Here is a 57,671-nt window from a genome sequence, read left to right as displayed (position 1 = left end):
CGAATGTCATGCGGCGAAGAGCGTCGGAACCTGTTGGGCCGGGGTCGCTTTCGCTCTCCATCAGATGATCTTCCGCAATAAATCATCGGGAATGACGGGTTGGTGGTACGTGCACACGCCGGACAACACGGTGGAGCCGTGCAGCCGCGATACCGGAATGAGAATCTTGTCGCCGGTGCGCAATTCGATCTTGTGGGTGGCGTTGTTCCAGAAGTGCATCTGCCCCTCCTCGATCATCACCAGGCGATGCTCGTTGTGCACATGCGTGGTCGAGGTCTCCTCCTCGCTCTCCACGAAGGTGTCCAGATCGACGACGATGTTGTTGTCCTCGAGGTAGCGGGCGATCTTCTCGGCGTACTCCTGATGCAGCTCGATCTGATCGGCCCAGCTCAGCTGGGCGGCCAGGTCCTGATGCCACAATTGGTGCAGGCGCTGGGCGGCGGTGAACCCGCGCCGGAAAGCCTGCGGCGCGTCCTGGCCGTAGGAGGTCACCAGCGCGTCGAGGACGCCGGGCAGGAATTCGCCGAGGTCCACCGACCAGCCGACGCCGAGGTCGAAGCCGGCCGGATTCGTCTCGGCAGGCAGGCCGCGCTCGAGGATCGGCCGCAGCGCGGCGGTGTCACGCTGTCCGGCCAGATGTGAAAATGCCGCCGCGCCAACGAGTTCGGGCAACCGGCCCGGGTCGGCTGCCAGTGACAGCAGATGATTGCCCCGCGCGAGAGAGGTGCCCAGCAGCAGCTGCCAGTGCCCGCCCGGGGTCTGGGTCAGATTCGCGGCCTCCAGCAGGTCACGATAGGCGGCGCGCAGTGAGATCCACTGCTGATAGGAGCCCAGCAGCGCGGTTTGCAGATCGCCGAGGTGACGCGGATACTCGCCGATTCCCGTGCGGCCGAGCGCCTCGCGCACGGCGGGGATGAAGCCGTGGTACTGCATGGTCACGAAGACGGCGGCTTCTCTTGCGCCAGTGAGCGTTTCGATGAGATGTACGGCCTCCGGCCCGCTCTGCGACAGTTCCCGGGCGGTGGTTCGCACCAGTTCCAGCGCATCAGCGACGGAGGTCTGCCCGGTCTCGACGGCGTCGTCGAGGAAGTCGAACAGGTGACGTTCCAGGACCGGACGCGCCAGCGCGGACCGCACGCGGTTGTCCCGGCTGTAGAAATCGGCTCGGTCCCGGCGGACCGTGTCGACGCCGTCGGCGGGCGCGACGAGGGTGGACTCGAGGTCGTAGATGTTGCGCAGCATGCGGTGTCCGAGCAGGGCGCTCAGGCGCAGCGCCTTTTCCGGCGGCATCGTGTCGTGGTATTTGACCCAGGCCAGATCGTCGGGCCGCACCGGCCTGCGGTACGGGTTGCCGGGTGTGGTGAGTTCGCTCCATTCCGCGGCGCGAAATGCCGGATTCGAGGCGAACGCGACGACGACGGCGTTCGGATCGGTGGTGTCTGGGAGGTCCGGCAGTGGCCGGTGGACAGTGCCCACGTTCTCTCTATCCCTTCGGTCACAGGAACCCAGTACGGATAGAACCGTCTAAGGGAACCCTTAGTGAGGCAAGGCTACCTTAACAATTTGCATCATCGGCGTCGAGTCCTTGTGTGCTTTCACACCAGGGAATAGCTTGCGGCGCAAGCGAATACGCGACTCGCCCCAGGGCGCGCGCCGATCGCGCCGCGACGAGAATCATTGCGGCGCTGTCACTATGGCGAGTTCAGAGTTTCGCGAATACTCCGTCGAATCGGGTCAGCAACCAGGCTGTGGTGCGGGCGGTCGGAAGCCGAAGAGCCGCACTGACGTCCGCGTCGGTAGCCAGATAGGTGCCGTGCTGGACGGCGGGCAGTTGCTCGAGCAGGGCCTGATTCTCGAGTTGTCCGGCCGCGCCGGGCGTCATGTATCCGATCGACAGCAGGTCCGAATCGAGCAGGTCGAGGCGTTCCATGCTGATCTTGCCGTTCAGGCCGCCGAGACCGCCGGACAAACCGCGCAGCGAGTCCGGCAGCTTCATGCCCAGCGATTCGAAGAATTTGTTGGCGTTGTCATCCGGATTGGTGATGACCTCGATATTCGTCGGGTCGACGAAGAGGCTGACCGAGAACGTCTTTCCGGCCAGCTTCGGGTACTTGCTCGCGGCGTCGGCCAGCGCCTTGGCGCTTGCGTCGATGACCGGCTGGGCGTCGGCCTGGCGGCCGAGCAGCTTGCCGACCAGCGTGGTGTCGTCCTGCCAGTTGTCCAGCGCACCGGCCTTCAGTGCGGGGATGGTCGGCGCGAGCTTGCTGAGCTTGTCGTATTCGTCCTTGGACAGGATGAGTCCGCCGCCGAGGATCAGATCGGGCGCCAGCGCGGCGATCTTCTCCTCGGGTACCGTCCCGCCCGGTCCGAGAGCCAGCTTGGTGACCCCCGCGAGGTTCGAATTCCCTTGGTCCCAGGCATAATCCGCATTGGTCAGCGGGTTGGGCACGTAGCCCGCGGGTTTGGTGCCCAGTGCGACGAGCGCATCGGTGAAGGTCGGGGAGAGCGCCACGATGCGAGTCGGCTTGTGGGTCACGACGGTCCGCCCGAAGGCGTGCTCGACGGTGACCGCCTGATAGGCGGTGGACGTGCTCGACGAGGTCGAATCCGAGTCCGAATTGCCGCACCCCGCGGCGAACGCGATCGCGCCCGCGGCGAGGGATATCGCGGTCACTCGCCGGAGAATCGGGCGCGTCCGCTGACGCGGTGTTGTCGGTGAAGCCATGGAGTGCAGAACCTCTCAGCAAAGTTACTTAGGTAAGGCAATCCTATAATGGTCACCCGTTCAGGTAAAGATCGTCAGGCGTGCGAGCGCAGCCGCCACGACCTGGCCCGCTGCTGTTCGCGCCAGAACCGGGCGTACTCGCCGTCCGCGGCGAAAAGCTCGGTGTGCGAACCGGATTCGACGACCTGGCCATCCCGCAGGTACACCACGTGATCGGCGTCGGCGATGGTGGAGAGCTGATGGGCGATGATGAGCAGGGTCCGGCCTTGCCCAAGTTCGCCCAGGGCCGCGGCGATCGCGGCCTCGTTCCGAGCGTCCAGGGCCGAGGACGCCTCGTCCAGCAGGACGATTGGTGCGTCCTTGAGCAGCGCTCGTGCGATCGAAACCCGTTGCCGCTCACCGCCGGACAGGATGTTCCCGCCCGCGCCGACCGGATTCTGCCAGCCTTGCGGCAGGCGTTCGACGATGGAATCGACCTGGGCCGCACTCGCGGCCCGGCGGACCTCGGCCTCGGTAGCGTCCGGCTTGCCGACGCGGATATTGGCCTCGAGGGTGTCGTCGAAGAGGTAGACGTCCTGCGGCACCACTGCGATTCGGTCCATCAGGTCCTCGCTACGCAGGTCCCGCACATCCACGCCGTCGACCCGCACGCTGCCCGAACTCACGTCCCAGAAGCGGGCCACCAGGTTCACGATGGTGGTCTTGCCGGAACCGGACGGGCCGACCAGTGCGGTCGTGCTGCCCGCGGGCACGGTGATGTTCACCCCGGTGAGCACATCGACGTCCTCGCGGTAGCCGAAACGCACGTCACGCAATTCGATCGCGTTGCCCGTGCTCGTCGCCTTCGCCGAGGAATCCGGTTCGGGCAGTTCGGGATGCGACAGCAGGGCATCGATGCGGCCCAGTGCGGCGGCCGAACCGCCGAGCATCAGCAGCGCCGTGGAGATCTTGCCGATCGGGCGCAGCGCCCAGATGCCGAAGGCCGCGGCGGTGATCAGCCGCGCGAGATCGTTCGGTCCCAGATGCCATGCGCCGCTGCCGATCACGACCGTGACCGCGAGCACGATCACGAAGCCGAGCTGCACGCTCAGTTCGCCGACGTTGAGTCCGGCCGTGGCCCGCAGGATCTGCTTGTTCGTCGTCGCGTGCCGGTTGTGCAGGGCTGTGGACAACTCGCCGAGGCCCCGGTCCTCGCGGCCGCTCGCACGCAGCACCGGCTGGGTCTGCGCGAACTCGATCAGCCGGGCGTTGGCCTCCGCGACCGCTGCGGCCTCGTCCGCGTCCGCCCGCGCGATCGGCCGGGCGACGGCGCGTTGCAGCGCCCACAGCAGCGGGACCACGATCAGCACCGCCACGGCCACCGGCCAATCCAGGAACAGCAGGACCACCAGGATGATCACCGGCGGGATCACCGTCTCGGCAATCGTCTTCAGCGCCATGACGATTCCCAGCGGCGCCTGTGAGCCGCCGGTCACCAGCGCGGTCACCGATCCGGCGCTGGCCGAGTCGAACCAGCCCAGCGGCAACGCGATGATCTTGTCGGCCAGCCGGGCGAACAGTTCGCGCCGCAGCGTCGCGGCCACATGCGTGCCGAGATGTTCCATGACCGCGTTGACCACCCAGTAGCCCGCGACCACGACGGTCAGCGGGATCAGCCACCACCCCGCCGTGCCGGCGTCCCGGCGCAGCAGCGCGAGCAGCACCGGAACGCACAGTGCCACAGCGGCTCCCTCGAGGACCGCGTTCGCGGCGCTGGCGGCGATGAGCAGCCGGACGGGCCGCCGCGCGGCCTCACCGAAGATCTTGTCGAGAAGGGCGATCATGCGCGGGCTCCGATCGTGGTGGTCTGCAGCTGCCACAGCTTCGCGTATTCGCCTGCGGCGTCGAGCAATTCCTGGTGGGTGCCGCGTTCGGCCACCGCGCCGTCGACCAGCACCGCGATCTGATCGGCGTGCACGACCGTGTGCAGGCGGTGTGCGATGACCAGCAGAGTGCGTCCGCGAGCCAGCTCCGAGAGCGCATCCTGAACGGCCGCTTCGGATTCCGGGTCCGCGTAGGCGGTCGCCTCGTCCAGGACGAGTACCGGGGTGTCGGCCAGCAGCGTCCGCGCGATGCTCAGGCGCTGGCGTTCACCGCCGGACAGGGCGGCATCCTCGCCGAGGACGGTGTCGTAGCCGTTCGGCAGCGACAGGATGCGGTCGTGGATCTGGGCGGCCCGGGCTACGCGCTCGATGTCCTGCGCGGAGGCGTCGGGTCGGGCGAGGGCGATGTTGTCCCGCACGGTCGCGCGCAGCAGCGCGACGTCCTGGAAGACGAAACCCACTGTGCCGTAGAGTCGCCGGGCGTCCAGGGTCGAGATCGGCACCCCGTCGATCTCGATACTGCCCTCGGTCGGATCGTAGAACCGCGCGAGCAGCTGACCGACGGTGGACTTGCCCGCACCCGAGGGACCGACCAGCGCGGTCATGGTGCCGGGCGCGAGTTCCAGATCCAGGCCGCGCAGGACCGTGCGCTGCCCGTCATAGGAGAAGCTCACGTTCTTCATCGAGACCCGCCGGGCGCCTTCGGCCTCGGGCAGCGTCGCGGGCGCGGCGGGCTCGCGCATCTCCGGAACGTCCAGGATCTGCCCGATCCGCTGGGCCATCGCCTGCGCCTTGTCCGGCATGGGCGCGCCGATGCCGAGCTTGGGCAGGATCAGGTGCAGGTACAGCGGAGTGGTGACATCGAACAACGTCAGTCCCAGCAGCAGGAACGCGATGATGTTGACCGGCTTGGCATCCCACGTCGCCAGCAGCAGCGTCGCCAGGGCCAGCACGATCAGCGCGACGGTGCCCGGCGCGACGGTGGCGCGGGTGCACGCGCGCAGGGTCGCGATGTTGTCGGTGAGACTCTCGTCGGCGTCGGCGTAGTCGGCGGCCGCGCGCCGGAACCGCGCGTGGGCGCCGTAGGCGGTATCCGGTGTGGCCTCGTCGTCCTCGTCGGCGCGGTGGAACACCTTGGACACGGTGATGCCCTGGACGAGTTCCACCGCCGCCGAGCCCATCTGCGCCGAAGCGCCCGCCACCGTCCCGTATGCGGGAATAATCTTGCGGGTCAAGAAGTTTCGGACCAGCTGAGCGATGGTGACCAGGACGACCACGGCCAGCGCCGGCCGCCAGTCCAGCACGAAGAGATACACGACCACGGCGATTCCGGCGACCACGGATCCGGCGAGTTCGGGCTTGCGGTGGGCGATCTCCTCGTGCAGGCCCGCGACATCGTCCTGGACTACGGCCTTGGTCTTGCCCGCGGCGTCGGAGGAATACCAGCCCAGGGGGAGCCGGGCCAGGTGCCGGGCCAGCCGCATGCGCAGCGACAGGCCCAGATCGGCGTCGGCGCGATGCGCGACGATCGAGGACGCGATACTGCACAACGCACCCAGTACCAGCGCTGCCGCCGCGACCAGCACCCAGACCCACAGCCGGGTGTGCGAGGCGCCGCCGCCCAGGACGAGTCCGGCGATGTTCACCGTGGCGATGACCGGGACGACCGCGAGCGCGGCGGCCAGCGATTCGGCGACCGCGGCGACGGTGACGGGCCCGCGTACCTGCGCTGTCAATGTAGCGACGCGATGTCCAGCGTCGTTGGCTACCATGGAAACTCCCTCGTGGTCACGAGTTGTCGCATCTCGGGAATGCGGCAACAGTGCCGTAGTGCCGTTCGCGATCTTTGGTTAGGCTAAGCTTAGCTCAAACGTCGTGGCGTGCAGTGACGCCCGGTCACCAGGAGGAAACTCATGCCGTCCATGCCCGGATTGCTGGCTACCCTCACCGAGAAGTCTTTCGGCTATCGCGCGAGTATCGCGTCGACCGAACAGGTTTCGCCGAACTTCCGCCGCGTCGACCTGCGAGTCGAGCCGCTGAAATCGGGCTGGAAGGCGGGCCAGGAGGTGCAGTTCCGGATCGACAGCAACACCTTCCGCCACTATTCGGTGATGACCGTCGACGACGCGGGCACGGCGATCTCGGTGCTGTTCCATCTGGGCGTCGACGGTCCCGGCAGTCGTTGGGCCGCCGCATTGACCACCGGCGACGAGGTGATCGCGCTGGGGATGAACACGCCCGCGCCGAAGCGGCTCGGCGACCGGCACCTCTATCTGGGCGACGGATCCGCCGTCGGCGCGATCCACGGCCTCGCCGCCAGGCAGAACGCGAACGGCGCCGCAGGCGGCGCGGTGGAGGTGCCCGCCGAGGACCGCGCAGCGCTCGCGGACCTGCTGCCGGGAATCGATGTCCTGCCCGCGGCGGCCGTGCCCGGCGACGCGGTCGCCGACTGGATCGAATCGACCGCCTCGACCTCGGCGCGTTACGACGCGGCCTGGCTGTTCGGTCACGCCCGATCGATCCAGCGACAGCGCCGAATCCTGTTGGACCGCACCGAATTATCGCGCAAATCGATCACCACCAAGCCCTACTGGGCAACCGGGAAAGCGGGCCTGTGAACCGGATCGTCCCGATCGTGGCGCTGTGACCGTGCGACGTTACGACTGCGCCCGACCGGGACGATCAGCGGCCGCCCGGACACCGGGTCCTCGATCACCTGCGCGTCGAGATGGAAGACCGTGCGCAGCAGGTCGATATCGATGACCTCCTGCGGCGGGCCGGACGCGGCGATCCGTCCGTCCGCCATCACCACCAGCCGATCGCTGTAGCGCACGGCGAGATTCAAATCGTGCAGCACCATCACCACGGTGCGGCCCAACTCGACGGACAGCTGGTCGACCAGGTCCAGCACCTCGACGGCATGGGCGAGGTCGAGGTAGGTGGTAGGCTCGTCCAGCAGCAGTATGTCGGTGCCCTGCGCGAGCGCCATCGAGATCCAGGCCCGCTGGCGCTGCCCGCCGGAGAGCTGTTCGACCGGACGATCGGCCAGTTCCGCGATCCCGGTCCGGGCCAGGGCCGCGGCGACCTCGGCTCGGTCGTCGGCCGACCACTGGCGCAGCCAGGACTGATGCGGGTGCCGGCCGCGCGCGACCAGATCGGCGACGGTCAGGCCGTCCGGTGCGATCGGCGTCTGCGGAAGCATCGCGATCGTGCGCGCCACATCCCTGGCTCGCAGTCCTGCAATAGGCTTGCCGTTCAACACTATTCGTCCGGCCGACGGCTTCAGCAGCCTGCCCAGCGCGCGCAGCAGCGTCGATTTCCCGCAGCCGTTGGGACCGATGATCGTGGTCACCTGTCCCGGCGGCACATCCAGGCTGAGCTTGTCCAGGACGATGCGGTCGCCGTAGCCGAGGGTGATCTCCTCGGCGCGGAGCTGGGCCGTCACAACGATGCCTTCCGATTGCTGCGGACGAGCGAATACAACAGGTAGCAACCGCCGAATCCGGCGGTCACGACGCCGACGGGCAGGTTGCCGGGAAATATCGCGCGCGCGAGCAGGTCGCTGCCGGTCACCGATACCGCGCCGGTCAGCGCAGAACCGAACAACGGCTCACCCGCCGCACCGGTGATCCGGCGCGCGATCTGCGGAGCCGCGAGCGCGACGAAGGCGATGGGACCGCAGGCCGAGGTCGCCAGTGCCGCCAGCGCGGCGGCGGCGGTCAGCAGCAATGCCTGCGACCAGCGCACCCGGACACCCAGCGACCGTGCGATATCGGGGCCGAAGCGCAGTGCCGCCAGCGATCGCGCCGTGGCGAGGGCGATGGTCAGAGCGATCACGAAAGCCGTTGCGGTGGGCCAGAACCGGGCCCAGCTGGTGTCGTCGAGCGACCCGTTGAGCCACACCTGCGCCTTGCCGACGTCCTGGATCTGCGCCGAGACCAGAAGCCAGCCGACGCCCGCGACCAACATCGCGTTGACGCCGATGCCGATGAGTACCAGGCGAAATCCCGCGACCTCAGCGCCACGCCAGGCGAACAGATAGATCGCGGCGGCGGTGATCAGACCGCCGAGCAGCGCGGCGAACGGGATGCCGTAAACGCTCGCGGCGAACGCACCGCCGGTCACGGTCGCGGCGGTGGCGGCCAAACTCGCTCCCGCGGTGATCCCGAGCAGATCCGGTGCGGCCAGCGGATTGCGCAGCACCGACTGGGTGATCGCACCCGCCGAACCCAGTGCGGCGCCGACGATCAGGGCCGTCGCGGTGCGCGGCATCCGCAACTCCCGGACGATGAACCGTTGCGCGCCGGTTCCGCCGCCGGACAGCGCGTTCAGCAACTGCGGCAACGGAATCGGGTCGCCGCCCAGCCATACGTCGAGTACCGCCAGCACGACGAGGACCACCGCCAGGGTCAGCACGGCGACAACCATCGCGGGGCGGCGTACCGCCGATATCGGCCCGATCCGGATGACGGGGCGTTCGAGTTGTTGCGGGAGAACGTCTTTCGCGTCCGGTGCCGCAACCGCCGCGGGCGGAATCTCGGTCACGACGTCACCGCCTTCCCCCGGCGAACCAGCGCGATGAACACCGGCGCACCGCAGATCGCGAGGGTGATGCCCGCCTGTACCTCACCCGGCCGGGCGATCAGCCGCCCGACGGTGTCGGCCGCGAGCAGCGCAATCCCGCCCAGCAGACCGGAATACGGCAGCAGCCAGCGGTGGTCCGGTCCGGTGATCGCGCGCGCGATGTGCGGAACGACCAGTCCCACGAAGGCAATCGGCCCGCACGCCGCGGTCGCCGCGCCCGAGAGCAGGACGACCGCGACCAGCCCGGCGCCCTTGGCGAGCCCGACGTTGATGCCGAGCGCTCGCGCCACATCGTCGCCGAGACCCAGTGCGTTGAGGCCGCGGCCCGCGAACAGCGCGATGAGCACACCGGCCGCCAGGAACGGCAACACGTCGAGAAATACGTCGAATCCGCGTCCGGCCGTCGAACCGACCACCCAGAACCGGTAGGTGTCCAGCGTCGCGGTGTCGGTCAGGACCAGCGCGTTGGTCAGCGCTTGAAGCAGGAAGGTCACCGCGGCGCCGGCGAGGGCCAGGCTCAGCGGACTCGCGGTTCCCGAACGCGTGCCCAGGGCCGCGACGGCGAAAACCGCCACACCCGCGATCGCCGATCCGGCCAGTGCGAACCACACGTAACCGCCCGGCGTGGCCAGTCCGAAGACGTGAATGGCCAGCACGGCCATGAACGCCGCCCCGGAGTTCAATCCGAGCAGTCCGGGGTCGGCGAGCGGATTGCGGGTGTACCCCTGGATCAGCGCCCCCGCCAGTCCGAGCGCGACGCCCACGACCAGACCCAGCACGGTGCGCGGAATCCGCAGTGTCCGAACGACTTCCGCATCTGCGCTACCACCGGCCCCGAACACCGCGTGCCAGGCGTCCACGGGCGGAATCGTTCGAGCGCCGAGCGCGATACTGGCCAGCGCGACCAGGAACAGCGCGACGGTCAATACAACCGAGCCCGCGAGGCGACGCCGATGGATGCGCGAGGCGTGCGCCGCGGCCCGCTGTGACGCGTCCGGTGACGTCGTGATCTCTGCCCCGGTCACGCTCACTCCTCGCCGATCGAATCATGGTTAGCCTAACCTACATCGCGGAAGTGGAGGCATCCGTATTGCGTTCGGGGCATAGGTAGCGAACTCGGGGCGGCCGGGTGATTCGCGGCGACATGAGCCGTCAGGGCTGTGTTACGCCGGAATCGGGCTTGTCAGCTCCCGGGCGCACCCTTCCTTTCGAAACTGTATCGATCGCGGTCTGACCGTGCAGCATCTGGCCGATCTGTCCGGAGTCAGCCGACGGCTGATCACCCAGATCGAACATGGCCAGGCGAACCCCAGCCTCGTCGCCGTCACCCGCATCGCCCGCAGCCCGGGCACCGAGTTCACCGAGCCTATCGGCGATGCCGGGCCCGCCGGGAGTGCCGTGGAACGTGTTCCGCCCGAAAAGAATTCGCTGATCTGGACCTCGCCTGCGGGCAGCTCGGCGCATCTGCTGGTCTCCACGACCGGAATGCGCACCGCCGATCTGTGGCCCTGGACGCTGTCTCCCGGTGACAGCTGTCGCGGCCTGCCCGACCCGCCCGGTTCCTGCGAACTGTTCCACGTCACCCGAGGCCACCTCAGCGTGCTCGCCGACGGCGTCGAGGTGACCATGGCCGCGGGCGAATCCGGCCGCCTGCGCAGCGACCGCCCGTACGGCTACCACAACCACGGCGCCGGTCCGGTCGTGTTCCTCCGGACCGTCGCCCTCGCGGGCAACACTCGCACTCCCCGTCCCAGAGACCACGACCGGTGAGCCCCGCACCGCGCGCGTTGCGCGCCGCCGGCGTGTTCGGGACTGTGCCGGGCCCTGCATCGCGGTGAGGCCGTCGGCGATGTCGGCGGACGTGAGTAGTGTCGGTTGCGGACCGAGACTACGGAGGTACGGGTGGCGGGCGAGCGTGGAAGCGGGTGGCTGCGGGGGATCGGTGATCGGGTTCGGCGGATCATCGAACGGCCGGGCAGTGCCGATCTGCTGCGGTATCGGCCGGTGGTCGAAGCGGCGGGCGAAATCGAGGACGAGTTCCGGGAGCTGTCCCCGGAGGGGCTGATCGAGGCGGCCGGGAAGATACCCGCCGACCCGGACCGGCCGTTCGAGGCCGATGAGCTGGCGCGGATCTGCGCGCTGGGGCGGGAGGCCGCGCGGCGGGCGCTGGGCGAGCGTCCGTTCGACACCCAGTTGCTCGGTGTGGTCGGGCTGCTGCGCGGATACGTCGTCGAGATGGCCACCGGTGAGGGAAAGACGCTGGCGGGCGCCCTTGCCGCGGCCGGATTCGCACTGCGCGGACGTCGCGTGCACGTGGTCTCGGTGAACGACTACCTGGCCCGCCGCGACGCGGAGTGGATGGGCGAGCTGTACGGGCTGCTGGGCGTGACCGTCGGCTTCGTGGATCAGCACACCGAACCGGGGCAACGCAGGGACGCCTACGCCTGCGATGTGACCTATGTGCCGGTGAGCGAGGTCGGCTTCGACGTCCTGCGCGACCGGATGTGCACCGACCCCGCCGAGATCGTGCTGCCCGATCCGGACGTGGTGATCGTGGACGAGGCCGACTCGGTCCTGATCGACGAGGCCACCGTTCCCTTGGTGCTGGCGGGCGCGATCGATCACGGCCACGACGACATCGATGTCGCGCACGTCGTGCGCGAGCTGGTCGAAGCGGTCCACTACGAGGCCGACGGCGACCGCCGCAACGTCTTCCTCACCGACGCCGGCATCGACCGCGTCCAGGAACTGCTCGGCGATGTGGATCTCTACACCGTCGAAGGGGCCGACCAGCTGACCCGCATCCAGCTCGCGCTGCACGCGCACGCCCTGCTGCACCGCGACGTGGACTATCTCGTCCGCGACGGCAAGGTGGAGTTGATCAACGCCGCGCGCGGCCGGGTCGCGCGGCTGCAACGCTGGCCGGACGGACTGCACGCCGCGGTGGAGGCCAAGGAGGGCCTGGACACCACGCCGACCGGGACGATCCTGGATTCGATCCTGGTGCAGGCACTGATCGGCCGCTATCGCACCGTGTGCGGAATGAGCGGTACGGCCGTGGCGGTAGCCGATCAGCTCGCGGAGTTCTACCGGCTGGAGACCGGCGCGATCCCGACCAACGTGCCGTGTGTCCGCACCGACGAACCCGACCGGCAATTCCACACCGAGGACGCGAAATTCGATGCCATCGTCGAATACGTGCGCTCGGTGCACGAGCAGGGCCGCCCGGTGCTGCTTGGCACCGCGAGTGTGGCCGAATCCGAGCGGATCGCCCGCACCCTGGTCGACGCGGGTATCGGCGGTGTCGTACTCAACGCCAAGAACGATGCCGAGGAGGCCGCAATCATCGCGCGCGCAGGCGAATTCGGCCGCGTGACGATTTCCACCCAGATGGCCGGCCGCGGCACCGACATCCGGCTGGGGTCGGTCGGCGGCGAGGATTACGAGCGGGTCGCCGAGCTCGGCGGATTGTGCGTGGTGGGCGCGGGCCGGTATCACACCGGGCGGCTGGACGACCAGTTGCGCGGGCGGGCCGGCCGGCAGGGCGATCCGGGCAGTTCGGTGTTCTTCACCAGCCTCGAGGACGAGGTGCTGGTGGACCACGTCCGGCCGGTGCAACCCCGGAAGGTCGACGAGGACGGCCGCGTGCTCGACCCGGAGGCGCAGCGCGCCATGGATCATGCCCAGCGGGTCGCGGAGGGCGAACATCTCGCGACGCACCGCAATACCTGGCGCTACCACCACCTGATCACGATCCAGCGTGACGAGGTGCTGCGGCATCGTGCCGCGGTGTTGCGAGAAGGCCTGGGCGGCGAGCGAATTCGGGAGCTGTGCGCCGAGCGCTACGAGAGTTCCGTGAAGGCGGCGGGGGAGAAGGCCACCGCCGAGGCCGCCCGGCTGATCGTGCTGCACCATCTCGACCGGCGCTGGAGCGAACACCTGTCCTATCTGGCCGATGTGCGCGAGGGCATCCACCTGCGCGCCCTTGGCCGCGAGACGCCGATCGACGAATTCCACCGTATCGCCGTAGAGGAATTCGGCACCTTCCTGACCACGGTGTACGACCGTGCCGCGGACGCCTTCGATCGGGCCGAGATCACCGCGGACGGTGTGGATCTCGAATCGGCGGGGGTCGAGCGCCCCTCCTCGACGTGGACGTATCTGATCAACGACAACCCGTTCGGATCACACGAGCGGCGCTTCGCCGATTACGTGGGCGGCAAGGTGCGCCAGAGCGCGGTCGCACTGGGCCTGCGGGAGTGAGCCGGGTTCTCCGCCAGTACCCGCGGGGCGGCGATATTCCCTTCGGGCAGAAGGGATTTCATCGATTCGGTGATCGGCCGTGTCCCGCTGGCCGCGCAGCCGAAGGCCTCGGGTGCGCAGGTCAGCGGGTCGGCTGGTCGCCCGGCGAGCCACGTCGGGGATTCCTCGTCCTCCCGTCACCGCTTCGGAACGGATGCGTCCGCAGCTCGACCCGGTTGCCGCTGCGCATCAGGTCGCGACCGGGACCGGGACGGCGAGACCGGTTCGGTGCACTCCGAGCCCGCACCGGCGCCGCGTCGCACGACATTCCCGGCGGCGGCGCGCGCCCACTGCCAGGCCGGGCCCGCGTGCAAAGCGAATTCGATGCCGAACGCGTCGTGGCCCGGATCGACCGGGGTGTACCCGCGTTGCACCGGATTGTCGCCCGTCGGGCAACGACATACGGATCCACCGGGTGGGCCGCACTGGATGCCCGGCGGGCAGACCGCATCCGCTGCGGCTCAGCCGCAGATAGCGGTACTGAAAAGGTTTGCCGAGCCATACCGTCCCGTCACGTGGTAAGTCGTGGGTTTCGCCGCGACCGGCTACGCTTGTTGACCTGAGTCGGTCCGGCCACAGCGCGACCACCTGGTTCGATGCGGCCGACGCCGGAGTGTCCGAAGCGCGATGCCAGCTGTTCCCGGTGCAATGGGAGGAACCGTCCGGAATGGTGATGACGATCGAGCCGATGATGTACAGACCGGTGACGATGTCGCCGGACGAGGCGACGGGTGCGAGCGCGTGAGCCCCGGCCCGCTCAATGCTGGGGAACCCACCACGCTCGGTGGCGCGGGTGGTGCGATCACGCTGGTGGAGGGCAGTACGTTCTGCCTGTCCGATCGCGTGGGCGATGTCGAGCCCGGCACCTCGCACGGGCTGTTCTATCGCGACGCGCGGGTGGTGTCCCGCTGGGAACTGCGGGTGGACGGGCATCGGCCCGAACCGCTCTCGGTGTTGAGCCCGGAGGCGTTCACCGCGCGATTCGTGTTGCGCCGCCCGCCGCGCGCCGGTGCGGCCGACAGCACTCTGCTCGTGGTGCGCGACCGGTTGGTCGCCGACGGGCTGCGTGAAACGGTCACCCTGGAAAATCTCGGCCGCGAACCCACCGCCGTCGTGCTCGAACTGTACGCCGAGGGCGATTTCATGGATCTGTTCGCGGTCAAGGAGGGCCGCGGCGGCCACGGCCGGGCGGAGGTCCTGGTCACCGATGACGAACTGCTGTTCACCGACCGGGCCGATCGTGCTCGCGGACTGGCCGTCACCTCCTCGGAACTGCCGCAGGTGCTGCCCGGTTCACTGTCCTGGCGGGTGGTGGTGCCGCCCGGCGGGCGCTGGCGGACCGAGATCCTCGCGCAGCCGACGATGGCCAATCAACGCGCCCGGCCGCCGATCCGGCCCGGCGAGCACTACGGAGCGAGTGAACCCGGCCGCAAGATCGAGGCGTGGCGCGATACCGCGACCAAACTCATCGCGGGCGATCCGCTGCTCACCGCGGTGCTGCAACGCACCGAGAGCGATCTGGGCGCACTGCGCATCCACGACGACACCCGGGAGGGCCGCACCTTCGTCGCCGCGGGTGCGCCCTGGTTCATGACCCTGTTCGGCCGCGACAGCCTGCTGACCGCGTGGATGGCGTTGCCGCTGGATGTCGGCCTGGCGCTGGGCACCATGCAGCAGCTGGCCGAGATGCAGGGGCAGCGGGTGGATCCGCTGACCGAGGAGGAGCCGGGCCGGATAATGCACGAGATCCGCCGCGGTCCCGCCAGCGGCCAGGTGCTCGGCGGGGAGGTTTATTACGGAACCGTCGATGCCACACCGCTTTTCGTGATGCTGCTCGCCGAGGTGCGGCGCTGGGGCGCGGATCTGGAAGCGGTGCAGGCATTGCTGCCCGCCGCGGATGCCGCGCTGGAATGGATCGAACATTTCGGCGATCGCGACGGCGACGGTTTCGTGGAGTACCAGCGCGCCACCGACCGCGGCCTCGCCAATCAGGGCTGGAAGGACAGTTTCGACGGAATCAACGACAGCACAGGGCATTTGGCGCCGACCCCGATCGCCCTGTGCGAGGTGCAGGGCTATGTCTACGCGGCACTGACCGCCCGGGCGGAACTGGCCGAGGAATTCGGCGAGTCGGCGACCGCTTCCCGCCTGCGCGACCGGGCCGCCGAATTGCGCAGCAAATTCGCCGAGGCCTTCTGGATTTCTGAAAAGGGTTGGTATGCAATAGCTTTGGATCGGCATAAGCGTCGCGTCGATTCGCTCACCAGCAATATCGGGCACTGTCTGTGGTCGGGCATCGCGACCGACGAACATGCGGCGAGGATCGTGGAGCAACTGTCCACGCCGCAGATGGACAGCGGATTCGGGTTGCGCACCCTGGCTTCGAGCATGGGCGCGTTCAATCCGATGAGTTACCACAACGGTTCGGTCTGGCCACACGACACCGCCATCGCCGTCGCCGGGCTGCTGCGCTACCGGCACATTCCCGGCGCGATCGAGCTGGCCACCCGGCTGGCCGACGGACTGCTGGACGCGGCGTCGGCATTCGGTGGCCGCCTGCCCGAATTGTTCTGCGGTTTCCCGCGTTCCAGATTTCCGGCCCCGGTTCCGTATCCCACCTCCTGTTCCCCGCAGGCGTGGGCGAGCGCGGCCCCGCTGCTGCTGGTCCGGTCGTTCCTCGGCCTCGAGCCCGACGTGCCCCATCGCACGCTGACCGTGCTGCCGCACGTCCCGGCCCGCTGGGGGCGGGTTGAACTCACCGATCTGCGTCTGGGCGGGACGGTGCTGGACCTCGTGGTCGACGGCGATCAGGTGGGTTCGTCGAACCTTCCGGACGACTGGAAACTCATCACGCACTGAGGGTGCGGCGGATTGTCACCAGCCGGTTTCGGTGACACCGCCGCGCTGTCCGGGCTCCTCGACCTCGGTGAAGCCGGGCGGTGGGTCTGCGGTAGCTTCCGTCCCGGGGGCCGCGCCCGCAGGGCCAGTGGCCGCCCGAGTGCGGACCGTCGGTGACCAGCCGGACTCGGTGACGGCGCTGTCGTCGTGCCGGGGAAGGCGCTCCACATTGTCGAAGGGCGTGTCGTCGGCGTCGACGGTGGTACGGCGCTCCGGCGAGTTCGGCGGTGCGAGAGAGACTTCGGGAGCCGCGGGCCGCTGCGCGGCCAGATCGGGCATTCCCTCGACGATGTCGTGCAACTTCGGGAAGCGGCCACGCATCTCCTGTAGCGGCGCCGTGAGTTCGCTGCTCTTGCGGGCCAACTCCGCGGCGGCCTCCTGGGCCGCGGCGGTCACCGCGCGGGCGATATCGGCATAACCGAGATCCGAGATACTGCCGTTGAACTTGGTCTCGACGATGGTGCCGTCGGCATTCACCGTGACCGCCACCCGTTTACCGCGCGCGGTGCCCGTCGCGGTGAGACGAGTACGGCGAGCTTGCAGGTCGGCGATCAGTGCCAGCTGATCCTGGAAGGCAGCCCTGACCTCCGCCAGCTGGGCCTTCGCGAATTCGTTGGCCATCGTTGCGGCTGCGCGCTATTGGAAGCCGTCGGAGTTGCCGTGGTCGGTGTCGTCGAGATAATTCGCGGAGGTCTGCTGACCGTCGGCGTGGCTTCCGGAATGGTCGGCCAGCCCGTTGGTGATGGTGTGCAGCTGTTGCTGCGCTTCCAGGTAGCCGTTCTCCACCGCGAACTTGTATCCGTACACGTCCTCACCCCAGGGCGAACCCAGCCCATCGGCCTTGGACTGCAACGTGTTCAGCGCATTGGTGATTCGATCGCTGACGTGCTGCGTCTTCGCCGCAGCCTGCCGCAGTAGTTCCGGATCCACTTGAACTTTGCCCATGGCTGGCCCCCTCCGACCCCGTGTACTCGAATGTCGTTCGGACATAGCGCTTACGAATCAAAGATAGCCGTCCGCCCGGAGCGTCGGCAAGCCGATTCGAAAGGCGGTGCAGTCCAGGAGTTTCGGGCTTGCGGTCGCGCTCGCGGTATGTCACGGTGACGAATACCGGTGCTGCAGAGGGGGCGGAGGGGGACATTCGGTGAACGGGAGTGACCGCGCCAGCGGGTGGTCGTCATAGGCGGTATGGACAAGCCGTCCGGCCTGGAGTACCTGCTCACCTGGCTGGGGCTGGAGTGGCCCGACGGCGACGAGAACAAGATGTGGGACCTCGCCGACGATTGGCACGACGCGGCGAAGTCGCTCTCCGACATCGACGGCGACATCGATGCGGCCATCGGTGCGGTGCAGGCGGCGTATCCGGAAGGTTCCGGCGGCGACGCGATGGTCAAGCAGTTGCAGTCCATGCGCTCGGGTCCGCAATCGATCGACCAGCTGGTCGCCTGGTTCAACCACGTCGGCGACAGCGCCCAGTCCACCGGTGACTCGATCGAGGGCGGCAAGATCCAGTTCGAGACGCTGCTGTTGACGACGGCGGCCGCACTTCTGGCCGAGGAGGCGTTTCCGCCGACCGCGCCCGCCGAACAGGCGGCCACGATCGCGATATCCCGCGTCGGTGCGCGGCTGGCCATGCGGCAGTTGCTCAAAGCCATCGCCGAGAACGGGCTGAAGGACGTCCTGCTCACGACCCTGAAGAACCAGTGGCAGCGAATTCTGCTGCACCTGGTGCTGGACGCGGCCATACCCGCGGGGGTGAATCTGGCCAATCAAGAGGCGAAGGTTCAGAGCGGTCACCAGGACGGCATCCATTGGGGCGATGTGGGAAAGACCGCCGTCGAGGGTTTGGCGGGGGGCCTGACGGGCGGTTTCGCCGGCGGGCTCGTGCAGGGGTGGATGCGGAACCTGAGCAGCGGGATGTTCCGGGGCCTGATGTCGGGCATCACCGGCGGTGTGACCGGGACGCTGGCCGGCGGGCTGGTCGACATGGCGTATACGGGGCAGTGGCAGATGGATCCGAGCGCCCTGGTCGCGGGCGCGTTCTGGGGAGCGCACGGTTCCCTGGGCGGCGATCACGGTGCGATCGAGGACGGCACAGCGCCCCATACCCGAGTGAATCTCACCGACGAGGGTGGTGCGCCCCCGGACCGGGTGTCCGTTCCCTCGGACGGCCAGGACGGCGGTTCGCCGCATGTCGAGCCGACCGACAGCGTCGCGAGTGAGCAGCCGCCGTCCTCGGGGGAGCAGGACTCGGGCCCCGGTCAGCAGCACGGTCCGGCGGACTCCGATTCGACGCATCCGACCGGATCGGATCACGGCACGCAAACGCCTGGCACGCAGGACCATTCGACATCCTCCGAGCACGATCGTCCGCAGGATTCGCGTCCCGCCCACGACACGCCGACCGAAACCGGGCAGAAAGTTCACTCGACCGGTTCGGACGGGGTGCATCCGGATTCGGCTTCGGCCGAGTCGCATCCGGCCCGACCGGACGGCGCCGAAGCGCATGCCGAGGGAACGAATGTCACTGCGAGCGGCGGTCATTCGGGTGCGCGGGCGGACAATGTCGCGAGGCCGGAGTCGCCGGTCTCGGCGCGTTCGGCGGGTTCGGCGGGTTCTGCGGGCGAGGGTGTGCGTGCGGCGGGGGCAAGTGGGCGGCCACAGGTGACCGGGGACGGATCGAGCGCATATCGGCCCACTCACTCCGAAACTGCCCCGGCGCGAGGCGAATCCGCGGCTACGCCGGTAGCTCGACCGTCGGCGGGCAGTGCCGAGTCGTCCGATGCGCGGCCGGTATCGGATCTCTCGGCCGCCGATTCCGTGTCCGCGGACAAGCCGTTCAGCGCCTCGCTCGATCGGCCGGTTTCGGAGACTCCGCATGCCGAGGACCCTCTGGTCGCCGCGGAGCGATCCGAGGGGGAACCGGGACTGGTTGTCCCGGACGATATCTCGGGCATCAACGACACTCCCGCTCCGCCGGAGCCGTCGACGCGTGCCGGCCTGGCCGACAACGTTCAGCGTCCGGGCGATCCGGAGCGACCGGCGAGCCGCGTCGGCGACCGACCCGAATCCTCCTCGCCGATCCGGGCTCGCGGCACGGGTGTCGAACGTGGCCCGCGTGGGGGCGAAACCAGCTCTCGTCCAGGCGAATCCGGTCCCAGGGCAGGCGACTCCAGTCGTACGCACCGCGCGGGTAGTGCCGATCACCCGCGCGAACTCGTCGGCGCGCGCGCTCGCGGTGACGACGACGGCCCCCATCCGAACGAGGAAAATCCCGACGCCGACAATGGAACCCGTCCTCCGCCGCACGGCGACGATCCGCGCACCCGGGCCGGTCTGCCGGAGAACTCGCACACGGGCGAGGAGGGGCCTCGTCCGTCCGGCCGCACCCTGGAGGAACACCGCACCGGCGAGCAGGACGAGCCCGGCACCCGTCCTGGCGACCCCGAACACGAAGAGCCGCATCGTGATTCGACAGATCATGATCATCACGAAGAAGGCTCCCCGCACCCGGACGATCCCGGGTCGCCCGAGCGCCCGAGTATCGAGGACGCATTCCGCGACCACGCCGAGCCGACCGACGCCGGCCTCTCCCTGCACGCACAGGATCCCGAGCTGAGCAGGCTGGCCGCCCGCGTTCCCGCCGACGACCGCTACTTCACCGTCGACGCGCACGTCACCGCCGACGGCCACGTCCGGATCGGCGACCACCGTTACACGCCGGAAGAATTCGGCGACCTGTTGCGGCAACACGGCTGGGACGGCGAGAAACCCATCCGCATGATCGGTTGCGACGCATCGGAAAACGGCTTCGCGCACCGCCTCGCCAACCACCTCGACACCGACGTCCTCGCCCCCACCGCAAAGGCCTGGACCGACGAGAACGGCAACGTCTACAGCAGCACCTCCATAAAGGACGCCAACGGCAACCCCCGCCCCCGCATCCCCCCGGACGGCGAATGGCACACCACCCACCCGGACGGCACCAGGACGCGTGCCGGCGAAGACGGTTTCGTCCCGGGCACACCGGAGGAGGCCAAACGTCCGCTGGATCCGGACTCGGCAGTCAAACGAGATTTGGATTCATTCGAACCCGAATCCCAACCCGAATCATTCGATAAAGGCCTGCTGCTGCCTGATATCGGCAAGCGTGTCGATCTCGGCGATGCCAGCTATGTGGTCGATGAGAACGACAGGACCAAGGTGGCCGTTGCCAGGATGGAGGTGCCGGAAAATTACAAGAAACATGGAGTCTCACATCTCGATCATCCAGTGGGCTGGATCACCAACGTCGATCATCGTGGTCATCTGATTCCGGAGGCGGGCGTCAAGAATTACAAGGACGTCAACGTCGCGGAGAACATCATCGCGCAGCACGGCAACTCGAACGTATCCGCCAAGAAGATCTGGGAGAATGCGTGCAACAAGTTCGTGGAGGAGCATCCGGGGATGTTCGCCAGGGCGGAGATCCTGGACCGGGATGATGCTACCGGCCGGGTGAACTATACCGAGTTCAGGCTGTACGATGCCGATGGAGACGAAATTCCGGAGTTCGGTGTGGTACTCGATAATCCGTCTGTGAAAGGCCAGGAAGGGGTCGCATACCCGCTGCACAGAAACTATTTGGGCCGCTGAAAGAATTTGATTTTCTGAAATGGAGTGAGATGTCGGCAGTACCCCCCGAACAGCAAAAAGCCCTCGATGCTGCAATCGGGCAGCAAGTACTGCGTGAGATGTACGAGGAAGATACTCGCGCTGCTTTGAAGGTTGAACTTCACGGTAAACGGATCGGCCTTTCGCTGGCGTCCGATACTCAATCGGCAATAATCCCGCCGCAAGAGCTGATTCAGGCCGTCGCCGATATGGTGACCGCTCACGAACGCGCATCCACAGGATTCACCGAGGTGACCTATGAGTACTCCAAGGATGCTCAGGGGCAGTGGACGATGGTCGCGCAGTTCTCCTACGCGGATTGATCGTCCACGTACTGTGGCGTGATGTCGGTGGCATGGTCGCCATGATCACCGACATCGCCCTGGTCTTTCGCCGCATCGTCTACGGTCAGCAGCGATCGCAAGGGCCGTCACGGCAGGAGCGCCTTCACGGACCGACGATCACGGACACCGCAAGCTCTTTCGCCGCTTTGTCGACTGGGCCGAGGCGAAAATCACGGGCCGAGATGTGCCGCACCAACTCCGGTTCCGGGGACAGCCCGTATTTGCGGAGGTAGTGGGGGACCGAACCCGCCCAGATCCACGTTCCGTCGGTGCGGTAGTTCAGGGGGACATCGCGGTCGTCCGGGGCGAATTCGTCGACGTCGAAGCTGCGGGCGGCCAGGATCACGGGGGCCGACTCCAGGTAGGTCAGCAGGGCCTCGTGCACGTGCGGGTCCACGGGTGGGCGGTCGGCCGTGGGGCGGCCATTCGGGTCGCGGCCGTCGTAGACGCGGGCCAGGCGTGGGGCCGGTGTGGTTGCGTCGCTTGCCGGGGCGCTCATCTGTGTACCCATCCCCTCCGACAGGATCTCGACTGTGCCGTTCGATCGTAACCGGGGCGAACGGGCGCGATCCGCATTCGACGGCCGGCCCGGTCCGCCCCGGTGTACGACGTCAGAGGCTCACGCGCTGGTCCGGGGCCAGGAACAGTTTGTCGCCCGCTTCGACGCCGAAGGTCTGGTAGAACTCCGGCAGGTTGCGAACGACCTGGTTGCAGCGGAACTCGCTGGGGGAGTGGGGATCTGTGGCCAGCAGCGACTGGGTGTACTCCGGGGTCTGCTTCTCGCGCCAGTTGCGGCCCCAGGCCAGGAACATGTCGGTGTAGTTCGGGTTGTCGGTCTTCAGGTCGATGCGGAAGGCGGACAGCGAGATCATCAGTCCCCGCAGGTCGGCGAGGTTCTCACCGACCGTGAGCGAGCCGTTGACGTGCTCGGTCGGCGCCAGGCCCTCGGGCACCAGGCCGTCGTACTGGGCGATGAGCTGTTTGGTCTTGGCGTCGAACGCGGCCTGATCCTGCGGGGTCCACCAGTTCTTGCGGTTGCCGTCGCCGTCGTACTTGGAGCCCTGATCGTCGAAGCCGTGGCCGATCTCGTGCCCGATGACCGCGCCGATCGCACCGTAGTTGACCGCCGCCTCGGCGTCCTTGTCGAAGAACGGCGCCTGCAGGATCGCGGCGGGGAAGTTGATCGAGTTGGAGGTCACCTCGTAGTAGGCGTTCACCGTCTGCGGGGTCATACCCCATTCGGTCTTGTCGACCGGTGTGCCGAGTTTGTTCATCTCGCGCTTGGACTCGAAAGCCGCGATGGCCAACAGGGATTCGACGAGTTTGCCGCGGGTGACCTTCACCTTCGAGTAGTCCACCCACTTGTCCGGATAGCCGATCTTGACCGTGATCTTGCCCAGTTTGGCGATGGCGGCATCGCGGGTGGGCGGGGACATCCAGCTGGAGTTGCGGAAATTCTGCCGATAGGCGGCGAGCAGATTGTCCACCAGCTGTTTGGCGCGATCCTTGGCCTCGGCGGGAAAGTACTTGGCCACGTACAGTTTTCCGAGCACCTCGCCCAGATTGGCGTCGACCACGCCCACCGCGGACTTCCACAGTTCGGGTCGCTGCTGGACGCCCGCGGTGGCCTTGACGTACTCGAAGTTGACATCCGAAAGCGCCTTGGTCATGTACTTGGCGTAGCTGCGCAGCAGGGCCAGCTTCAGATAGTCCCGCCAGATCGCGATATCGGTGGCGGCCCAGAGCTGTCCGGCGCTGGTGACGAACGAGGGCTCGCCGACGACGATCTTCGCGAACAGTTCCCGCGGTCGGTCGGTGCTCCCGGAAAGCCATGGCTCCCAATCGAATTCGGGTGCCAGCGCCTTGACCTCGTCCCAGGACTTCAGGTTGTACGTGGCATCGCTGTCCCGGGTCCGCACGTTGTCCCAGAAGGCCGCGGCGATCTGCTTCTCCAGGTCGAGCACGCGCTGTGCCGCGCCATTGGGATCGGGCAGGCCGCCACCGGCGGCCAGTTTCTGCAACAGCGTCGAATAGGCCGAAAGATACTGCGCGTATTGGGGTTTGCTGTAGTACTGCTCGCTCATGCCCAGACCGGACTGGCCGATCGAGGGCAGATAGGCGTTGGAATTCTTCTGATCGACGGTGACGCCGAGCCCGATCAGCCCGCCCAGCGGCAGCGCGCCCATCACCTTGGCCAGATCGGGTTTCGTTGCCGCGCCGTCGATCTGGGCGAACAATCCGGACAATGGAGTCAGGCCGAGCTTGTCGAGGGTCGCCTCGTCCATGCGCGCGTCGTACAGATCGCGGATCTGCTGCTCCGGCGTGCCGTCCTTCGGATTCTCGATCCCGGTGATGACCTCCTTCAACTGCGCCTCGACCCGGTCCGATACCTCGGTGAAGGTGCCGAAGCTCGTCTTGTCCGGCGGCAGTTGATACGTGCGCAGCCAGGTGCCGTTGACGTGCCGGTACAGATCGTCCTGCGGGCGGATGGCGTGGTCCGCGCCCGACATGTCCGGTCCGGTGGGCGGTTTGGTGGCGGAATCCTTGCCATTGCAGGAGGCCAGGGTCGCGGCCACCGGTACAGCACCGAGTACGGCCAGGAATGAACGACGATCCAGCTGAACCGGACGGCGCGACGAACTCACGGAAGATCCTTCCCCGACTACAGTTGGCGGAGCGTTTGGTCGTAGTTCGGCACGAGGCTACTGGAGCCGCCTGAGAGCCGGGTGAAAGACGCGAACGGCAAGTGTCGGCTGAATGGTCATCGAATCCTCCCCTCGTTCGTGATCGCCGCAAGCATAGCGGCGGGCGCCGACAAGTTCGTCGGTCATCGGCCCTGATTTGGGTCCGACCTGCGGCTTGGCTACACTGATCCGGTTGCTTGCGGGACAGCTGTGCCCGCACTTCGGCCGCGAACCCACAGTGGTTGGTCCCCGGATCCTCGGAAGACCGCTGGCAGGCGCGCGTGCGAAGGGTAACTGACCATGCCCGTCGGGTCGGCAATCCGGCGTGCATTTCGTCCAGGTCTAGGAGGAGCTGAAGTGATTCAGCAGGAGTCGCGACTGCGCGTCGCCGACAACACGGGTGCCAAGGAGATCTTGTGCATCCGCGTGCTCGGTGGCTCGTCGCGTCGCTATGCCGGTATCGGCGATGTGATCGTCGCCACCGTGAAGGACGCCATCCCCGGCGGCAACGTCAAGAAGGGCGACGTCGTCAAGGCTGTCGTCGTGCGCACCACCAAGGAGCGCCGTCGTCCGGATGGCTCGTACATCCGTTTCGACGAGAACGCCGCGGTGCTGATCAAGGCGGACAACGATCCGCGCGGCACCCGCATCTTCGGCCCCGTGGGCCGCGAGCTGCGCGACAAGCGGTTCATGAAGATCGTTTCGCTGGCCCCGGAGGTGCTCTGACATGAAGGTGCACAAGGGCGATACCGTCATCGTCGTCTCGGGTAAGGACAAGGGCGCCAAGGGCAAGGTCATCCAGGCCTACCCGGCGACCGAGAAGGTCCTGGTCGAGGGCGTGAACCGGATCAAGAAGCATGTCGCGAACTCCGCGAACCAGCGTGGCGCCAGCTCCGGCGGCATCGTTACCCAGGAAGCGCCCATCCACGTGTCGAACGTGATGGTTGTCGACTCCGACGGCAAGCCGACCCGCGTGGGCTACCGCACCGACGAGAACGGCAAGCGGGTGCGCATCTCCCGTCGCAACGGGAAGGACATCTGATGACCACCACCGAGAACAAGATCCAGCCCCGCCTCAAGGTCCGGTACCGCGAGGAGATCCGGGACGAGCTGAACAAGGAGTTCGGCTACGCCAACGTCATGCAGATCCCCGGCGTGGTGAAGGTTGTCGTGAACATGGGTGTCGGTGACGCCGCTCGTGACGCGAAGCTGATCAACGGCGCGGTCAACGATCTGACGCTGATCACCGGTCAGAAGCCCGAGATTCGCAAGGCCACGAAGTCGATCGCGCAGTTCAAGCTGCGTGAGGGCATGCCGATCGGCGCGAAGGTCACGCTTCGTGGCGACCGGATGTGGGAGTTCCTGGACCGGCTGGTCTCGATCGCGCTGCCCCGTATCCGGGACTTCCGCGGTCTGTCGCCGAAGCAGTTCGACGGGCACGGCAACTACACCTTCGGTCTGAGTGAGCAGTCGATGTTCCACGAGATCGATGTGGACAGCATCGACCGTCCGCGTGGTATGGACATCACCGTGGTGACCACCGCGACCAACAACGACGAGGGTCGCGCGCTGCTCAAGCACCTCGGCTTCCCGTTCAAGGAGAACTGAGCACATGGCTAAGAAAGCTCTGATCAACAAGGCCAACGCGAAGCCGAAGTTCGCCGTTCGCGCCTACACCCGCTGCCAGCGTTGCGGCCGCCCGCACGCGGTGTACCGCAAGTTCGGCCTGTGCCGCGTGTGCCTGCGCGAGATGGCGCACCGCGGCGAACTGCCGGGCGTGCACAAGTCCAGCTGGTAAGTAGCCGATACCGCGTTCAGCCCGCGGGCGTCCTGAAATATGGACCGCCCGCGGGCTTTTCGCGTCTCGGGCGGTTCAGAATTCGAGGTCGGACCACGAGATGTGGATGGGGAAGGGGAATTTCGTGCTGATCGCCGTCGAGTCCTTCGGTGTCCATTTTCCGGTGAGCAGGTAGTTTGCCGGGTAGAGGGGGTGGACGCCGGCGGGCAGGTCGCCGTGGGTGCTTTCCAAGGCGAAGATGCGGATCATCGCGATCGCGCTCTGTTCTCGCTGCAGTGTGACCTCCCAGTACCAGGGGATCCCCGCCCGCGCGTAGCGGGCCCGCTTCTCGTCCATATCGGCCTGTGAATTCGACGGCGGCAGAACTTCGCCGACCAGGAGAACGTCTGCGGCGCGGACATCTTGATAGGGGTTCGGCAGGCACCGAGTGACGAGAAAGTCCGGGGTCACGAAGTCGGATTTCCCCCTCGAGCCGAAGAAGATATTCGTTTCGGTGTGCGCTCGCCAACACTGTTCCGGATCTGCGGACGTCGCTTCGCGGGCGGACCGGCGCAGTCCGCTCCACAGCAGGTTGGTGAACTCTTGACGTTCTGCCGGCCCTCTTCGCAACCAGACGACGCGGCCTTCCCACAGCTCGATCTGACCGGCGATCTCGTCCGGCAATTGTTCGAGCTCCTCCCACGTCATGTACTCGGGGAGGTCGGGCCGTTCGACGTGCGGATGGGACATGACTCGATCGTAGTTGCGATAGGGAGGTGGGCGAGGAGACGAGCTGAACTTCGACGGCACTGACATGGCGTAATGCGCCGTGTCAGGGTTTTCCGCGTTTTTCATCAGCGATATCATCGGTGGGCGACCGTTTCACGACGTGGTTTCTCGCGGCGAACGCGAACCATCAGCGCGGGAGGTGGTCGGTGAACGCTAGGGTGTTCGGCCGCTACCAGCTGCAAGAGCTGATCGGTGAGGGCGGTATGGGCCAGGTTTGGCGGGCCTACGACACCGTCACCGATCGGGTCGTGGCGGTCAAGGTGTTGCCCGAATACTGCGCGGCCGATCCCAATTTCCGGGAACGATTCCGCCGCGAGGCGCACGACACCGCCCAGCTGCGTGAACCGCATGTGGTTCCGATCCATGGCTACGGCGAGATTGATGGCCGCTTTTACCTGGACATGCGCTTGATCGATGGCGTCGATGCGAAAACCCTGCTGAAGCGCGACGGGGCCATGCCGCCGCCGGCGGCGGTCGCGGTGATCGCGCAAGCCGCGGCGGCGCTGGACGCGGCACACACGCAAGGTTTGGTGCATCGCGACGTCAAACCGTCCAACCTGCTGGTCACCGACAGCGGTTTCGTGTACCTGATCGACTTCGGCATCTGCCGTTCGGTCGAAGATACCCGGCTGACCAGCACCGGCGCGATGATCGGGACTCTGGCCTACATGGCGCCGGAGCGATTCACCACCGGCATCGTCGACGCCCGATCGGATGTGTACGCCCTGACCTGTGTGTTGTTCGAATGCCTGACCGGAGTTCCGCCTTACCCGGGCAAGGACGCGGAACAACAGATCGCGGCCCATCTGACGGCCGAACCTCCCGCGCCGAGCCGGTGGCGACCCGATCTGCCGGGCGGGTTCGACGACGTCGTCGCCCGGGGTCTCGCGAAAGACCCGGCCGACCGCTATCCGACCGCCGGAGAGTTGGCGGTCGCAGCCGGTAACGCACTCACCGACACCCCGCCGACGATTCCGGCCGTGGCGGTTACCAGAGCGTCCGCGCTCGGTTCCTCGTCTTCCCCGCGCCGGAATCGACTGCGGCGCATGCGATTCGGTTCGCCGCGAAAACGTCCTGTCGTCTGGGCGACGGTGGGCGCGGTTGCCGTACTGATCGCTGCGGCAACCGCGGTGGGGCTGTGGCGGCCGACCCACCAGCCCGAGCCCGGACTCGCCTTCGACGGGAAGTACGAGGTCACCTACACCCACCGCACCGAGAACGGAAAGCCGGTCGAAGCGCTCACCGATCACCGGGTGTGGTCGGTCCGGTCGCGCTGCCCGCCGCACAGCGACCAGTGCGTAGCCTCGATCACCAGCGAGAGCCCGGATGTTCCAGGGAGTGCCCCGACTCAGTTCGTCGCGGATTATCGCGATGGCGCGTGGATGGTCACCAGAGAGGCGCCGCCCTCTGCCGACACTGATTGCGACAGCCCGATCACTCATGCGCACCAGAACGTTCAGATATGGCAGAAGGCGGTATTCCGATCGGCTGGTCCGCAGTGGACCGGAACGTATTTCGGCTATGTCGGCGGGCCCTGTGCATATGTCGTGGAGGACGGGATGACACTGTCCCGCGTCGGCAAGATCGACTCGAACGTCCACGTCGTCGCGCCCGAGAGCATCCACGCTCCCGCCGATCCGCCGGCGACTGCGATCAACGGGAACTATGACGTGACCCTCACCTACAGCCCGACCCCGGATGTTCCGAATCCTCCGCCGCCGGACAAGATGCGGCAGCGATACGACACCATCTGCCTGCGCACCGGCGATCGTTGTGCCGCGACGACTCAGACGGATCCGCGGACAGATCCCAGCACGGATCCGCGCGCGGTCTTCTCGCCGTTGCTCGTGTTCGAGGACGGTGCGTGGCGGACCGTCTACGACACCCCCTACCCCTGCGACCCCAACTCGAACGACCCGTTCACCAAGGCGACCTTCAGCTGGAACCTGGTCCGATCCGATGCCGGCCGGGATTCCGCCGACTCCTTCACGGGCACCTGGTCCCGCGACGAAACCACGCCATGCCCCGCGACCAGTCACGCGACCGTGGACATGCAGCCCGTCCAGTCGGTCGGTGTGCATCCGTAGTTCGGCTGCGGGATGCGAAAGGCAAGTCGCACAATGGGTTTCGCGGCAGGATCGGTGATGGTCAGACCGGGTAGCTCACTCCGGTGAGTTCTTCGGAGACGTTCCACAGGCGCTGCTGGATGCCCAGTTCGTAGGACTGCGCGCTGGAGGTGACCAGTCGCGGGTGTCCCCGGCTCTCGGTTCTGCCGTCCGGGCCGTAGTACTGGCCGCCGAGCACGCTCGGGTCGGTGGCCGCGCGCAGGCTGGGCAGTGCGCCCATCGCGGCGTTCTGCGCGATGAGCGGTACGACCAGCGGCGCGAGTCGGCGAAGCGGCGCGGGAAGATTGCGAATCAGGTCGGTGTCGGCGGCGCCCGGATGCGCCGCGACGGCGACGGTCGCGCCGTGTCCGGTGAGGCGGCGCTGGAGTTCGTAGGTGAACATCAGGTTCGCCAGTTTGGACTGACCGTAGGCGCCGATCCGGCTGTAGGAACGCTCCCACTGCAGATCGTCGAAATGAATTGCCGCGCGGATGCGGTGGCCGACGCTGCTGACCGTCACCACGCGCGATCCCGGAACCGCGAGCATCCGATCCAGGAGCAGTCCGGTGAGGGCGAAATGGCCCAGGTGGTTGGTGCCGAATTGCAGCTCGAACCCGTCCTTGGTGGTCTGGTGCGGGGTGTGCATCACGCCCGCGTTGTTGATCAGCAGATCGATCCTCGAGTGCGCCGCGCGCAGTTCGTCCGCGGCCGCGCGGATCGACTCCAGCGAGGTCAGGTCGAGTTGCTGCACGTTCAGCCGGGCGCCCGGCACCGTATCGGCGATGCGGGCCGCGGCCTGCTTGCCCTTCTCCACATCACGTACCGCCAGCGTCACCGAGGCGCCCCGGCCGGCCAACGCCCGCGCGGTCTCGAAACCGAGGCCGGTATTGGCCCCGGTCACGACCGCCACGCGGCCGTCCTGCGCTGGGATGTCGCTTTCGGACCACTTGCTCATGAGTTCCTCCGCTCCTCCGTCCGCCGGTATTACAGACCGGCGGTCTTTTGTGTCCTCGACGCTAAGAGACCGGCGGTCTGTTGTCAATAGACCGGCGGTCTGTAATATGACGACGTGGGTTTCCAGAGGGCGCGCAGTGCCGAGCAGCGAGAGATGCGCCGCCGCACGATCCTGGACGCGGCCGCCGCGATGCTCGATCAGATGCCGGTGGCCGATCTGAGCCTGAACGAACTCAGCCGCCGGGTATGTCTGGCTAAGTCGAATGTGTTGCGCTACTTCGAATCTCGTGAGGAGATCCTGCTGGAACTGCTGGACCGGGGACTGCGCGAATGCGTGGAAGAGATTGCGGCGCAAGTGTCCACGATCGATCCGCGGCTACCGGCCACCGAACGCGGCGACCGGCTCGCCGCCGTCTTCGCTCGTTCGCTGCAGGATCGCCCGGTCGTATGTGAACTGTTCGCGGCCCAGCCCGGAGTGCTCGAGCGCAACGTCTCGACGGAAGTCGTCCTGCGCTACAAGCGATCCGGATACGCCACCCTGGTGACCCTGGTCGACGCCGTCCGCAAAGCGGTACCCGAACTCGGGGAAGGCGCCTGGACATTCTGCACGATGTCGGCGGTGATGGCCGCTGCCCTGAGCGCACACTTCCGCCCGTCTTCCAGTGTGCTGGCAGCCCTCGAAGCCGACCCCGCCCTGGCCGCCCTGCGCCTCGACCAGCCCGCAACCCTTGAAACGGCCCTCGCGACGTTGGCCGCGGGCACCCTCGCTCGGGCGGATATCTCGCCCGGGCGGTGATCCTGGCCCGGCCCCGTCTCTTGTCTCGTAGCGGGCAGCTCGTGGCCTCACCACACGCGATATGGACAGCGCATCTATTGCCGTCCAACAGGATTCGCAAGAATTGTCACTGTGCCACAGTGGTTGGATGGAGTATCGCTGCTCAAAGATCGTCGGGTAGTACGCGAAATGCCTTGTGTTCGGTGAGTGGGGTCAAGGCTCGGAAATCGCGTCGGTCGAGCGTGAGGATCTCATTGGTTTCATACTCGGCGGCCAAAGCTGCGGAGACGGCGTCGGCGAGGTCCAAGCGCAGGTCCGGATACAGCCTCCGGACGGCGTTGGCCTGATCGAGGACATCGGCGGTTATCGGGGCGATTTCGAAATGCTGGGTACGTGCCTGAGCGGTGAGATCCTCGATCATCGCGGTCGAGATCTTGCGGCCGAGCTCTCGGCGCGCCACGTGATCGACCTCGGCCAGCACGAGAGGGGACAGAACGACCATCCCGGCTCGCTCGAGGGTGTGGAAGGCGCCATCGCTTTCCGGTGAGGAGGTGTCGAACGCGGCGATCAGTCCGGACGTGTCCGCGATGACGATGCCGGGGCTCGCGAGATCAGGTTTCACCGCGCGTCCGGATCATCGCCGAAGCTGTCGGCGAGGATGTCGTCGACCCGCTCGGCAAGAGTGGGGTCGCCGCTGGCGAACCGTCGCAGCCGCAGCGGTTCGGACCGGCGCCGTACCCGCATGGCCGCCAAATGTATTGCGCTGCGGATTATCTCGGCCTCGCTGACGTCGCTCTGCGCCGCTGCTTCCTTGATCGTGGCCAGATCATCGGCGTCGGCATAGACCATCGTACGCTTCAAAGACATATGAGTATTGTGGCATATGTGTCATGCTTGTTGCTTCAAACGTTGCTCGATCGGGCATCTCGCGCGATTTGTGAGCAACGACGGCACTGACTCCACACCAGACCGCGCCGCCTCTTGCCGAAGATCAGCGAACCAGCTGGGCTTGTTCGGATTGGAATCGTCCGGATGGTCGTGTGTCTATCTGAGTTCAATCCGTTTGTGCCCGTGTGGAATTCGTGTTCGAAACCTGTCGGCGCCTGCCGATAAGCTCTGTCCATGCCTTCTGTTCTGCACGAGGCGGTGGCCGATCTGTTTCGGCAACGTCCACGATTGGCGGCTGATCTCCTGGCGCTCTCCGCTGATTGCGCCGTGCCCGAGTTCGACCATGCGCGACTGGAATCCGGCGACTTTCCGGATATCGACCCGACCGAATATCGCGCCGATGCGGTCGTCGCGCTGACCAGCGGCAACAGTCCGGTGTTGGCGGTGGTGATCGAGGTGCAGCTTCGGTTCGATCCCGAGAAATGCTGGAGCTGGCCGGTCTACCTCACCACGCTGCGCGCCCGATTGCGTTGTCCCACAGTGCTGTTGGTGTTGTGTGCAGACGATCGCACCGCCGCGCGCTGTCGGCAGCCGCTGTTGCTCGCACCCCGATGCACGCTCGTCCCGGTCGTGTTCGGCCCTGCCGACGTGCCGGTGATCACCGACGCGGCGCGAGTCGGCGAGAACCCCGAGTTGGCGGTCCTGTCGGCCGTCGCGCACCGCCATCACCCCGACCGCGAACGGATCCTCGCGGTGTTCGCCGCCGAGATGGTCGACGTCGCCAACGGCCAAATGTACATTGACCTGGTACTCGCGATACTGCCGCGGGCGGCCCGGAAACTTCTGGAGACCCTTATGACGACCGGCACCTACCAGTACAAGAGTGAATTCGCCCGGCGGTACTACGCCGAGGGGGAAGCGAAGGGGGAAGCTTCGGCGCTGTTGACACTGCTACGTGCCCGCGGGCTGCCGGTCTCGGTCGAGTTGGAGGAGCGGGTGCTGTCCTGTACCGATCTCGAGATGCTGAATCGGTGGGTGCAGCGGGCTGCGACCGCGGGCAGTCTCCACGAGATCTTCGAAGAGTAGGCCGGAGCTGCCGGGACGGTTCGTAGTTTCTCGTCCGAGCGTCCGCCCCCGGGTAGGGTGGGTCCGCACCTGAGCCTTGGGACGGGAGATGTTCTGGGCGTGAGCCTCGGAGGGCGGTCAGCGCACCGGGTCGTGAACGGGGAAACCGAGCTGTTCGGCGACGACGTGGGCCATATTCTTGTCGTGAGTGAAGATGACGAGTTCGTCCAGCCCGTATCGGAGCGCCGACGCGAGGTGGATGGCGTCGAGCGTCTTGATCTGCAAAATGATTGCCTCGGCCTCGTTCAGGATCGCGTGATCTACCGGGGCCAGATGAGCGTAGTCGATGATCTGATCTCGGTTCGAAACTGGAAGTCCCTCGCGGCGAAGGACTCTGGTGATCTCTGCCTGTGACGCCGTGCGCGACATGTCATCAATCGCTTGACCCAGTGCGCGCTTGAACGGGTTCGCTGGCCACGCCCGCCTGATTCGCGCGCGCAGCAAGCGCGTCCGGGAGCCGAAATCGACTGCCTTACTCACAGACGCCCCTTCCGATGCCATGGTCACCGACTGGGATCGCCTTCATGCGGCCAGGTTAGCGAAATTGTCTACTCATATATGCTGGCTACAGCAGTTCTGCGGAATCGGGACCATGGCGTCGGAAGGGGCGGCTGTGAGCGTGGCAGTCGATTTCGGCTCGGCTTTCGGTACCGGGCCGTACACAGCGCGGGATCTGCACAACGGTCCGGAGGAGGGGAAGGGCTTCGAGCTGTGGAACGGGTGGCTGGTCGAGAAGATGTCTCCGTCACTGCGTCATAACCGGATGGGGCGTGGGCTGCGCAGCTTGTTCATCGAAGCGGCCGGGCGAGTCGGGGCGGATGTGCTGATCGATGGTGGTGAGTACGAGTTCGCGTTTCCCGGTGGGGTTCGCAAGCCGGACGTGTTCATCATCGATGCCAAGGCCGAGGAGACCGGATTCGCGGAGGGAGAGCTTTACCTCGATCCGTCGGATCTGCTGCTGGTGGCCGAGGTTGTTTCGCCGCGCAGTGGCAGCGAGGCGCACGATCGGAAGGTCAAGCGGGATGAGTATGCGCAGGCTGGGATCCCGCACTACTGGATCGTCGACTTCGCTCCGATCGCGCGGATCGAGGCGTTGGATCTGGAGCGTGGGCGGTACGTTCGCAAGGCTGTCGTGACCGGCGACGATGTACTGAGTGTCGAGCGGCCGTTCGAGATCAGCGTGTCGCCGAACGTTCTGTTCGAACTCGGCCGTCGCGACTTCGCCTGACCGGGGCGTCCAGGCGCGGGGTGCGGGACAGGTCGCAGGGAAAGGCCGTGAGGGCCCGATTTTGTCCTGGTAGTGGGGTTGTCTACACTGGTCCAGTTGCCTGGGCAGGTCTGTGTGCATTCTCGTGTGCGCGGGGCCCGGATGACACGTAACTCATTCGGCCGGCAGAGAGTCGGCCGGACCAGCCGAATTGTCATAGGCCCACCATCGGCGTGCCGGTGCTGCATGGGAACCGTGGCGAGAAAGGTTAGCGGTCACTTATGACCATGACAGATCCGATCGCAGACTTCCTGACCCGTCTGCGCAACGCCAACTCGGCGTACCACGATCAGGTGAAGGCTCCGCACTCGAAGCTCAAGGCGAACATCGCCGAGATTCTCAAGCGCGAGGGTTACATCGCCGACTACCGGACCGAGGACGCGAACGTGGGCAAGACCCTCGTCGTGGACCTCAAGTACGGCCCCAGCCGTGAGCGCAGCCTGCAGGGCGTGCGCCGGGTGTCCAAGCCGGGTCTGCGTGTGTACGCGAAGTCCACCAATCTGCCCAAGGTCCTGGGCGGCCTCGGCGTGGCGATCATCTCCACGTCGACCGGCCTGCTGACCGACCGTCAGGCCAAGCAGCAGGGCGTGGGCGGCGAAGTCCTCGCCTACGTCTGGTAAGGGAGGCCAGGACAATGTCGCGTATTGGTAAGAAGCCCATTGCCGTTCCCTCCGGCGTCGAGGTGACCATCGACGGTCAGAACGTCGCGGTCAAGGGGCCCAAGGGCACCCTGTCGCACGTCGTCGCCGAGCCGATCGTCATCAGCAAGGCGGAGAACGGTGAAATCGAGGTCGCCCGTCCGGACGACGAACGCCGTAACCGCTCGCTGCACGGCCTGACCCGCACCCTGGTCGCGAACATGATCGAGGGCGTCACCAAGGGCTACGAGAAGAAGATGGAAATCTTCGGCGTCGGTTACCGCGTTCAGGCCAAGGGTTCGAACCTGGAGTTCGCCCTGGGCTACAGCCACCCGGTTCCGATCGAGGCGCCCGAGGGCATCACCTTCGCGGTGGAATCGCCCACCAAGTTCTCGGTGTCGGGTATCGACAAGCAGAAGGTCGGCCAGATCGCCGCGGTGATCCACGGCCTGCGCAAGCCCGACCCGTACAAGGGCAAGGGCATCCGCTACGCCGGTGAGGTCGTTCGCCGCAAGGTCGGAAAGACGGGTAAGTAAGCCATGGCCAACACACAAACCGAAGCTCAGAAGGCCGCACGCAAGCCGCTCGGCAAGGACGCGTCGACTCGTCGGCGGACCGCCAAGGCTCGTCGCCACTTCCGGTTGCGCAAGAAGGTCGCCGGCACCACCGAGCGCCCGCGTCTGGTCGTCAACCGCTCCTCGCGGCACCTGCACGCCCAGCTGGTCGACGACTCGGCGGGCAAGACCATCGCCGCCGCCTCGTCGGTCGAGGCCGATGTGCGTGCCGTCGAGGGCGACAAGACCGCCAAGGGCCGCAAGGTCGGCGAGCTGCTCGCCGCCCGCGCGAAGGCCGCCGGCGTGGAGGCCGCGGTGTTCGACCGCGGTGGCCACGACTACCACGGCCGCATCGCCGCCCTGGCCGATGCCGCTCGCGAAGGTGGGTTGAAGTTCTAAATGCGTAGCTTGCGGAGCATTCGAAAGACACAGCGGATCAGTCCACTGCCTGTGACCATGAACGGAAGGAACGTCTGATGCCGGGACGTCAACGGCGTGACGGCGGCAACGGACCCGCCGGACAGAACAGCGGCCCCGAGGGCGGTCGCCAGGAGCGTGGTGGCGGTCGTGACCGTCGCGGTGACCGCGGTGGCCGCGACAACGCCGCCGAGAAGAACCAGCTCGAGCGCGTAGTCGCGATCAACCGCGTGTCCAAGGTCGTCAAGGGTGGCCGGCGATTCAGCTTCACCGCCCTGGTGATCGTGGGTGACGGCAACGGCTTGGTCGGCGTCGGCTACGGCAAGGCCAAGGAAGTTCCCGCGGCCATCCAGAAGGGCGTCGAGGAGGCTCGCAAGGGCTTCTTCCGCGTCCCGATGATCGGCTCCACCATCACCCACCCGGTGCAGGGTGAAGCGGCCGCCGGCGTGGTCATGCTGCGCCCGGCCTCGCCCGGTACCGGTGTGATCGCCGGTGGCGCCGCGCGTGCGGTGCTGGAATGCGCCGGCATCCACGACATCCTGGCCAAGTCGCTCGGTAGCGACAACGCCATCAACGTCGTGCACGCCACCGTGGCGGCCCTCAAGCAGCTGCAGCGCCCCGAGGAGGTGGCCGCCCGCCGCGGTCTGCCGCTCGAGGACGTGGCTCCCGCGGGCATGCTGCGTGCACGTGCCGGACAGGGAGTCTGACATGGCACAGCTGAAGATCACCCAGATCAAGAGCACCATCGGCGCGAAGGCGAACCAGCGGGATTCGCTGCGGACCCTCGGCCTGCGCAAGATCCGGCAGAGCGTGGTCCGCGAGGACACCCCGCAGAACCGTGGTCTGGTCAACGTCGTGCGCCACCTCGTTACCGTTGAGGAGGTAAACGCATGACCCCGATCAAGCTCCACCACCTGCGTCCGGCGCCGGGCTCGAAGACCGAGAAGACCCGCGTGGGTCGCGGTGAGGGCTCCAAGGGCAAGACGGCGGGCCGCGGTACCAAGGGTACGAAGGCTCGCAAGAACGTCCCGGCCCGTTTCGAGGGTGGCCAGATGCCGCTGCACATGCGGCTGCCGAAGCTCAAGGGCTTCACCAACCCGTTCCGCGTCGAGTACCAGGTCGTGAACGTCGGCGATATCGCCCGGCTGTTCCCGCAGGGCGGCGAGATCGGCAAGGCCGAACTGGTCGCCGCCGGCGCCGTGCGCAAGAACGAATTGGTGAAGGTGCTCGGGCAGGGCGAGATCTCCGTGGCCGTGCAGGTCAGCGCCGACAAGTTCTCCGGCTCGGCCAAGGAGAAGATCACCGCGGCCGGTGGCACCGCCACCGAGCTGGGCTGACAGTTACCGGTGCGGCGGGACGGTAACGTGGCTCGTGACCACGTGAATGTCTCGCGTACGTCGCAGTACTACACAGGTCGCCGGACGGGTGAGAGCCCGTCCGGCGTCGCTGTTAGAGTTCAAGTGTTGTCTGCCAAGACTTGTCGAAACCCGGGCATGACCCACCATGTCGTTAGCCAGGAGGATCTGTGTTTTCCGCCTTCGTGTCGGCTTTCCGGACCCCGGACCTACGGCGGAAGATTCTCTTCACGCTGGGCCTGATCGCGCTGTACCGCGTCGGCGCGGCCCTGCCGTCGCCCGGTGTGGACTACAAGGCTGTCAAACACTGCGTCGACATCGTCAACGGCGGTGGTGACGCCGGTATCTACCAGCTCATCAACCTGTTTTCCGGTGGTGCGCTGCTGCAGCTCTCGGTGTTCGCGATCGGCATCATGCCGTACATCACGGCGAGCATCATCATCCAGTTGTTGCGGGTCGTCATTCCGCGCTTCGAGGAACTGCACAAAGAAGGCCAGTCCGGCCAGACCAAAATGACGCAGTACACTCGGTACCTCGCGGTGGCGCTGGCCATTCTGCAGGCCACCGGCCTGGTGGCGCTGGCCGCCCGCAAACAGTTGCTGCGCGGATGCGATCAGGACATTCTTTCCGACAAGAGCATTTTCGGCATGATCATCATCGTGCTGGTGATGACCGCCGGCGCGTCGATGGTGATGTGGTTCGGTGAGCAGATCACCGATCGCGGCATCGGAAACGGCATGTCGCTGTTGATCTTCGCCGGTATCGCCGCGCGGCTGCCGTCCCAGGGCAAGGGCATTCTGGACAGCCGCGGCGGCCTGATCTTCGGCGCGGTCATCGTTGCCGCGCTGGTGGTGGTCGTCGGCGTCATCTTCGTCGAACAGGGCCAACGCCGGATTCCGGTGCAATACGCCAAACGCGTCGTCGGGCGGAAGATGTACGGCGGCTCGTCGACCTACCTGCCGTTGAAGGTCAACCAGGCCGGCGTCATCCCGGTGATCTTCGCGTCCTCGCTGTTGTATCTGCCGAACCTGGTGGCGCAGCTGACCCAGGGCTCATCGGGCGGCCAGGGCAGCTGGTGGCAGAAGATCATTCAGCAATACCTGGTGAATCCGGGTAATCCGGTGTACGTCGCGATCTATTTCGTATTGATCGTGTTCTTCACCTACTTCTATGTCGCGATCACCTTCAGTCCGGAGGAGCGCGCGGATGAGATGAAGAAGTTCGGCGGCTTCATTCCGGGATATCGTCCGGGCAAGCCGACCGCTGACTATCTGACCCGGGTATTGAGCCGAATCACCCTGCCCGGTTCCATCTATCTGGGTGCGGTTGCCGTGTTGCCGAATCTGCTGCTGCATATCGGCGGAGGCGGCGGTGCGGCCAGCAACCTGCCGTTCGGTGGTACGTCGGTGCTGATCGTCGTGAGCGTGGGCCTCGACACGGTGAAACAGATCGAGAGCCAACTGATGAACAGAAATTACGAAGGGTTCCTCAAGTGAGACTCGTACTGCTCGGTCCGCCGGGTGCCGGTAAGGGCACGCAAGCCGAACTGCTGTCGGACAAGTTGGGTGTGCCGCACATCTCCACGGGGAACCTTTTCCGTGCGAATATCTCGCAGCAGACGCCGCTCGGCCGCGAGGCGCAGCGGTATATCGACGCGGGCAATCTGGTGCCGAGCGACGTCACCAACCGCATGGTGGAATCCCGCATCTCCGAGCCGGACGCGGTGAAGGGTTTCGTGCTCGACGGGTACCCGCGCACGGTCGATCAGGCCGAGGCGCTGGAGAAGATGCTCAAGGAGGCCGGACACGAGCTGAACGCCGTGGTCAGCCTCGAGGTCGCCGAGGACGTCGTGGTGAGCCGCATGCTCGGTCGCGGCCGCTCGGACGACACCGAAGAGGTCATCCGCAACCGGATGCACGTGTACCAGTCGGAGACCGCGCCGCTGCTCGAGCACTACGACGGCCTGGTCGTCACCGTGAACGGCGTCGGCGAGGTCGACGAGGTGAACGGGCGCGTGCTGCGGGCGCTGGGTCGCTGACGCGGATGGTCTTCGGCCGCAAGCACAAGAAGGTGGTGCCGTTCCGCACCTCCGGTGAACTCGACGCGATGGCGGCGGCGGGAGCGGTCGTCGGCCGGGCCCTGGTCGCGGTGCGCGCCGCCGCGAAGCCGGGCGTTTCCACGCTGGAGTTGGACGAGGTCGCCGAGCAGACCATTCGCGACGCGGGTGCGGTGCCGTCCTTCAAGGGCTACCACGGATTTCCGGGTTCCATCTGCTCTTCGGTGAACGACCGTGTGGTGCACGGGATTCCGGCCGCGGACGAGGTTCTCGCCGAGGGGGATCTGGTGTCGATCGACTGCGGCGCGATCCTGGACGGCTGGCACGGCGATTCGGCGTGGACGTTCGGCATCGGCGAGATCGTCGAGCCCGATCGGTTGCTCAGCGAGGCGACCCGGTTGTCGATGGAGGCCGGAATCGAGGCGATGCTGCCCGGTAACCGGCTCACGGACGTCTCGCACGCGATCGAGCTGGGCACCCGGGCGGCCGAACGCGAACACGGCCGGTCCTACGGCATCGTGGACGGATACGGCGGGCACGCCATCGGCCGGGAGATGCATATGGACCCGTTCCTGGCGAACGAGGGCGCACCGGGTCGAGGACCGAAGCTGGTCGTCGGGTCGGTACTGGCGATCGAGCCGATGCTGACACTGGGCACCACGCAGACCAAGGTGCTCGGCGACGATTGGACCGTCGTGACGACCGATGGGACCCGGGCGGCGCACTGGGAACACACCGTGGCCGTGACGCAGGACGGTCCGAGGATTCTGACGGTGCGCCCCGAGTAGCGGAATAGCGGTACATCGCATTCGCTCGGCAGGTCGGAGTGGGTGCGTTGGCGTTCGGATGTGAATTTTGTACGGAAAAGGTGTGGATCGGGCCCTCGGTGGGCACCCATCCGTGGTGACATCGCACGGTGACTCGGGGGTGACCGAAGCGGTCGGCGAGGCAGCCGAGCGCGCGGGGCTCGGGCTGTACCTGCGGACGTATCGGCCGGGGCCCGCGGACGTTCGGCGACCGCTGGCCGGACTGGTGACGATCGCCGCCGGAATCGTTCTGGCCGCGATCGGGTTCACCGTCGGGGTTCCGGGCATGGGAGCCCTGGGCATCGTGGTGCTGCTGGCGGGCGGGGCCTGGTTGCTGGTGGAGTCGGGGTGGCCGGCCGCGGTGCGCCGGCACGACAGCCGGCTCGATCTGTACCAGCACGGTGTGGTCGCCTCGGGCGAGGGGCAGGTCCGCGCGGTCCGGTACGACCGCACGACGGTCCGCCGCAAGATCGTGCATGCTGCCAAAGACGCTGCGGCACACGATGTTTCGTACCGCTACACGATCGTGGACACCGATGGCGCGCCCGTGGAGCTGCGGCACGGCATCGAATGTCCGCGGCAGTGGGGTGTGGAGATCGAGCAGGGCATCCTGCGGGCTCAGCTACCGCGGGCTCAGGCGGCGTTGGACGCCGGGGAGCGGCTGGATTTCGAACCGATGTGGCTCACCGCCGCGGAACTGGGTACCGGCTCGGAGTCGGTGCCGTGGTCGCAGGTCGACGATCTGGCCGTGGTGGGCGGCTGGCTCAGCGTGCGCATCCGGGGGCGTGCGCAGCCGCTGGAATCGCTGCCGTTGTGCCTGGTGCCGAATTACATGGTGTTCCGGACGCTGGCCGAGCGGTTGCATGCCGCGTCGGTGGCCGGCGCGGCCGGGTGAGCCGCACCGGGATCACGCTTCCAGCAGCAGGGTCACCGGACCGTCGTTGACCAGTGCTACCCGCATGTGCGCGCCGAATCGGCCGGTGGCCACGGTGGCGCCGAACCCGCGGAGGGTTTCGGCGAACAGTTCGACGAGAGGTTCCGCGACCGGGCCGGGCGCGGCGGCGGACCAGGACGGGCGGCGGCCCTTGGCGGTGTCGGCGTAGAGCGTGAACTGACTGACCACCAGGATGGGGGCGTCCAGATCCGCGGCCGAGCGCTCACCGTCGAGGATGCGTAACCGGAACAGTTTGTCGGCCAGAGCTTTCGCGGTCGCCTCGGAATCGGTGTGGGTGACCCCGACCAGAGCCGCGAGACCGTGCGGGACGCCCGCCGCGGCCGGGTCGATGCGACCGACCACCTCGTCGTCCACGATCACCTGCGCGGAACTCACGCGCTGCACCAGGATTCGCACATCGCACATCATCGCAGGTGTGTCGTGTTCCCATGTTTGGGTGTGCCGATTTGCATTTCGGCTACTCCTCGTTCATGTCGGCGCAACGGCCGATTCGCCGACGACTGCCATCGTCGACAAGGCGTGGATATAAAGCGCGAGGAGAGGGGCTTGCGATGACGACCGTCAAGGTCGATCCGGAGCAGTTGCGCAAGGCGGCGGTCAAGACCGGCGAGGTGCGAGACCGGATCGGGAGTGTGCTCACCACCCTTCAGTCGGCGCTGGCCGCCCGTGGCGAGCCGTGGGGTGACGATTCACTGGGGCACCAGTTCGCCGATGGCGACAAGGGCTATCTGACCGCGAAGAAGAACATGATCACCGGCGCGGGGCAGTTCGAGAAGACCTTCGACAGCTACTCGACGGGCCAGACGCAGAGCGCCGACAAGATCGAGACCACCGAGCACGGCACGGCCGCCGTATACGTCACCTTCGATTGATGCCGGTTCGGTGACCGATGGCATATGAGTTCGACCGAGCCGAGCTGGAATCGATCGTCGAGGACGCGCAGGAACAGCTGCGCACGGTCGCCCGAATTCAGCAGCAGCGCGTCCAATTGATTGGTACCGCAACGGTTTCCAACAAGCGCGTCACCGTCAGCGTCAATGCCGACGGGGTCGTGGTGGAGACCAAGTTCGGCCCGGGTATCGAGAATCTCGGCTTCTCGGCGATCGCCAAGGCGGTCACCGAGGCGGCGCAGCTGGCCGCGAAGGATCTGGCCGAGAAGAATCGGGAGCTGATGGCGCCGCTGCAGAGTCAGCGGGCCCGGCTGCCGAAACTCTCCGATCTGGTCGCGGGCATGCCCGACTTGCGCGGGACGTTGCCCACGCCGCCGAAACCCTCACTGAAACCGCCGAATTCGGCCGAGCGCAACCCGCTACCCGGCGCGGACGAGATGCAGTTCACCGACGTGGAATCATTCGACCACGATCACGAAGTGCAGCATCGGACCACGGAAGCCGGTTGGTGATCGCGGGGTAACCCGATGCCGATGGAATTTCCGTCCTGGCTGGAGTGGCTGGGCGTCGCCGTCGGGATGGAGTGGCCGCACGGCAACGAGGACGAGATGTGGGCCATGGCGGGCGATTGGCGCACCGCCGCAGCGGGTTTGCGCGATATCGTCCACGATGTCGAGGCGGCCAAGAGTGCGACCCTGGCCGCCTATCCGGAGGGCACCGGATCGGACTCGATGGCCAAGGCGTTCGACGCGATCCTGCGCGACTCCGGGGCGGAGAAGAATTCGCTGCCCGATCTGGCCGACTTCTTCGATCAGGTCGCCGAATCGGTCGACGGCGGCGGTACGCAGATCCAGTACACCAAGCTGATGTTCTACACCACGCTGGTGGTGACTGCCGCGGAGATAGCGTCGGTGTGGATTTTCCCGCCGACCGCACCGGTGGAGGAGGCCGGGATCATCGTCGCCACCCGGGTCGGGGTGCGGATGATGATGCGCGAGGCGCTGGCGGCGATGGAGGAGAAACTCGCCGGTCTGATCGGCGCGCGCATGGCCAAATTCCTGCTGCGGCACGTGATGATCGGCGGACTGCTCGGCGCGTTGCAGGACTACGCGATTCAGCAGTTCCAGGTGTTCGAGGGCCATCGCAACGGGATCAACTGGGGACAGACCATCGTCTCGGGGGTGGCCGGGGCTGCGGGCAGCGCGGTGGGCGGTCCCACGGCCGAGGCGCTGGACAAGGCGCTGGTGAATTCGCTGGGGACCAAGGGGGCGCGGATCGTCGCTGGAACCCTTTCCGGCGCAGTGAATTCCGTGGGCGCGTTAGCGGCGTCGGTGCCCACCCAGTTCGCGGTGGACGCCATGACCAAGGGCTGGGATACCGCGGTCGACGATCTGAAGAATACCCACGTGGACTGGCGGATGTTCACCGCGGGCGCGGCGGGCGGCATGCTGTCCGGTGCGAATCACGCTCTGGCGGACCGGTATTACACCAACAGCAGCTTCTGGAAGACGCCGACCGCTCCGGACATGTACATCGGCGCCGCACGGGATACGGACATCCTGCGGGACGGCAGTACCCCACTCGTGATGCACGATTCGGGGGCGTCCGGGGATCATGCCGGCACTCCCGTCCAGGAGCACGATGGCGGGGGCGATCAGCACGCGGGTCAGCAACTGCCGAACAGCCGTGCCGGAGTGGCGGATTCGCCGGGCGATACTCCGACGCACTCGGCCGGGAACTCGGAGCCGGCCGACCACCAGTCGGGTGGCGGCAGCGAGACCACGCATCCGGAGCGGGCGACCGCGCAGTCGCCGACGACTGCCGAAACACCCCGTGCCGGAGCGTCTTCCGATGCGAACGGGGTTCGTTCGACCGGATCGGGCGACGATGTCGCCGGGGTGAGCGGCCGATCCGATGCGGATGTGCTCTCGCACAGTGAGTCCGGCACGGCGTCGCCGCCAGAGCACACTTCGGACGAGGCCGCCACTGCGCGAACGGAATCCGAAGCGGGTAGCTTGCCCGGCGACGCGGGGACCGGCGCCGCGACGACGCCGGCGCCGGTTGCGGCGGACACCTCGGGCGGGTCCACAGGCACTCCCGTGCGGGCGGATACCGCGGTCGGTGGGGAGAGTTCTCGTCCGGGCTCGTCCGCACCCGCGGACGTCAAGTCCGCTCCTGCGCAAGCCTCCCCGGTGGGCGATGGTCGCACCCCCGCGGCGGAGGCGTCGGCCACACGCTCCGGAGCAGTTGCGGGGACCGAGGGGGCGAGTCGGCCGGATGCCCGGAATGCCGGCCGGATCGGTGACTCGCCCGGATCGCGGCCCTCGTCGAGTGACGCTCCGCGTGCGCGGGCCAGTGCGGACAGTACGCGTCCGGCAGCGGAATCGGGAGTGCGGGCGTCCCGCGCTGCCGAGCCTGCGCCATCGGGGCGCTCGGCAGCAGCCAAGGCTGGTAAAGAGGCTGCCGCACAGCCTGTTTCGGAACGTTCGCGCACCGCGGATGGTGCCGGGCAGGAGGAGCGGCCGCGCGGGGGTCGGGCGGCTGCGGGGGATGCCGAGGCAGGTGATCACAAGCCGTCGGTTCGGGCACGTGCGGACGAGGGGCGCGATGCCGCCCGGACGCCAGGGGAGCGCGATTCGATACGGACACAGGATGATTCGACGTCGAGTCACGACGGCGACAAGCCCGCTGCACCCGCCGGGCGGTCCGAGCGGCAGATCGCCGAGGCCGAGGGCCGCGCCGCGGCCGAACAGCACCGGCAGCGCGAGCGCGTGGAGGAATCGCAACGCCGCGTCGAGGAGGCACACCAGGCTCTGCGGCGGGCGCAGGAGGCGTACGACGCGGCGCACCCCGACCGGGGATCGCAGGACGACTCGACCGCTCGTCCGGACAACGAACTGGACGCCGCCCGGGACGACTACCATGCCGCGCTGGCCGATCACGCGGAAGTGCTGCACCAGGCAACCGACGAGCTGGTGGCGGCCGCGCAGACCGCCCACGCCGAGGGTGTCCGTGGCGAGGAGCTGACGAAGGCGTATCGGGCGGCCGGGAAGACGGCGCTGGAGTACTACCACGCCAGAACCGGGCCCGATCTCCCGGAACACCTGCAATTGAAGGACGCCGCGCCGGACGCGTTGCGCCACGAGCTGGAAACGGGTTCGGAGGCGGACAAACTCGCTGCGGTGATCGAGGCGATCCGGCAGGCATCACCGGACGGCAAGATCGTGCTGCGCGAAACACAGGTCATGGCGACCATCGCGATCCGGGACGGCGCGATCAACATGGACGCCGGCGAGGGCAAGTCGTTCGTGTTCCTGGCCGGCGCCACCATCGATGCGGTGGAGCACGGGGCGGTCCAGGTACTCACCACGCGCGACAATCTGGCCAACCGCGAGGTCGACCGGTACCTGAAGACGTTGGGCAACATGGGTTTCGACATCGTGCGGATGGATGCGGACCATGCCTACGCCGAGCCCGCCGAGGGCCGGCCCACGATCTACATCGGCACCATGGAGGATGTCGGATTCGGCCATCTGCGCGGCAATATCCCGCCCGGAAGGCGCGTCGCCATCGATGAGATCGACGAGGCGCTCGTGCACGCGAACACCACCTACATCCTTTCCGAGGGCGCCGGGGAGAGCGCCCCGCCGCATGTGGTGGAAGAGGTCGTCGGGGCGCGCGACATGCTCGAAAGCGGTCTGGCCGAGGATGATTCGGGCCACCGTGTGCTGACCGAGGCCGATTTCGGCCGGCAGGCCGACCAGAAGGGCGGGCCCGCGGTGCTGACCGAGCAGGGCCGGGCCAAACTCGAGCAGTCACTGGGGCGCGAGCTGTCCGAACAGGAGCTGCGCCGGTTGAACATGGCCGCGGCGGCCAAGTGGGAGTACCGGAACAAGGTGCATTTCATCATCGCCGACGGTCGCGTGCTGATCATCGATCAGACCACCCACAAGGTGATGTTCGATCCGGAGACCTCGACCGAGAGCCGCTGGAACGGCGGTCTCGCGCAGGCCATCGAGGCCGAGCACGGACTGCGGATCCGCGACGATCCGGGCAGCACGAACGAGCTGAGCGCGAAGGAGCTGATCAACGACCACTACGAGGCCAAGACCGGCGCCTCGGGCACGGCGGAGGGCGTTTCCGGACCGCTGCAACACGATTACGGGATCGGCGTCACGGAGATTCCGCGGCACGAGGCGTCCAAACTGATTCACGGCGCGGACGACGTCTCGCCCGATGAGACGACGAAGCTGGACCGGATCGCCGAGGACATCGTCGCCAATCACGAGTCGGGCCGGCCGCAGCTCATTCTCGCGCACCGCAACGACATCGTCGGCGAATTGTCCGCTCGGGTAACGGAACTCACCGACGGCACCTCGGTCGAACACGTCGCGGTCGATGCCACCTGGGTCGCCGAGCAAGGCGTGCACGCCGAGGCGCGGTTGCAGGAGATCTTCGACGAGGCGGGCAAAGAGGGCAAGATCCTCATCATCAACATGCAGGGCGCGCGCGGTGTGGACATCCCGATCGGGAAGGACATGAACGCCAGGGGCGGCCTGCACGTCATCGTCACCGGCCACTCCGGCACCTCGCACGATATCGACATCCAGGCCGAGAACCGCGCCGCGCGGGCCGGGCAGCGCGGCACCGTCCAGTATTACACCTCGCCCGAGGACGATCTCTACGCGCTGAGCGCGAATCCGGACGTCCAGCACGCGGTCGTCCGGTACTCGCAGTCGATCGGATCGCGCGACGCGGACGGCGTGGTCGCGCCGACGAACGATCTGCGCGTCGCCGCGGAACAGCGGCTCCGGGACATGGTCGAGCCGCTGCAGGACGCCGCCGCCACGCGCCTGGGCCTGACCCGCGCCCCGCCCGGCGACGGTAGCGCGCCCGTGCCGACGCGCGAGGGAGCGGGAGCCGAGCCCGCCGAGCGTCCGCCCGCGGGGACCGGGGATGGCCCGCCCGCCACGAACGAGCGTTCGGCCGCGGATTCCGGCGCGCATTCGCCGGTGGCCGCTGAGGAGAACCCGGCTGCCGCGAGCGGTGAGCGTTCGCCCGCGGCGGCGACCGAGCATCCGCCCGCTGTACCCGGTGGGCGTTCGGCTGCGGCGGCGACCGAGCCTTCGCCCGCAGTGCCCGGGGAGCGCTCGTCCGCCGAGTCCGGTGCGGATTCGTCCGTGGTGCGCGGCGAGAATTCGCCTGCGGCGGAGAGACATTCGCCTGATCCGGCCGCCGAGCGCTCCCCTGCGGTGGCCAGTGAACGGTCCGCGCCCAGTGGTGATCGGTCGCCCGCGGCTGACGATGCGCGTTCGCCGGTGGCCGAGCGAACTCCGCCGCCGGCCGCCGACAGCGCTGAGGCCGACGTGTCCGGGCATCGGATCCGTGGCGATGACACTACGAATACCGCTGGCGCAGACAGTATCTCGGAGCCCTATACGGAAACGACTCGGCAGGGATCGCCTGTGCGCGGGATCGTTCCGGGCGAGGACCCGGATGAGCGCGTCGACGGGGAGCGATTCGGCGATCCGGAAACCGCCGTGCCGCAGATGGATACGCCGGGCACTGCGGTCGCCGATCCATCGCGGGGACAGCAGCTTGTCGCGGAGGATCCTGCCGGATCCGGAACACGGTTCCCGCATACCGCAGGCCCGGGTACCCGGACGGGGCCGGCCGAGAACGCTGAGGATCGGGCACGCGCTGCCGAGCCCGGGGTTCCGGCGGAGCCCACGACGGACCCCGAGACCCGGGGGAGCCGTCCCACGGATGCCGGTGCCCGGCCAGAGCGGGGTGCGGAGCCGGAGCGTCTTTCGGAGCCCGGGGATCGATCAGGGCGTGTCGCAGGCTCGGGCACCGGGCGGAGCGCGGAGCCCGGAGGACGAGCGGAGCGCGGGACTCCGGTTGCCCGGGGCGGGGACTCGGCCGGTGATGTGCGCGTGGGGCAGTTTGCCGGTTCGGTGGCCGAACGTTCGGCGGAGGCGGATGCGGCGTCGAAGTCGGAATCACCGGGCGAACACGTTGCGGTGCGGGGGCATTCGAAGGGACCTGCTGGGCCCATCGAAAGTCCGCCCGTCGCCGGACGGGTGCAGCGAACTTCGGCAGAGTCGGGTTCGCCTGTCGTACCGGGTCATTCACCGAGTCGTTCCGGCGGAAAGGCGGCGGATTCGGAGCCGGACCGCCAGAACGCTGAAAAGGATTCGACGAGAACCGATTCGAATATCGATCCGGTAGTCGTGGTGGCGTCCGAGCATTCGGGCGTTGCGCCGGGAGCCGGGGCGAGGCGAGTGCCGAACTCCGACGGTTCCGCCTCGAAGCCCACTTTGCGGCGCTCGGAGGAAACCGCGCCGGAGGCGAAAGCACCAGCAGCACAACGGAATACGAACCGAAGTAGGTGTGCGCCGCTGGCGTTGCAGCTGATTCGCGAGCTGACCGGCAGCAGGTTCATCCGGCCTTTCGGTCGGGAGGTGGGCCCCGAGGGGGTGACCGCCAAGGAACTCCAGGTGGCCGCGGGCGGGCGGCTGCGCAGATTCCCCGGCGGGCACGACGCGATCGCCGACCGGCTGCGCAGAAAGGGGAACGGCGCGGTCGCGCTGGTGGTGGACGAATACGCCGACTCTCGTGCGAATCGGCCCGGTGCGCACGCCTACGTGCTGGTGAACGAGAACGGCAGGATCGTCGTCCGGGATCCGTCCACCGGCGCGGTGCAGGACTATCCGCCGACGGTGCCGGTCGAACTGCGCGAAACCCGCGCGATCCTGTTCGACGTGAAGGGCCGTCCGACGCACCCGCTGCGGTGGATCGTGCGGTACGTGATGCGGTCGTCCGCCGCGCAGTCGCGGATCGGTGCGGCGAGCGCCGCTGCCGAGGTCGAGCGTCTGGTGGCGGCCCGGGACGAGGCCGAGCGCGCCCGGCTCGCCGCACACGCCGCCGTGGAGGCCGCACGGCAGCGGGTGAACCGGCTCGGTCTCGGACCGCAGGGCCCGGCTCGGGAGGGCACGGTCGGTATCGCGCCCGAGGAACTGCGCCCGCGCAGGGTGCCGGGCGAGCCGGCCGACCCGGATCACCCCGATTACGTCAGGACATTGGAGGAAACGGTCGAGTACCTGCGAGGCCGGGCCAAGCGCGCCGACCTGGCCGGACCGTGGCAGCGTGCCGTCGACGAGCTGGATGCCGCGGCGCGACGGCAGTGGGAGGCCGACGCCGCGGCCACGCGGGCCGGACACGAACTCGCCGAGGCCATTCGCGGCGATATCGACGTGCGGCCGGACGGCATGCTCGCGCGGCGGGCAGTGGTCGATCAGCTGACACAGGACCACTCGCGCGCGATCGCGCGACTCGCTGTCGCCGAGGAGAATCTGGCCGTGGCCCGCGAACGTGTCGATCGCGCCGGGCCGGGCCGGGAACCCCCGGATACACCCACCGGTATCCGGCTGTCCGATGCCGAACTCCGCCCGCGTCGTGCACTGGGCGAGCCGGCCGATCCGCGGGATCCGGCATATGTGCGGACTCTGGACGAGACCATCGAATATCTGCGGAGCCGCACCAAGCGTTCGGATCTCGCTGCGGGATGGCTCCGCGACGTTCGGGCCCTGGCGGATGCGGCGCGCGAATTCCACACTGCCGGAAGGGAAGCCGACCGCCTCGCGGCTGCGCTCGAGGTGGCCCGGAACAGGCTGGCGAGTGCGTCGGCGCAATCGCGGCAACAGCCGCTCGATCCCGCAGCCGAGGTGCGGCGGGTGATGGACCGGCTCCCGGAAGTGTTCGACCGGCCGCGAACCTTGGCCGAGCTGCACCGCAGGTTGCGTCCGGGTACGCCGTTCGAGGTGCTGCTGGCGGTGCGGGAATTGTCCTACCGCCGCAACGACCTCGTTCCGCCGTCGTTGTCGCGGGAGAGCCTGGACGAATTCCTGCGACGCGTCTGGGACCGCCGCGATTCGATGCAGTCGTACAACGACGTCTACCGGCTGTATTCGGGCCGGGTCATGGGGTCGGTCGAGGATCCGCACGCCTACCTGGACGGGCTGGTTCGGATTCTCGGCGAGCGCGCTCCGGGTGGGCAGCTCGCGGTGCTCCAGGACGTCGGCGTCCTGGTACCGGACAACGCGGACGTCTGGGCGCCCGAGGACGTCAGCTTCGCGCACTTCTTCCGCCACGTCGAGCCACTGGCCCCCGAGGACGTCGGGTACCGCGTCTACGTGAACGCGAGTAACGCGGGGGCTCCGGATCTGGCCGCGGGCATCGTGCACGAGATCCTCGACGAACCGGGCCGTTTCCCGGGAATCCACTCCATGAAGGTGGCCGGTCCGCACCGGCTGCGTGACGACCGTATCGTGATCTACGTCCGCGATCTCGACTCCGCGCAGCGAGTTGTGCAGTGGCTGAAGACATTCCAGGACGCTCGCCCGGACGCGTTCGGCTGGAACGTGCCCGCGATGACCGACCAGGTGCTGCCCGGGGTCGGCATCGGCGCCGAACCGCCCACCGATGCCGCGGGCCGGGACCAGAGCTTCGGGGAGGTGCGCAGCAACATCATCCTGGAACAGCTCGACGCTCATCGGCGGGGTGATTTCGCGGATTTCCGGGTGGCCGTGCTGAATCGGCTCGTCGCGGCGGATGTGGATCCGGATCATCCGTACCGGCATTCGGACGGTTCGGACCCGGGGGCGGGCGATGCCGCATCGTCGCTGCGTCCGGGAGCGCCCGCTGCGGGTGCGCCGGAACCCGGGCCGTCGCAGGCGGGCCACCGGCAGCCGAGCCTTGCGGAGCGGACCGCATACCTCACACCGGAACGGCTCGCGCTGCACGGCCGGAAGCTGGTCGAGCACACCGAAGCCGTTGCGCGACTGGCGGAGTTGCGCAAGCAACGCAACCTGCTGGCGGCGCACCTGCTCGTCGATCCGAGCGGCGGATGGGCAGCGCTGCGGCCGGAGCATCTCGACCACACCCTCGACGAATTGCGTTCCCGGGGGGCATTGCCGGGTGAGCACGCGCGCCGGGCCGCGGAAATCGCCGCGCTGGAACGTTTGTCGCGCGATCACCAGGACCTCGTGGACGAGAGCGCGCGCCTCGACGCCGAACTCGCCGCACTGGAGGCCACACCCGATCCGGATTCGCTGCGTCCACCGGGATGGACCGAACACGGTGCGCCGCAGGAACATCGGCCGCTCACCGCGCGCACGCGCCGAGCGCTGCGCGCGCTGAACCGCGCCGCTGACGCCCGCGCCCGGACCTGGGAACAGGCACTGTCCCGGGTCCGGGAACTGGGTATCGACCCCGGCCAGGTGCGCCGCGAGGTGCTGAGCGGGCAGCTCGCCGCGAAGGCGGACCGGGCCGAAAAGGATCACGAACACGATCTGCGCCAACCGGATTCGCGCGGGCAGAGCCTGGCCGAGCTGCGGTTGCGAGCCGAGGCGCTGGGCCTGGTACCCGGTTCGTCGAACGCCGCCGAGCTGCGCCGGCGCATTCTGGTCGCCGAGGCGGAACGAGCCGCGGCCGCGACCGAGGTCCCGGCATTGCGACGACTCGCTGGGGAGGCGCACAGTGCGCCACTGGCGGAGCTCGAACAGCGGGCGCGCGATCTGGGCGTGCGCGTCACCGACTATATGGTCGAGCAGGCCGTCCGTGATCGGATCGGTGCGATCGAGGAGCGGGGCGGGCAGGCGGTCCGGGAGTTGTCCGGCACCCATCGCGACAATCGCAGCGGCCCGAGTCACCGCGACCCGTCCGCGAGGACGCCGATCGGCACCGAACGCCTGCACGAACTGGCGCGCGAATACGGCATCGATCCGGCGGGCCGGGCCGATGCCGATGTGGAACGGGCGTTGCGCGCGGAGATCGGCCGCCGCGCGGCGGCAGCACGGGAGCGCGGGGCCCCGGTGCTCGCGGAACTCGATCGGTTCCGGGTGGCCGTCGCCAACGAGTCGGTGCGGCGCTCGGAGGCGCAGGCCGCGGCCGAGCACGAGATCCTCTACCACCGGACCGGCGCGTCCGATCGCAGTCCGCGGATCATCGGCACCACTGCCGGTCACGCCCGGTACGGCGACGGCCACACCCTGACCGTTCCCGAAGCCGCGGGCGCTCGCGGCCGGTACGTCGGCGTCGGTGCGGCCGCGGATCCCGAGACACATCTGCCCGCCGCGCAGCGCCGGCGACGCGCGGCGCAGGGTTTCCCGGACGCGACGTACTTTCGCGTCTCGATCGACGAGCACGGCGTCGTGCGAGTCGGTGAGCACCGCCCGCCACCCGCGCCGGTCGAGCGGCTCGGCCCCGGAACTCGGCCGGGCGACTGGACCCCGCACGGCGACGAGCGGCGGTTCGTGCCCGAGCGGGGCAAGATCCGGCGGAACCTGCGCCAGCTCGCGTACGACATCCGGCGGCTGACCCGTGCGGCGGACGCGAACTACACCGAATTGCTGGACCTGGCAGAGACATTGGACATCGATGCGCCCTGGCAGCTCGGTCCGCGCGAACTCGAGGCCGCCACGCGAGCGAAGATCGCCGAATTCCGCACCCGCGCCGAGGAGGCGTGGGACCGCGCCGACGATGTCTCGCCCGCCGAACATTCGGCGCTGGTCGCCGAGCGCAACCGGCTGGAGGACGAGGCGCAGGCGGCCCAGGAGATCGGCGACGAGCTGCTGTTGCGGCTCGCCGATCACGACAACAACTACGTCCGCCCGCGGGATCTGAAGGCCGCCGATACGGCTGTGCTGGCCGCCCGGCGTGTGCTGGCCGCGCACGGCGGGGTGCCGATCGGCCGGGACGGTCGTCCGGCGCACCCCGGGCAGGAGGTGGCCCGGCTGATCACCTCGGCGGACGGTGCGAACCGGCTGGTGGTGGTCTCGCCCGCGGCCCAGCCGGACCACATTCTGGATCCGGCTACCCGGCGCGCGCTGGTGGGTAACGGCGAGTTCGTCTTCCAGCAGGTGCGGGTGGACGAGAAGGGCCGGGTGTGGACCCGCGACCTGCGCGAACCCGAAGGCGGCCCGGCCGCCCTCGCCCCGGCCCCGGTCGTCGAGCCGACGCCGAAGGCGATTTCCGAGCAGCCGGAAGCGGACGCTTCGCGAACCCCCGACGCTCCGGTCGAGGAGTCTGCCGCACTCGCACCCGAGGAGGCACAGCACCGGCTCGATCAGCTCGTGCGCCGGCGCACGGCGAAGGTCGCCGCACAGGAGCGTTGGCGGAACAAGCTGGAGGGCCGGGCCGCGAAGTTCCCCAATGCCGACGTCTCCCGGAGCGCCTGGGCCGAGACGGTACGCCGGCTCAGTGGCGAGACGACCGGTTATACCGCGGAATACCAAGGGCTGGACTATGTTTCGCCCGGCGAGCCCGAGCAGGTCGGTCCCGCCGAACTGGCCCGTCGCCGTGATCCGGTCGACAAGCTGGCCCAGGCCGCGCGCAACTACTACGAACTGAGCGACGAGATCCAGCAGATCGACGAGGATATCGACGCGCTGGTGCGCCGGGGCGCCAGCTACGATCCGGCGCACACCGCGGCGTTCGACGATCTGCAGGTGCAACTGGCCGATCGGCACAAGGCCGCCGTGGATGCGTCGAAACCGTTGCGCCGCTGGCGAGATGAACTCGAGGCCCGGCTGGTCCAAGCGCGCCGCGACGGCGATCCCACCGCCGACGACCCGCAACGATTGCGCGAGCTCACCGAGGCGCAGGAAGCGGTCGACCGCGCCGATACCGATATCGATCGGCTCAACGATCAGCACGCCGCGGCGACCGGCGCGTGGGCCGATGCGGCGAAGGCGCACTGGTGTGCGGTGGCCGTCGCACCGGACGAGCCGGAAAATCGGCTTCGGCAGCTCAACGCCAATGTGTTCTTCGATCGCGGCGTCCCCGACGGCCGGGGTGGATTTCACGGCGGCCGGATCATCGTCGTCGCAGGCCGGGCCGAGTACGGCAGGCTCGATGCCACCGCGCACGATGCCGCACTCGCCGACGCGCTGGCGCGCCACCACTATCTGGCGCGGCTGCTGGAACGTCCGGACACCACGGTCGACTATCTGCGGGTGACCGCGGACGCACAGCTTCGGACCACGAATGTCCGGCTCGGTTCGCCCGAGTTGCAGCGCGCCACCATGGGCCCGCGCACTCCGCGCCCGCGGGCTCTGCCGGTGACCGATCCGATCGCGTGGCGGCGAATCGTCCACGAGGTCACCGGAATTCCGGCGGGCTCGGAGACCAGGTGGCGCACCCCGGAGCAGGATCGGCACGCTGCCGAACTCGAGCCGTTCGCCCGCCACGCGTTGCCGCCGGAGACGCTGATGCAATGGCGTGACGCCGAGGGCAACTGGCACAGCACCCGCGCGGGCGAGGCCCGCGGTTATCGCGCGTACCAGCCCAAACTCGAGCCCGGCAGCAAACTGAACAAGATCTGGCAGAAGGAGCTGGACGGCTGGCGGTTGCCGCCGAAGGGCTGGGCCCCGTTCGGCGGCGAGGACAAATCGCATCTGCGCGCACGTTCCTACGACGAGAAGATGCCCGACGGGTTCAGTGGTGCGGTCGCGGTCGAACCGTTCCAGAACATGGTGGAGCCGTGGCTGATTCACGAAATCTACGGTTACTGGCCGGAGATGAGCTACGAAGAGCTGGAGAGCCTGAACCCGGATGGCCGCGCCGAGGCGTTCTGGCTACAGGGCCCGGGGCCGGGTATGGAGCCGCCGCCCGGCTGGAACGAGGAGGATCACCACGATCTGCCCCTGCACGACGCGCTCTACACGATCGGCAAGCGGTGGATCCAGATCGGCGAGGGCGTGCGCAAGCTGCCGTGGATCATCGAGCATTTCCACAAGAATCCCGAACTCGGCAGCCGGCGGCGCAACCGGTACTGGCTGCCGGACGGGCCGTTCGACCCGGATCATCCGTTCCTGCGCAAGATCCCGATCGTCCGCAGCTATCGGGGCTACCGCGGCTGGAAGGCACCGCGGCGGGATCTGCAACCGCCGCACCTGAATTGGACCGAGGCCGAGCACGGCCCGGCCAGTGAACTCGATCCGGTGCGGGCGCGTTTCTGGGAGCGCGACGTCGCGAACTGGGCGCAGGTGCAGGCCTGGGCGGATCGCGTCATCGGCGAATTCGCCGACGACAAGGCGCATTCGGATGTGCGGCGGATCGTCGATCAGCTGACCACACCGCGCGACCCGCTGCTGCGTCGCGGCGACGGCGGCGCGGTCTTGGCCGAAGTGCTGGGCTTCGCGCGGCACGCGGACGGCACCCCGCTCACGCACGAACAGCTCGTCGCCGAAATACTGCTGATCAAGCGCCATCTGATGATCAACGAGATGCGCGTGCAGGATCCGGCCAGCCCGGAGGGCAGGCTGATCGAGAAGCCGTACGACCGGCTTCCGCACGTGGCCGACGCGTGGTTGCGGCTGACCGGAATCGGCGATCGCGACGGCCGCACCCGGCCGTATCCGGAGGATCTGCTGCTGCTCGAGGATGCCCACGCCGAGGCGGACTACCTGCGCACGCACCCCAAGGCCACCTGGCACGAGGCCGACGAGCACGCCGCGAGCCTGGGCCACGACTGGGATACCAACCGCCGTCGACTGAGCGGACAGTTGGTGCGGCGGCGCGGCCGGCTGTACTACCCCGAGGAACTGCCCGCCAACCGCCCGCTGCGGCGGCGCACATTCCCGTTCACCGACAAGCGGATTCCGCTGCTGAGCGATCGTACGCTGCCGGTCGCGGCGCTGCCCTACGCGGTGGAACCGTTGGCGCCGGAGCACGACTGGCTGCCGCCCGCGCCGCGGCGCGCCGCCCGGATACTCGCCGAAACCGGTGTGCGCGAACGGTTCCCGGAGTTGCCGCAGGAGCCGGTCGCCGCCCTGCGGGAGCTGGCGGTCCAGGTGCTGCTCGGCGACGGACCGGTGTACGAGCTGAGCGACGACCCCGCGCTGGCACTCGCGGTTCGCGCCGGTGCGGTCGAGAATTTCGCCGCCGCACAGACTTTCGAACACCGTGAGCGGTGGGCCGCGCTGCTGAACCACGCCGGCTCCACGGCCGCGCCGAAGGAGCTCACCGAGCAGTTGCGCGCCGAGGTGGCGCAGCAGCTTTTCGCCTTCATCGATCCGGCCGCGGCGGCTCGGGCGCAGCGGCAGGCCGCACACCAGCTGGCGCTGCTGGACTGGGCGCAGGCCGAGCGCGAGCGGGTGAATGCCCGGCGGCAGGTGCTGGACCGGGCGCGGGGTCTGCCGGTGGATACCGACGAGCTGCTGTCGGACGAGATGAAACATCCGACGGCCCTGCAGGATCGGCTCGCGGAGGTGCGCAACCATCGGCGGGTCGTCGGCCCCGAGACCGATGCGTACCAGAACCGCGCATCAGCGTTGCACGACGCTGTCGAGGATTATCACCGGCTCGACGCCCGGGCCGCCGAACTGTCCGAGCGGGTGCGTGCGGTTCGGGCCGAGGTTCAGCCGGGTGACGCGGTGCACGACCCGGCCGCCCGGCGTGCTGAGATCGACTGGCTGACAGATGAATTGCGACAGACGGTCTCGGCCCGGGAGATCGCCCGGGACGAGGTGATCGCCCGGGTGGACGGCGTCCGGGTGAACGTCGAGGAGGTGCTGCACGACGACCTGAAACGGGCAGCGGAGCACCGGCGCCTGTTCGAGGAATTGCGGTCGCGCACGCTGCCGGTAACCCAGCAGGACGAATACTCCGAACGGGTGTCGCGACTCGAGAATGCCGTGACGGCCTTCCACCGCGCCGATATCCGCGCCGGCGAGCTGGCCGATGAACTGCACCAGGCGAAGTCGCGCGATGCGGAGTTGGCCGCCGCCGAGGCCGCTGCCCGGCGCGGCGCGGCCGACCAGTGGACGATCGAAACCGGCTCGGGCCCTGAGAAATCGGGTACGTCGACGCCGGAAAACGTTTCCGTACAGCATATTCGGTCATCGATGCCGCACTCGGTGGCGCCGGTCGCCGATCGGCTGCGCTTCGCTCATCAGGTGTGGGATTCGGTGCTTGACGGGCTGTCCGCTGAGGAACGCCGGGTTCTCGGCGAATTCCTGGCGGGCCGGGGTTCCGGGTTGTCACCGCAGGAGGCCCCGATCCTGGACGAGGTGCTCGGGCGGGCCGCGCTGCCCGAATCCGCACTGGTCACCTTCGAGGGAGAACACGGGCTGTTCGGCGACGGCACACCGGGATCGGTGTACGAGGTGCCCGGATATCTGCAGGGCTTCCTGGGCAGAGTATCGGCCCGCCCCGAGTCGAACTACCACCTCGAACTCACTGTGCCCGAAGGCATACCGGCGCTGTTCGCCGGCGGGACCGACCTGTCCCCGGGCGGGCGGCTGGAGACGGCCAGACTGTTGCTCGGACGTGGGCTGCGCGTCCGGGTCGACGCGGTGCACGAGGAGGACGGGCAGATCCGGGTGCGGGGCACCGTGCTGCCGCGGACCGAGGAAGCCGGCCGGCCGCGCATCGCGGTACCGGCCGAGCCGCACGAGGCCTACCGACGCCGGCTCGATGCGGCGGCGAAGGCCGAGGACACCGCGCACGAGATTCTGCGTCAGCTGGCCCCGACGATCGGGATCGATCCCGGCCCGACCGGTAACGACCTGGCGCGTGCGGCCGTTCGCACGGTCGGTGCGGACCAGGACCGGTTGCGCGCGGAGATCAAGGCGGCGCGGGCAGCCGGTGATATCGAGCGGCATCAGGCGCTGCGCGAGCAGCTGGCGATCAACGCGCCGCTCACTCGGGCCGTGGTCAAGGTCACCAACGACTTCTGGGCGGCGGTCTCGGAGCAGGAGCGGCTGCGTGCCGAGATGCAGGCGCTGGGCCTGGATCCGTCCGGTCCGGACGATCTCGGCGTGCCGGACACGCCGCAGTCCGGGCCCGATGCCGGCGGCGGGCCCGGCCGTGACGGCGGCGATACGGAATCTCCGTCGGCGTCCACGGGTGGCGATCACGACGGCGATTCGGGAGGGTCGGGCGACGGGCCGAGAACACCGGCCAAATGGGAAGGCGCGGAGCCGGATCCGGAGCCGGCTCGCAACGACCGGTGGAGCAGCTCGGGATCCGAGCAGCAGCACGTGCCCACCACGCGGGCGTTGAAGAAAGCGCTGCGCGATCTGATCGCGGCCGTGGCCCGGCGCGAGCGGGCCTGGGACGCCGCGCTGCGCGACGCGCGAGCGGCCGGGTTCGACTTGGACCGAATGCACCGGGAAGTGCTGCGGCACAGGGTTTCCGATGCCGCGATGCTGGCGGAGCAGGACTACGCGCGGCGCCCCGCGGCGTGGCGGATGAACGAGGAC

At 67.8% G+C, this 57,671-nt stretch carries 46 protein-coding genes (2 of these 46 cut by a window edge); 27 read left to right on the top strand and 19 right to left on the bottom strand.

Annotated elements, in window-relative coordinates; all coding sequences use genetic code 11:
- The 5 genes from AC5WS7_RS29635 to AC5WS7_RS29615 all read right to left on the bottom strand — a co-directional run.
- A protein-coding gene (locus AC5WS7_RS29635; protein ID WP_495957894.1) for a YqcI/YcgG family protein crosses the window boundary here: on the bottom strand, window positions 1-10 show its start. Its footprint begins 722 nt before the window's first position; 10 of the gene's 732 nt are visible here — the first part of the coding sequence; its start codon is at window positions 8-10; the stop codon falls past the left edge of the window.
- 50 nt (window positions 11-60) lie between these two features.
- Window positions 61-1,476, bottom strand: coding sequence for a cupin domain-containing protein (locus AC5WS7_RS29630; RefSeq protein ID WP_495957893.1), 1,416 nt, complete (start codon window positions 1,474-1,476; stop codon window positions 61-63).
- A 226-nt stretch (window positions 1,477-1,702) separates the two neighbouring features.
- Window positions 1,703-2,674, bottom strand: coding sequence for an ABC transporter substrate-binding protein (locus AC5WS7_RS29625; protein WP_495957892.1), 972 nt, complete (start codon window positions 2,672-2,674; stop codon window positions 1,703-1,705).
- A gap of 125 nt (window positions 2,675-2,799) precedes the next feature.
- A complete protein-coding gene (locus AC5WS7_RS29620; RefSeq protein WP_495957891.1) occupies window positions 2,800-4,548 on the bottom strand; it encodes an ABC transporter ATP-binding protein in 1,749 nt (582 codons plus the stop codon).
- The gene (locus AC5WS7_RS29615) at window positions 4,545-6,359 is read right to left on the bottom strand and encodes an ABC transporter ATP-binding protein (protein WP_495957890.1); all 1,815 of its coding nucleotides are present in this window, start codon (window positions 6,357-6,359) and stop codon (window positions 4,545-4,547) included. The genes AC5WS7_RS29620 and AC5WS7_RS29615 overlap by 4 nt, the downstream gene beginning before the upstream one ends.
- Window positions 6,360-6,500: 141 nt before the next feature.
- Here AC5WS7_RS29615 and AC5WS7_RS29610 point away from each other — a divergent pair, with 141 nt between their 5' ends.
- The gene (locus AC5WS7_RS29610) at window positions 6,501-7,205 is read left to right on the top strand and encodes a siderophore-interacting protein (protein WP_495957889.1); all 705 of its coding nucleotides are present in this window, start codon (window positions 6,501-6,503) and stop codon (window positions 7,203-7,205) included.
- On the opposite strand, the gene AC5WS7_RS29605 is transcribed toward AC5WS7_RS29610, so the two are convergent.
- The 3 genes from AC5WS7_RS29605 to AC5WS7_RS29595 are packed head-to-tail and all read right to left on the bottom strand — an operon-like array spanning window position 7,175 to window position 10,196.
- Window positions 7,175-8,032: an ABC transporter ATP-binding protein gene (locus tag AC5WS7_RS29605; RefSeq protein WP_495957888.1), complete on the bottom strand. Its 858-nt coding sequence runs from the start codon at window positions 8,030-8,032 to the stop codon at window positions 7,175-7,177. The genes AC5WS7_RS29610 and AC5WS7_RS29605 overlap by 31 nt on opposite strands.
- Window positions 8,029-9,132, bottom strand: coding sequence for a FecCD family ABC transporter permease (locus AC5WS7_RS29600; protein ID WP_495957887.1), 1,104 nt, complete (start codon window positions 9,130-9,132; stop codon window positions 8,029-8,031). The genes AC5WS7_RS29605 and AC5WS7_RS29600 overlap by 4 nt, the downstream gene beginning before the upstream one ends.
- A complete protein-coding gene (locus tag AC5WS7_RS29595) occupies window positions 9,129-10,196 on the bottom strand; it encodes a FecCD family ABC transporter permease (protein ID WP_495957886.1) in 1,068 nt (355 codons plus the stop codon). Before AC5WS7_RS29595 ends, AC5WS7_RS29600 begins: the two co-directional genes overlap by 4 nt.
- Before the next feature lie 133 nt (window positions 10,197-10,329).
- Here AC5WS7_RS29595 and AC5WS7_RS29590 point away from each other — a divergent pair, with 133 nt between their 5' ends.
- Window positions 10,330-10,941 (top strand): helix-turn-helix domain-containing protein, encoded by a 612-nt coding sequence (locus AC5WS7_RS29590; protein ID WP_495957980.1) that lies wholly within the window; start codon window positions 10,330-10,332, stop codon window positions 10,939-10,941.
- A 132-nt stretch (window positions 10,942-11,073) separates the two neighbouring features.
- On the top strand, window positions 11,074-13,434 hold the full coding sequence (gene secA2, locus AC5WS7_RS29585) for an accessory Sec system translocase SecA2 (RefSeq protein WP_495957885.1): 2,361 nt from the start codon (window positions 11,074-11,076) through the stop codon (window positions 13,432-13,434).
- Window positions 13,435-13,610: 176 nt separating this feature from the next.
- On the opposite strand, the gene AC5WS7_RS29580 is transcribed toward secA2, so the two are convergent.
- On the bottom strand, window positions 13,611-13,904 hold the full coding sequence (locus AC5WS7_RS29580; RefSeq protein ID WP_495957979.1) for a siderophore-interacting protein: 294 nt from the start codon (window positions 13,902-13,904) through the stop codon (window positions 13,611-13,613).
- A 310-nt stretch (window positions 13,905-14,214) separates the two neighbouring features.
- On the opposite strand from AC5WS7_RS29580, the gene AC5WS7_RS29575 reads away from it, so the two are divergent.
- A complete protein-coding gene (locus AC5WS7_RS29575) occupies window positions 14,215-16,332 on the top strand; it encodes an amylo-alpha-1,6-glucosidase (RefSeq protein ID WP_495957884.1) in 2,118 nt (705 codons plus the stop codon).
- A gap of 15 nt (window positions 16,333-16,347) precedes the next feature.
- Here the strand turns inward: AC5WS7_RS29575 and AC5WS7_RS29570 are convergent, their stop codons facing one another.
- Together AC5WS7_RS29570 and AC5WS7_RS29565 are read right to left on the bottom strand one after the other, a co-directional pair.
- The gene (locus tag AC5WS7_RS29570) at window positions 16,348-16,992 is read right to left on the bottom strand and encodes a YbaB/EbfC family nucleoid-associated protein (protein WP_495957883.1); all 645 of its coding nucleotides are present in this window, start codon (window positions 16,990-16,992) and stop codon (window positions 16,348-16,350) included.
- Between the two features lie 15 nt (window positions 16,993-17,007).
- Window positions 17,008-17,316 (bottom strand): WXG100 family type VII secretion target, encoded by a 309-nt coding sequence (locus AC5WS7_RS29565; protein WP_495957882.1) that lies wholly within the window; start codon window positions 17,314-17,316, stop codon window positions 17,008-17,010.
- Window positions 17,317-17,559: 243 nt separating this feature from the next.
- Here AC5WS7_RS29565 and AC5WS7_RS29560 point away from each other — a divergent pair, with 243 nt between their 5' ends.
- Together AC5WS7_RS29560 and AC5WS7_RS29555 are read left to right on the top strand one after the other, a co-directional pair.
- Complete coding sequence (locus AC5WS7_RS29560; protein WP_495957881.1) at window positions 17,560-21,006, top strand: WXG100-like domain-containing protein; 3,447 nt, start codon at window positions 17,560-17,562, stop codon at window positions 21,004-21,006.
- Between the two features lie 29 nt (window positions 21,007-21,035).
- Window positions 21,036-21,347, top strand: coding sequence for a hypothetical protein (locus tag AC5WS7_RS29555; RefSeq protein WP_495957880.1), 312 nt, complete (start codon window positions 21,036-21,038; stop codon window positions 21,345-21,347).
- 124 nt (window positions 21,348-21,471) lie between these two features.
- Here AC5WS7_RS29555 and AC5WS7_RS29550 read toward each other — a convergent pair whose 3' ends face one another.
- Window positions 21,472-21,867, bottom strand: coding sequence for a hypothetical protein (locus tag AC5WS7_RS29550; protein WP_495957879.1), 396 nt, complete (start codon window positions 21,865-21,867; stop codon window positions 21,472-21,474).
- 112 nt (window positions 21,868-21,979) lie between these two features.
- Window positions 21,980-24,013, bottom strand: coding sequence for a M13 family metallopeptidase (locus AC5WS7_RS29545; RefSeq protein ID WP_495957878.1), 2,034 nt, complete (start codon window positions 24,011-24,013; stop codon window positions 21,980-21,982).
- A 396-nt stretch (window positions 24,014-24,409) separates the two neighbouring features.
- On the opposite strand from AC5WS7_RS29545, the gene rplN reads away from it, so the two are divergent.
- From rplN to AC5WS7_RS29525, 4 genes are read left to right on the top strand one after another with little or no spacing between them, the layout of a single operon-like run.
- Window positions 24,410-24,778 carry a 50S ribosomal protein L14 gene (gene rplN / locus AC5WS7_RS29540; protein ID WP_040745724.1) on the top strand — a complete coding sequence of 123 codons (369 nt, stop codon included), beginning with the start codon at window positions 24,410-24,412 and terminating at the stop codon, window positions 24,776-24,778.
- Between the two features lies 1 nt (window position 24,779).
- A complete protein-coding gene (rplX, locus tag AC5WS7_RS29535) occupies window positions 24,780-25,094 on the top strand; it encodes a 50S ribosomal protein L24 (protein WP_040818503.1) in 315 nt (104 codons plus the stop codon).
- Window positions 25,094-25,660, top strand: a complete 567-nt coding sequence (gene rplE, locus AC5WS7_RS29530) for a 50S ribosomal protein L5 (protein ID WP_222964325.1) — start codon at window positions 25,094-25,096, stop codon at window positions 25,658-25,660. The genes rplX and rplE overlap by 1 nt, the downstream gene beginning before the upstream one ends.
- Window positions 25,661-25,664: 4 nt before the next feature.
- Window positions 25,665-25,850, top strand: coding sequence for a type Z 30S ribosomal protein S14 (locus AC5WS7_RS29525; protein WP_029923637.1), 186 nt, complete (start codon window positions 25,665-25,667; stop codon window positions 25,848-25,850).
- Window positions 25,851-25,925: 75 nt separating this feature from the next.
- Here the strand turns inward: AC5WS7_RS29525 and AC5WS7_RS29520 are convergent, their stop codons facing one another.
- On the bottom strand, window positions 25,926-26,696 hold the full coding sequence (locus AC5WS7_RS29520) for a Uma2 family endonuclease (protein WP_495957877.1): 771 nt from the start codon (window positions 26,694-26,696) through the stop codon (window positions 25,926-25,928).
- Window positions 26,697-26,764: 68 nt separating this feature from the next.
- Here AC5WS7_RS29520 and AC5WS7_RS29515 point away from each other — a divergent pair, with 68 nt between their 5' ends.
- Entirely contained in the window at window positions 26,765-28,705 is a 1,941-nt protein-coding gene (locus AC5WS7_RS29515) for a serine/threonine-protein kinase (RefSeq protein ID WP_495957876.1), read from the top strand.
- 61 nt (window positions 28,706-28,766) lie between these two features.
- On the opposite strand, the gene AC5WS7_RS29510 is transcribed toward AC5WS7_RS29515, so the two are convergent.
- A complete protein-coding gene (locus AC5WS7_RS29510) occupies window positions 28,767-29,678 on the bottom strand; it encodes an SDR family NAD(P)-dependent oxidoreductase (RefSeq protein WP_495957875.1) in 912 nt (303 codons plus the stop codon).
- 114 nt (window positions 29,679-29,792) lie between these two features.
- Here AC5WS7_RS29510 and AC5WS7_RS29505 point away from each other — a divergent pair, with 114 nt between their 5' ends.
- On the top strand, window positions 29,793-30,473 hold the full coding sequence (locus AC5WS7_RS29505; RefSeq protein ID WP_495957874.1) for a TetR/AcrR family transcriptional regulator: 681 nt from the start codon (window positions 29,793-29,795) through the stop codon (window positions 30,471-30,473).
- Window positions 30,474-30,615: 142 nt separating this feature from the next.
- Here AC5WS7_RS29505 and AC5WS7_RS29500 read toward each other — a convergent pair whose 3' ends face one another.
- Entirely contained in the window at window positions 30,616-31,074 is a 459-nt protein-coding gene (locus AC5WS7_RS29500; protein WP_495957873.1) for a PIN domain-containing protein, read from the bottom strand.
- Window positions 31,071-31,319, bottom strand: a complete 249-nt coding sequence (locus AC5WS7_RS29495; RefSeq protein ID WP_495957872.1) for a ribbon-helix-helix domain-containing protein — start codon at window positions 31,317-31,319, stop codon at window positions 31,071-31,073. Before AC5WS7_RS29495 ends, AC5WS7_RS29500 begins: the two co-directional genes overlap by 4 nt.
- Before the next feature lie 255 nt (window positions 31,320-31,574).
- Between AC5WS7_RS29495 and AC5WS7_RS29490 the strand changes: the two genes are divergently transcribed.
- Window positions 31,575-32,426: a hypothetical protein gene (locus AC5WS7_RS29490; protein WP_495957871.1), complete on the top strand. Its 852-nt coding sequence runs from the start codon at window positions 31,575-31,577 to the stop codon at window positions 32,424-32,426.
- Window positions 32,427-32,543: 117 nt separating this feature from the next.
- On the opposite strand, the gene AC5WS7_RS29485 is transcribed toward AC5WS7_RS29490, so the two are convergent.
- Window positions 32,544-32,945, bottom strand: coding sequence for a PIN domain-containing protein (locus AC5WS7_RS29485; RefSeq protein WP_495957870.1), 402 nt, complete (start codon window positions 32,943-32,945; stop codon window positions 32,544-32,546).
- 19 nt (window positions 32,946-32,964) lie between these two features.
- On the opposite strand from AC5WS7_RS29485, the gene AC5WS7_RS29480 reads away from it, so the two are divergent.
- The 11 genes from AC5WS7_RS29480 to AC5WS7_RS29430 all read left to right on the top strand — a co-directional run bounded on the left by AC5WS7_RS29480 (window position 32,965) and on the right by AC5WS7_RS29430 (window position 40,453).
- Entirely contained in the window at window positions 32,965-33,693 is a 729-nt protein-coding gene (locus tag AC5WS7_RS29480) for a Uma2 family endonuclease (protein ID WP_495957869.1), read from the top strand.
- 260 nt (window positions 33,694-33,953) lie between these two features.
- A complete protein-coding gene (gene rpsH, locus AC5WS7_RS29475; protein ID WP_495957868.1) occupies window positions 33,954-34,352 on the top strand; it encodes a 30S ribosomal protein S8 in 399 nt (132 codons plus the stop codon).
- A 14-nt stretch (window positions 34,353-34,366) separates the two neighbouring features.
- Window positions 34,367-34,906, top strand: coding sequence for a 50S ribosomal protein L6 (gene rplF / locus AC5WS7_RS29470; RefSeq protein WP_495957867.1), 540 nt, complete (start codon window positions 34,367-34,369; stop codon window positions 34,904-34,906).
- A gap of 3 nt (window positions 34,907-34,909) precedes the next feature.
- Window positions 34,910-35,323, top strand: coding sequence for a 50S ribosomal protein L18 (gene rplR, locus AC5WS7_RS29465; protein WP_495957866.1), 414 nt, complete (start codon window positions 34,910-34,912; stop codon window positions 35,321-35,323).
- Window positions 35,324-35,400: 77 nt separating this feature from the next.
- The gene (rpsE, locus tag AC5WS7_RS29460; protein WP_495957865.1) at window positions 35,401-36,048 is read left to right on the top strand and encodes a 30S ribosomal protein S5; all 648 of its coding nucleotides are present in this window, start codon (window positions 35,401-35,403) and stop codon (window positions 36,046-36,048) included.
- Window position 36,049: 1 nt separating this feature from the next.
- On the top strand, window positions 36,050-36,235 hold the full coding sequence (rpmD, locus tag AC5WS7_RS29455) for a 50S ribosomal protein L30 (protein ID WP_040818521.1): 186 nt from the start codon (window positions 36,050-36,052) through the stop codon (window positions 36,233-36,235).
- On the top strand, window positions 36,232-36,678 hold the full coding sequence (rplO, locus tag AC5WS7_RS29450; protein WP_495957864.1) for a 50S ribosomal protein L15: 447 nt from the start codon (window positions 36,232-36,234) through the stop codon (window positions 36,676-36,678). The genes rpmD and rplO overlap by 4 nt, the downstream gene beginning before the upstream one ends.
- Before the next feature lie 188 nt (window positions 36,679-36,866).
- Window positions 36,867-38,192, top strand: a complete 1,326-nt coding sequence (gene secY / locus AC5WS7_RS29445) for a preprotein translocase subunit SecY (RefSeq protein WP_495957863.1) — start codon at window positions 36,867-36,869, stop codon at window positions 38,190-38,192.
- Complete coding sequence (locus AC5WS7_RS29440; RefSeq protein WP_495957862.1) at window positions 38,189-38,734, top strand: adenylate kinase; 546 nt, start codon at window positions 38,189-38,191, stop codon at window positions 38,732-38,734. Before secY ends, AC5WS7_RS29440 begins: the two co-directional genes overlap by 4 nt.
- Before the next feature lie 5 nt (window positions 38,735-38,739).
- Window positions 38,740-39,540, top strand: coding sequence for a type I methionyl aminopeptidase (gene map / locus AC5WS7_RS29435; RefSeq protein ID WP_495957861.1), 801 nt, complete (start codon window positions 38,740-38,742; stop codon window positions 39,538-39,540).
- A gap of 139 nt (window positions 39,541-39,679) precedes the next feature.
- Window positions 39,680-40,453, top strand: coding sequence for a DUF6585 family protein (locus tag AC5WS7_RS29430; protein ID WP_495957860.1), 774 nt, complete (start codon window positions 39,680-39,682; stop codon window positions 40,451-40,453).
- Between the two features lie 12 nt (window positions 40,454-40,465).
- Here AC5WS7_RS29430 and dtd read toward each other — a convergent pair whose 3' ends face one another.
- Window positions 40,466-40,909 (bottom strand): D-aminoacyl-tRNA deacylase, encoded by a 444-nt coding sequence (gene dtd, locus AC5WS7_RS29425; protein WP_495957859.1) that lies wholly within the window; start codon window positions 40,907-40,909, stop codon window positions 40,466-40,468.
- Window positions 40,910-41,064: 155 nt separating this feature from the next.
- On the opposite strand from dtd, the gene AC5WS7_RS29420 reads away from it, so the two are divergent.
- The 3 genes in view from AC5WS7_RS29420 to AC5WS7_RS29410 are tightly spaced (at most 17 nt apart) and all read left to right on the top strand, a layout consistent with a single transcriptional unit that may run on beyond the window.
- Window positions 41,065-41,385, top strand: coding sequence for a WXG100 family type VII secretion target (locus tag AC5WS7_RS29420; protein WP_495957858.1), 321 nt, complete (start codon window positions 41,065-41,067; stop codon window positions 41,383-41,385).
- 17 nt (window positions 41,386-41,402) lie between these two features.
- A complete protein-coding gene (locus AC5WS7_RS29415; RefSeq protein WP_495957857.1) occupies window positions 41,403-41,915 on the top strand; it encodes a YbaB/EbfC family nucleoid-associated protein in 513 nt (170 codons plus the stop codon).
- A gap of 15 nt (window positions 41,916-41,930) precedes the next feature.
- Window positions 41,931-57,671, top strand: partial view of a WXG100-like domain-containing protein gene (locus tag AC5WS7_RS29410; protein WP_495957856.1) — the 5' portion only. It continues 7,128 nt past the right edge of the window; only the first 15,741 of its 22,869 coding nucleotides appear in the window; it begins with the start codon at window positions 41,931-41,933; its stop codon lies off the right edge, out of view.

The organism is Nocardia sp. PLKS1-43, assembly GCF_059510335.1.
The sequence above is the reverse complement of the archived record's forward strand: the minus strand, read 5'-3'. Positions and strand labels throughout refer to the sequence as shown.

Bases quoted from the DNA above. Each gene is read 5' to 3' on its own strand.
- AC5WS7_RS29620 (WP_495957891.1), bottom strand. From the start codon at position 4,548: ATGATCGCCCTTCTCGACAAGATCTTCGGTGAGGCCGCGCGGCGGCCC.
- AC5WS7_RS29615 (WP_495957890.1), bottom strand. From the start codon at position 6,359: ATGGTAGCCAACGACGCTGGACATCGCGTCGCTACATTGACAGCGCAG.
- AC5WS7_RS29610 (WP_495957889.1), top strand. From the start codon at position 6,501: ATGCCGTCCATGCCCGGATTGCTGGCTACCCTCACCGAGAAGTCTTTC.
- AC5WS7_RS29570 (WP_495957883.1), bottom strand. From the start codon at position 16,992: ATGGCCAACGAATTCGCGAAGGCCCAGCTGGCGGAGGTCAGGGCTGCC.
- AC5WS7_RS29565 (WP_495957882.1), bottom strand. From the start codon at position 17,316: ATGGGCAAAGTTCAAGTGGATCCGGAACTACTGCGGCAGGCTGCGGCG.
- AC5WS7_RS29560 (WP_495957881.1), top strand. From the start codon at position 17,560: ATGGACAAGCCGTCCGGCCTGGAGTACCTGCTCACCTGGCTGGGGCTG.
- AC5WS7_RS29555 (WP_495957880.1), top strand. From the start codon at position 21,036: ATGTCGGCAGTACCCCCCGAACAGCAAAAAGCCCTCGATGCTGCAATC.
- AC5WS7_RS29550 (WP_495957879.1), bottom strand. From the start codon at position 21,867: ATGAGCGCCCCGGCAAGCGACGCAACCACACCGGCCCCACGCCTGGCC.
- rplX (WP_040818503.1), top strand. From the start codon at position 24,780: ATGAAGGTGCACAAGGGCGATACCGTCATCGTCGTCTCGGGTAAGGAC.
- rplE (WP_222964325.1), top strand. From the start codon at position 25,094: ATGACCACCACCGAGAACAAGATCCAGCCCCGCCTCAAGGTCCGGTAC.
- AC5WS7_RS29525 (WP_029923637.1), top strand. From the start codon at position 25,665: ATGGCTAAGAAAGCTCTGATCAACAAGGCCAACGCGAAGCCGAAGTTC.
- AC5WS7_RS29520 (WP_495957877.1), bottom strand. From the start codon at position 26,696: ATGATATCGCTGATGAAAAACGCGGAAAACCCTGACACGGCGCATTAC.
- AC5WS7_RS29510 (WP_495957875.1), bottom strand. From the start codon at position 29,678: ATGAGCAAGTGGTCCGAAAGCGACATCCCAGCGCAGGACGGCCGCGTG.
- AC5WS7_RS29495 (WP_495957872.1), bottom strand. From the start codon at position 31,319: ATGTCTTTGAAGCGTACGATGGTCTATGCCGACGCCGATGATCTGGCC.
- AC5WS7_RS29490 (WP_495957871.1), top strand. From the start codon at position 31,575: ATGCCTTCTGTTCTGCACGAGGCGGTGGCCGATCTGTTTCGGCAACGT.
- AC5WS7_RS29480 (WP_495957869.1), top strand. From the start codon at position 32,965: ATGGTCACCGACTGGGATCGCCTTCATGCGGCCAGGTTAGCGAAATTG.
- rpsH (WP_495957868.1), top strand. From the start codon at position 33,954: ATGACCATGACAGATCCGATCGCAGACTTCCTGACCCGTCTGCGCAAC.
- rplF (WP_495957867.1), top strand. From the start codon at position 34,367: ATGTCGCGTATTGGTAAGAAGCCCATTGCCGTTCCCTCCGGCGTCGAG.
- rplR (WP_495957866.1), top strand. From the start codon at position 34,910: ATGGCCAACACACAAACCGAAGCTCAGAAGGCCGCACGCAAGCCGCTC.
- rpsE (WP_495957865.1), top strand. From the start codon at position 35,401: ATGCCGGGACGTCAACGGCGTGACGGCGGCAACGGACCCGCCGGACAG.
- rpmD (WP_040818521.1), top strand. From the start codon at position 36,050: ATGGCACAGCTGAAGATCACCCAGATCAAGAGCACCATCGGCGCGAAG.
- rplO (WP_495957864.1), top strand. From the start codon at position 36,232: ATGACCCCGATCAAGCTCCACCACCTGCGTCCGGCGCCGGGCTCGAAG.
- map (WP_495957861.1), top strand. From the start codon at position 38,740: ATGGTCTTCGGCCGCAAGCACAAGAAGGTGGTGCCGTTCCGCACCTCC.
- AC5WS7_RS29420 (WP_495957858.1), top strand. From the start codon at position 41,065: ATGACGACCGTCAAGGTCGATCCGGAGCAGTTGCGCAAGGCGGCGGTC.
- AC5WS7_RS29415 (WP_495957857.1), top strand. From the start codon at position 41,403: ATGGCATATGAGTTCGACCGAGCCGAGCTGGAATCGATCGTCGAGGAC.